The organism is Vibrio sp. 9-16B-A1 (genome assembly GCF_056726165.1).
In genome coordinates, this window is sequence record NZ_JBSDZD010000002.1 from 115343 (window position 1) to 173013 (window position 57671).

Sequence of the window (57671 nt, forward strand, 5' to 3'; positions counted from 1 at the left end):
TGCGCCCCTGTGGATAGAAGAAATCTTCCGGTTCCAGGGGAATAAAACGGTGTGCCCGTTTGTCATCAGGAAAGCGCAATACCGAAGCCATGCAAGAGTGAATGATGTCCGACAGTGACTGCTTAACCGGGTTTAACCTGTGCTTGTTTCCGTAGATAACGATCATATTCCTTCCCCCAAAGAGCTCTGTTGACACCATGCCACCACCAGCGCTGCCAACCAACCCATACCCGCCGACAGCGTTAGCTGTTTCACGTTATGGACAGAAACGGATGCACAGTGGCCGTAAAAAATGCGGACACGACATTTATAAAACACACAATAACAAAGCAGAGGGTGATGAAGTGCCAGCCCTTAATCAGTTGGGAGGCACTTCATGTTAATCGTGCAGAAACTACAGGTAAGGAAGATAAGAAAGCAGAGCCAACAGCGCAGTGAAACCGGCGCTAAGCCAGCCTGGATTTAAGCACTTTTGCCTGTTGTTCAAACAGCTCCTTGTTCTTCCCCGTTCGGCACCTTGCTGCGTTAAACCACTGGTTGCCGGTACCGTCGGTATGCTTAAATTCTATCTGAAGTGCGTAGCGGGCACTGTAGCTTAACCCTGCCAGGCCACCGAGAATACTTAAAATAACGCTAAGCCCTCTCAGCCACGGTAAAGCATGACCGAACTGAGACCACGCCAACCAGACGCCCCCCGATATCAATCCCACCCAGAAGAGCAACAGAAATAAGTTTTCCCTGATGCCCAGTTTCTTCACCCGGATATTATTGATTCTCTTCAGAGGGTAGGAATCTTTTCTGATCCTGAAAACGCCATTTTCTATTTTAAAATCTGACGCTCTGTACATTGTTTTCATCCTTTCTGCTCCGCAGTTTATTTGAGTACAGAGCGGAGCGCCTGCTCCTCATCCATTTTACTGTTTTCAAGGCAAGGCCCAATTTCCTGAAGTCTGTCACTGTGCTTTAGACTGTGTTTTAATGCCATACACACTCCAATATACTCACCGTATGGTTCCAGTGATTGCATGCTTAAGTCCGGGAACTTCTCATTTGCTTTTTTGAAACAACGCTCTTTTCCATCAGATATTTCCATCAGACACTGCTCATGAGTTATCTGGTAACACTGTAAATATCCGGGCTGATCACAAAACAGTGATGCGGCATTAGCTTCCAGCTTCTCTGTCAGTATATTCATCACCAGTTCTTCCTGCGGGTTCTTCTGCTGGCTTGCACAACCAGCCAAAAGCATGGCAACAAGTGCCGAAAAGCAGTACTTCATTTCTCTACCTTTGGTTAATCCCCAGCTGGGGCTGCATTTAATTTCTCAGCCGGGGATCTGTCCAACTGAAATATTGATATGAATTCATATATGAGGGGCTACTTTCGCCCCATAATCCGAACAATTCTCAGGAACAGATTAATAATATCCATATACAGGGCTGCTGCGCTGTCGATAGCGTTATCCATGGTTTTCGGGATCTGGTTAGCTCTGCCCCAGTCAATGCCGATATAGCCACAAAAAATAATGACCACAGCCCAGTCAGTCCAGGCCTTATGAGCACCCAATACAAAGATCTGATACAGCTCGATGAGAATAACGATAAGAAGCGCAATAGTCATAGCGCCGGATATTTTGGCAAAAAAGCGTGGAAACAGCGTTCCCAAAATCATCATAGAACCAGTCACAAGACCCGTTACTTTAATTGCCTCCAGAACCAGTTCAGGATCGTAAGCCGAAACAACAAGGTTAATTACCAGACCAAACGGAACCACTACCAGGTTATAACCAAGGAAGCTTATCAAAGGGTTATCTGAGCGACTGAACAAAAATACGCCAGCCATACAACTGAAAAAATAACCGATAAAAAAGTGCAGCGGTGATACTTCGAGTATACTTTCAACCGGAATATTGGAAACCATCAACCAGTTAATCCAGAAACCCCAGCACAATACTGCACCTATAGTCAGGTTGTAAAACCTGGCACTTATCTCCCTTTCACCGGTACCCACCCGGCCAAATACATCAGACTCAAACACTGAACCAGACTCCTTCGTTGTGTTCTGATTGCCACTCTCGCATTGCAACAGTGTGCATTTTTATAAACAGGGGACGGATGCTAGCACAGGAATGATTACGCGCAGTGATACACAGGTCGCACAAACATAAATAATTATGATAAGAATGAGTGGCTTGGTGAAATATTCACCTGATGAAGAGAAATGTGAGGGGCGTGATCACCCCTCCTTGAGTTCCAGCCGTTCTCTGGCCTGGTTAATCGAGCGAATGATCGCAGCCCGGTCCAGATTCTTCTGTTTTGAATCCAGTAACTGTTCCCAAACCCTGATCGCCTGCTTATAACGAAAGCTGATGTAGTGATCGCTTGCCAGCAGCGTCAGCGCTGTGCGATCCACAGGATTGATCTTAAGTGCCCGATCAAGCAAAGAACGGACCTGAGGTGTCACCTGCTGGCTGGCCAGATAATATTCGGCACTGGCTTTGGCTGAGTAATGCGCCGCGGCAGGCTGACTGCTCAGGCGAATGGTGTAATCAAAGCAGGTTGCTGCAGACTCAAATTCGTTGCGCGCCAGATAGCCCTGCCCCAGCTCAAACCAGGCCTGGTCATCGTTCGGATTTTGCCGCAATGTTGCCTGTACCTGAGCAATCGCCTCTTCCAGCGTTTGCTCCGGCTCCTGCTGCGCCCGGGCCAGTGGCTGAGATGGAGCCAGTGGCAACCACATCATCAGACACAACAGACTCACGGCACCGGCTATCGATACCGATAAGCGAAAATCGGCACCGTTATAATAGCGGTGGGTCCATGCCAGCGATGCCACAAAAGTGACAGCAAATGACGTGCCCACCAGAATAAAGGAAACAGACATCGGGTCCATACTGTTCTCTGAAACTCTTTTTTCTTTTCATACATCCGATTTTAACCGGACTATCATTTTGTTTTTGCCTGTCAGCGCAAAAAAAAAACCGGACCCAAAGGTCCGGTTTCAGGGTAGCTCACAAAAAGTAATTACTCTTCGCTTTCGCCGCCCTCTTGCTCAGCAGGCTTGTCTTCGGCCTGAGGTGTTTCTGCACCTTCAGCCGTTTCCACTTCTTCACCTTCCGGCAGTTCAGCTTCTTCGACTTCTTCGATACGCTGCAGGGCAACCACGTTTTCGTCTTCGGCGGTACGGATCAGCGTCACACCCTGGGTGTTACGGCCAACCTGACTCACTTCGTCAACACGGGTACGCACCAGGGTACCGGCGTCGGTGATCATCATGAACTCATCACCTTCGTCGACCTGTACTGCGCCTACCACGTTACCGTTACGCTCAGAAACCTTGATGGATACCACGCCCTGAGTCGCACGACCTTTGGTTGGGTACTCAGCAAGTTCAGTACGCTTACCGAAACCATTCTGGGTAACAGTCAGGACGTCGCCTTCACCGTTCGGTACGATCAGCGAGACAACCTGGTCGCCTTCAGGCAGTTTCATGCCGCGTACACCAGAAGCAGTACGGCCCATAGCGCGTACGTGCTGCTCGTTAAAGCGAACCACTTTACCTGAGTCAGAGAACAGCATGATGTCAGAGTCACCGTTGGTGATATCAACACCAATCAGTGCATCGTCTTCACGCAGGTTCACCGCGATCAGACCGTTTGAACGAACATTGGCAAACTGGTCCAGAGAGGTCTTCTTAACAGTACCGTCACCGGTTGCCATGAAGATAAACTTGTCTGCCGAGAACTCAGATACCGGCAGAATTGCAGTGATACGCTCATCTTCTTCCAGAGGAAGGATGTTTACGATCGGCTTACCACGTGCGTTACGGCTTGCCAGAGGCAACTGGTACACTTTCAGGCGGTAAGTCTTACCACGGGTAGAGAAACACAGAATGTTATCGTGGGTGTTCGCCACCAGCAGACGCTCGATGTAGTCTTCATCTTTCATCTTGGTCGCGCTCTTACCTTTACCACCACGACGCTGTGCTTCGTAGTCGCTCAGCAGCTGGTACTTCACGTAACCTTCGTGAGACAGGGTAACTACCACGTCTTCCTGTGCGATCAGCTCTTCCATGTCAATGTCATGGCTCGCTGCAGTGATTTCAGTGCGGCGCTCATCGCCAAAGCCTTCACGTACGGCTTCCAGCTCTTCGCGGATCACTTCCATCAGGCGCTCGGTGCTTGCAAGGATGTGCATCAGTTCTGCAATCTCTTCCAGCAGCGCTTTGTATTCGTCCAGAATCTTCTCGTGCTCAAGGCCGGTCAGTTTCTGCAGACGCAGGTCCAGGATTGCCTGAGCCTGTTGTTCGGTCAGGAAGTACTGACCGTCACGGATACCGTACTCAGGCTCAAGCCACTCAGGACGGGCCGCATCAGTACCAGCGCGTTCCAGCATAGCTGCAACGTTGCCAAGATCCCAGCCACGTGCCGTCAGGCCAGCTTTCGCTTCAGCAGGAGTTGGCGCACGGCGGATAAGTTCGATGATCTCATCGATGTTCGCCAGTGCCAGTGCCAGACCTTCAAGGATATGCGCACGCTCACGCGCTTTACGCAGTTCGAAGATGGTACGACGGGTCACAACTTCGCGACGGTGGTCAACGAAGCACTTCAGCATCTCTTTCAGGTTGAACAGCTTAGGCTGGCCATTGTCCAGCGCAACCATGTTGATACCAAATGTGGTCTGCAGCTGAGTGTTGGCGTACAGGTTGTTCAGAACCACTTCGCCCACTGCATCACGCTTACATTCGATAACAATGCGCATGCCGTCTTTATCAGACTCGTCACGCAGTGCACTGATGCCTTCTACACGCTTCTCTTTAACCAGTTCCGCAATCTTTTCAATCAGACGCGCTTTGTTCACCTGGTAAGGGATCTCGGTAACGATAATGGTTTCTTTACCATTCTTCTCTGTTTCTACTTCCGCTTTCGCGCGCATGTAGATCTTACCGCGACCTGTCTTATAAGCATCGATGATGCCCTTACGGCCACTGATCAGTGCCGCAGTCGGGAAGTCCGGACCCGGGATGTAGTCAATCAGCTCATCAATCGTGATGTCTTCATTATTAATGTATGCAAGACAGCCGTCGATCACTTCGCCCAGGTTGTGTGGCGGAATATTCGTCGCCATACCTACCGCGATACCGGAAGCACCGTTTACCAGCAGGTTTGGAATTTTGGTTGGAAGAACCGCTGGGATCTGCTCGGTGCCATCGTAGTTAGGCACGTAGTCCACGGTTTCTTTATCCAGGTCAGCCAACAGCTCGTGAGCGATTTTCGCCATGCGAACTTCGGTGTAACGCATTGCTGCTGCTGAGTCACCATCGATGGAACCAAAGTTACCCTGGCCATCGACCAGCATATAGCGCAGCGAGAACGGCTGAGCCATACGCACGATAGTGTCATAAACCGCACTGTCGCCATGTGGGTGGTATTTACCGATTACATCGCCGACAACACGGGCAGATTTTTTATATGGTTTGTTCCAATCATTACCCAGTACATTCATCGCAAACAATACGCGGCGATGCACTGGCTTAAGGCCATCACGCACATCAGGAAGAGCACGACCCACGATGACGGACATCGCGTAGTCAAGGTATGAACCTCTTAGCTCATCTTCAATATTTACGGGCGTGATCTCTTTAGCTAGATCGCTCATAGAGCCATTATCCCTCTAGTTTTTCGTACATATACGCACAAGTCGAAAAAATATAACACACAATCCGGCCTGTCGGCATCTGTTTCCCTGTGCTTTTATCAGGTTGTGAAGCTGGTTGTGATTCAATCGCCGACAAATTACACAAAAAACACCTATCTGCATGAAATTTAGCCAGTTCGTTATCTGACTGCCATCAACTATTCATTTTGATATTCGCCACTGCTTGCGTATAGTGATTTGCAATTACGGACAATTACTTTCGGAAACTATGTCACAGCAACCTAATGTCGATCCGGCAGAAATTAAAAAGTTTGAAGATATGGCCTCCCGCTGGTGGGACCTGGAAGGCGAGTTTAAGCCGCTGCACCAGATTAACCCACTCAGACTGCGCTTTGTTCTGGATAAGTCCAACGGCCTGTTTGGCAGGAAAGTGCTGGACGTTGGCTGCGGCGGCGGCATCCTGGCAGAAAGCATGGCCAGACAGGGCGCGACCGTCACCGGGCTGGATATGGGTAAAGAGCCACTGGAAGTCGCCAGACTTCACGCACTGGAAACCGGTACCCAAAACCTTAACTATATTCAGAGCACGGTGGAAGCCCACGCCGATGAGCAGGCCGGGCAGTATGATGTGGTGACCTGTATGGAGATGCTGGAACACGTTCCCGACCCGCTGTCGGTTATCCGCTCCTGCGCCAGACTGGTCAAACCCGGCGGCATGGTGTTCTTCTCTACCCTGAACCGCAATATCAAGTCATGGCTGTTTGCCATCGTCGGCGCTGAGCACGTGATGAAGCTGGTACCCAAAGGCACCCATGACCACGACAAGTTCATCCGTCCGGCAGAACTGATGAAAATGATCGACCAGACCGACCTGATAGAGCAGTCGATCACCGGCCTGCACTACAACCTGTTAACGGACAGCTATCGCCTCGGTGATAATGTCGATGTGAACTATATTGTCGCCTGTCAGCGCAGCCTGTAACTGTACAGAATTTCTATGGGTGTGACCTGAGTACAAAAAGGAGACATTGTTCTCCTTTTTTGCTTATTAAACCGCCTTTTGCGCAGGCTTTGCACAGACAGGGACAGAGCCGGGTTTACACCGAAAATCAAGAAGAATATTTTTTTCATTGGTTGCTTTTGAATCAACCCTGGAATTGACATTTTCTCACGATAAAACTGACCTTAACTGGCCGGTAAGCGGCTACTTACCTTAGTGACTCCTGTCACAGAAAATCCATAAGACAGACAAATTGTCAAACTTGAAAATCGGGCCGCTCCGCACTATCTTGTAACTCGCTCGCACGAGCAACACCATATATAGTGTTTTCGCCTATACTCAAGGTGAACACGGATCACAAAGCCGAACAAACAGTTTACACAAATTACATAAAAAACCGGCTTTACCAGTTTCGTTAGGGAAATCTGTCAGAATGAATCAACAACTCACCGTGACCAAACGTGATGGTCGCAAAGAAAACATTGAGCTGGATAAAATCCACCGCGTGATCACCTGGGCCGCAGAAGGCCTGGATAACGTGTCCGTATCTCAGGTGGAGCTGAAGTCTCACATCCAGTTTTACGACGGTATTACTACCTCGGACATTCACGAGACCATCATCAAAGCCGCTGCTGACCTGATCTCTGAAGAGTCTCCGGACTATCAGTACCTGGCTGCACGTCTGGCTGTCTTCCACCTGCGTAAGAAAGCTTACGGTCAGTTTGAGCCACCAACTCTGTATGCTCACGTTGCCAAACTGGTCGATGCCGGTAAATACGATAAGCACCTGCTGGAAGACTACTCTGTGGAAGAGTTTGAGCAGATGAACAGCTTCATCGACCATAACCGCGACATGAACTTCTCATACGCGGCAGTGAAGCAGCTGGAAGGCAAATACTTTGTACAGAACCGTGTAAGCGGCGAGATCTACGAGAGCGCCCAGTTCCTGTACATGCTGGTTTCTGCGTGTCTGTTTGCCAACTACCCGAAAGAGACCCGTCTGGACTACGTGAAGCGCTTCTACGATGCGACGTCACTGTTTAAGATTTCCCTGCCGACACCAATTATGTCTGGTGTGCGCACCCCTACCCGTCAGTTCAGCTCATGCGTTCTGATCGAGTGTGGTGACAGCCTGGATTCCATCAACGCAACCGCAAGCTCAATCGTTCGTTACGTCTCTCAGCGTGCCGGTATCGGCATCAACGCAGGCCGTATCCGTGCGCTGGGTTCTGAGATCCGCGGTGGTGAAGCGTTCCACACCGGTTGTATCCCGTTCTACAAATACTTCCAGACAGCGGTTAAGTGCTGTTCTCAGGGCGGTGTTCGCGGCGGCGCAGCCACCGTATTCTTCCCTATGTGGCACCGTGAAGTGCAGTCACTGATGGTACTGAAGAACAACCGTGGCGTTGAAGAGAACCGTGTCCGTCACATGGACTACGGCGTTCAGCTGAACAAACTGATGTACTCACGTCTGATTGAAGGTGGCAACATCACCCTGTTCTCACCGTCTGACGTACCAGGCCTGTACGATGCCTTCTTTGAAGATCAGGCGAAGTTCGAAGAGCTGTATGTGAAGTACGAAGCTGATCCTTCGATTAAGAAAGAGACCGTTAAAGCGGTAGAACTGTTCTCACTGCTGATGCAGGAGCGCGCATCAACCGGCCGTATCTACATTCAGCACGTTGACCACTGTAACACTCACGGCCCGTTTGACCCGTCTGTGGCGCCGGTTCGTCAGTCTAACCTGTGTCTTGAAATCGCCCTGCCGACCAAGCCTCTGGGCAACGTGGAAGACGACTCAGGCGAAATCGCCCTGTGTACCCTGTCTGCATTCAACCTGGGTGCAATTGAAGAGCTGAGCGAGCTGGAAGAGCTGTCTCACCTGGTCGTACGTGCGCTCGATGCACTGCTGGATTACCAGGACTACCCTCTGCCAGCGGCATATAAATCAACCATGAACCGCCGTACCCTGGGTGTGGGCGTGATCAACTACGCTTACTACCTGGCGAAAAACGGTGCACGCTACTCTGACGGCAGCGGTAACAACCTGACTCACCGCACGTTTGAAGCGATTCAGTACTACCTGCTGAACGCCTCTCTTGAGCTGGCAAAAGAACAGGGAGCTTGTCCTTCGTTTAATGAGACCAAGTACGCTCAGGGCATTCTGCCGATTGACACCTACAAGAAAGCACTGGATGAGTTCTGTGACGAGCCACTGCACCTTGACTGGGAAACCCTGCGCGAGGAGATCAAAACGCACGGTCTGCGTAACTCAACCCTGACCGCACTGATGCCATCTGAGACCTCATCTCAGATCTCTAACGCAACCAATGGTATCGAGCCTCCACGTGGCTTTGTATCGGTGAAAGCGTCGAAAGACGGCATTCTGAAGCAGGTGGTGCCTGAGTACGCCCGCCTGAAACAAAACTACGAGCTGCTGTGGACTATTCCGTCCAACCAGGGTTACCTGCAGCTGGTCGGTATTATGCAGAAGTTCGTCGATCAGGCGATTTCGGCGAACACCAACTACGACCCGAACAAATACGAAAGCGGCAAAGTGCCGATGAAACAACTGATGCAGGACCTGCTGCTGACCTACAAGTACGGTGTAAAGACGCTTTACTACCATAACACCCGCGATGGCGCGAAAGACGACCAGGACGGCAAGAACGTTGTCGTTCAGGAAGACGACTGTGCAAGCGGCGCTTGTAAGATTTAATCCCGGCAGGAACAGAACAGGAATCAGCACTTATGGCTTACAGTACTTTTACTCAAAACAAAAACGATCAACTTAAAGAACCTATGTTCCTGGGTCAGCCGGTGAACGTAGCCCGCTACGACCAGCAGAAATTCGAAGTATTCGAAAAGCTGATCGAAAAGCAGCTCTCTTTCTTCTGGCGTCCGGAAGAGGTGGATGTATCGAGCGACCGCATCGACTACAACAAGCTGCCAGAGCACGAGAAACACATTTTCATCAGCAACCTGAAGTATCAGACCCTGCTGGATTCAATCCAGGGCCGCAGCCCGAACGTGGCACTGCTGCCACTGGTATCACTGCCGGAAGTGGAAACCTGGATTGAGACCTGGTCTTTCTCTGAGACCATCCACTCGCGCTCTTACACCCATATCATCCGTAACATCGTGAATGATCCGGGTGTGGTGTTTGACGATATCGTCGAGAACGAGCACATCCTGAAGCGTGCCAAAGACATCGCCCACTACTACGATGAACTGATCGCACTGACCAATGATTACCACCGCTACGGCGTGGGTGAGCACGTGGTCAACGGCGAAACCATCAAAGTCGACTTGCATACGCTTAAGAAGAAGCTGTACCTGTGTCTGATGTCGGTTAACGCACTGGAAGCAATCCGTTTTTACGTCAGCTTTGCCTGTTCGTTTGCGTTTGCAGAACGTGAACTGATGGAAGGTAACGCCAAGATCATCAAGCTGATTGCCCGTGATGAAGCGCTGCACCTGACCGGCACCCAGCACATGATTAACCTGCTGCGTAACGGCCAGGACGACTTCAGCTTTATGCAAATTGCCGAAGAAGCCAAACAGGAGTGTTTTGACCTGTTTAAAGCGGCGGCTGAGCAGGAAAAAGAGTGGGCAGAATATCTGTTCAAGGACGGCTCAATGATCGGCCTGAACAAAGACATTCTGTGTCAGTACGTGGAATACATCACCAACATCCGTATGCAGGCTGTCGGTCTTGATGCAGCCTACCCTGAAGCGACCAGCAACCCTATCCCATGGATCAACGCGTGGCTCTCTTCAGATAACGTACAGGTTGCCCCTCAGGAAGCAGAGATCAGCTCCTACCTGGTTGGCCAGATCGACAACGAAGTCTCTGATGATGATTTCGAGGGTTTTGAACTGTAATGCACAAAGTCAGAATCAACCAGATCACTGAACTTGCCGCTTCATCGTCTCAGACTCTGCTTGAGGCGATGGAGGGAGCCGGACTGATCGCGGAGTATAACTGCCGTGACGGACACTGCGGCGCCTGTCGCTGCACGCTGGAAAGCGGTGAAGTGGAATACGTTGGTTTTGCGATGGCATTCACTCAGCCAAAAGAAATATTGCCCTGCATCTGCAGGGCAAAATCCGCGCTGGAACTGAGTAAAGTCAACTGCCAGCCGAAGGTAAAGCGCGCCTGAAAACGCTTAACCGGCCGCGTTATGAACCTGGCAAGAATCGCCTGGTAATGCGTATTTATTGAGTAAATATTCAGCCGTTTTCCGGGATATTGTCTTCTCTCCGATCACCTTGCCCCCATCATCGAACAGAGACATCCGGTACCCGCCATGCGGTGTATCTGTAATGGCCGGAGCCGTTTTCAGCCACATAGAAACCAAATCATTAGTATGATCGCTATGTGCCTCACCTAAAAGTACTTTATCACCAGAAACCCGGTACCACACTTTTATCATCGTCCGTGTCAGCATACGTACCTCCCACTGTCTCGTCACGCATCCGTGACCACCTAATATTAGCCAGGATCCGCACGGATCCAAGGCTCTTTTTTGAGACAAAATCACTTAGCGCACTTTGCATAAAAACCGGGCAGCTTTTGGATCACCATGACCCGTCCCCGCATCCTTTTGCCGATAAGGCGGGCAGAAAAGTCAAGCTCTGTTTAAAAAACATTCAGCGGGTAAAAAAATTTTTTTGCCCCGATTTTCGGGCTTGACCCAGGAGGTGACGAAAGTGACAACAGAGGACAAAAAAGCTCACCAGATTGGTGAGCTTTCGCAGAACTAAGAAAGACTGGCTGCCGGGACGTACAGCTCTTTCTCCCGCTCCACAGAGCCATACTGACCAAATACCGGCTTTCCTTCAAGATGACGACGGAGCATATCCAGCACTAAAGTGGAGATGATCTTACGTTGTGCCAGACGATCATAATCACGGTTAAAACGCAGAACCTGACCCCACTCCCCCTGCTGACACGAAAGCGCAATCGCAAAGCTGCCATCAGACAATGCGCCGGTCGCCAGACCAAAATGGGCTTTACCGTTTTCCCGGCACGCTGCTGCCATTGCCAAAGCGGCCGCCAGCGGCTCTTTGTCGGCAATGCTGGTATTTACCGATGAGTTCATCACCCAGCCCAGCTTCAGATGCTGCGCAAGCACTTCGTTTTCATGCAGCCAGGCAGACAGATAACCGAGACTCGACTGCTCTGCCAGCGCGACGCTGGTCCGGGACTCCAGCAGCAGGTTAGCGACATTATCCAGCATCGGCTCATCAACGCTCACGACCGCATCTTTCAGGTGGCTGTAGATGATTTTGAGCAGCGACATCCGCACCGTCATATCATCAGCCGGCCCAAACAGCTTTACTTCTATAAACGGCAGGTACGAGCGATAACCAAGCTGATAACCCGCCGGCAGTACTAACCGTTCCAGTTTGTCAGAAATGCCCGACTCTGACAGGCCAAAAGTATAGATACGGCTGCACTCGTTAACCGTGACGTCCGGATGCTCCTGCGCCAGCTTTGGCAGCACCTGAGACTGGATCATGTGTTTAAACTCAGACGGCACACCCGGGGTAAAGTAGCAGCTTGCCTTCCCTATCTGCAGCTCGAAGCCGCAGGCAGTACCAACCGGATTGTCGAGGATCACCGCACCTTCAGGCAACATGGCCTGCTTGAGATTGCTTTCCGGCATCTTAATTCCGCGACGGGCAAACTTCTGTTCCATCTTTTCAAGCCACTCACCAGACAGCACCAGACTTTTATCCGCCGCATTCGCCGCTGCCAGTGCAGTCAAATCATCGCTGGTTGGCCCAAGACCACCGTTAACTACAACAACATCAAACCTTTCTGACAGCTCACCCAGTTCACGCTCCAGGGAAGTTTCATCATCCCCCACCGTGGCCCGGTAGCTAACCTGGTAGCCATGCTCATAAAATAACGACGAAAACCAGCTCGCGTTGGTGTCATCAATATCTCCGTGAAGGACCTCTTCCCCGGTGCTCAGCATCGCAATCTTTAACATAAAACCAACCTGTTTGTTTTTGTTCTTTATCTCACACATTTCACAGCATTTTGACGTATTTCATTGTTTAATAGTCTATTTTTGTGACCTGGGCACACTGACATCCCGTGTGAGGTGTTCTAATAATTTAACCTAAACGGACCCGATAAATCAGTTGCATCTATAGGTGGAAGTAAGAATAATACCCGCCCTATACCGTATGCATTCGCCATGGAGCCTTTCGTGCATTTAAAGCTTTCGACTGCCGCTTTGCTGGTATGTTCCACCGCAACCCAGGCAGCTGACTTCCGCTACGAGTTTGACCAGCCGGTTTACCATATCGGCAACTCAACTGATAACTACAGTTTAACCGGAGAATCCTCCGGAACGCGAAGTCTTGTATTTCTGAGCGAAAAGGACACGCCTCAGCTTAATTTTGAAACTGAGCGCCCATTATACCTGCAGGTTAAGCAGGAAAAAGACTGGGACTACCTGAAAGAACAGACCTACACGATTCTGGGCCTGAGCGTAGCAACTGTAGGTCTGATGACCCTGCTGCCGGAAAGCATCACCAAATGGGACGCAGAAGATCGTGATCTGTCAGGTTTAGGCCAGAAATGGAAAGAGAATGTCTCAAAAGGACCGGTCTGGGACCGGGATGAGCACTTTCTTAACTATATTATGCACCCCTACTTCGGCGGTGTTTATTACACTGCAGCCCGTCATGCAGGCTTTAATGAGTTCGAGTCCTTTATGTACTCGTTTACCATGTCTGCCGTGTTCTGGGAGTTTGGTGTAGAGGCCTTTGCAGAAATCCCGTCCTGGCAGGATCTGTTTGTTACCCCATTCTTTGGTGCGGTCGTCGGTGAAGTGATGCTGGAAACCGAACAGAAAATTGCCGATAACGGCGGTGAAGTCATGGGTTCTGAAACCCTTGGTGATGTTTCGCTGTTTTTCTTAAACCCGGTTGGCCATATCCATTACTGGGTCAGCGATGCCTGGGGCGGCGACGCGAGCGTCAGCTTCCGCTCTCAGCCATGGCAGCCAGGTTATATGACCGAAGCAGATATGGCCGTCAATGGCTACAGCTATGATCGCCAGTTCTACGGTCTGGACTTCAAAGTAACCTTCTGAGCATTTTTTCACCAACGGGTATGATACCGGTATCTCATATAAGGCAGCGATTTCGCTGCCTTTTTTCATTTATTTGAACCCGGTTGCAGCCAGGCTTCAAAAAAGCGGAGTCCAGTCAAACAATCTGCGTATTAAATGCCTACACTGTAAATGAAGCCTCTGTTTCATACTTGAAATCATTCACTTAAGTAGAAACAGCGTGCCACAGTCTGTTGGTTTAACCTGGAGGGATATCCTATGAACACCACATTTATCGTCAACTTTGTTGGTCAAGCTTCCCCTTCCACCATCAAACAACTCGCCGCTGTCACCCATGAGAACGGAGGCAAATGGCTGCTCAGTAAAGTGAACTTTATTGAGAATCATGTTGCTGCGGTGATAAAAATTGAGCTGCCCAAACACAGTGAGGGCGTGGTTAAAGAAGCATTCTCAGCAGTTCCTGACCTCGTGGTTCAGTTTGCAGATGCCGATACTGCCACGCATGACAAAGATGAGATCTTCCACCTTCGTGTAGACGCCAATGACAGAGCCGGTATCGTCAACGACATCACTCATGTACTGGATGGTCAGGGCGTAAACATCCTCGATATGGACTGTCAGCGGGTATTTATTGCCGACGGCGGTGGTGTCAGCTCCAGTCTGTTCTGCTCCGATATCGTGATCCGTCTCCCGGCGAATATGAAAGTGACCGATATCGTCGATGAGCTCGAAGCACTCAGTGAGGATACCAAAGTCCTCCTCGAAGAAGAGTAATCCTTCCACAGGCCCTGAACATATCAGGGCCTTTTTTTTTCTCTCACATCCGGTTATTCCTGAACATTCCTTTCAAACTTGTGCAACAAATTGCACTCGTTCTTATTTTTGATTCATTTGCAGCAACACATGTTTTTTCTTTTGAATTAAGACACACAACCACAATCTGATTGAGCAAATACTCATAAAATCTACCACGCTGAAAGGGTAGCAGTGAGATGCACTGCACATAATTACTAGAAAAATGCTCCCCCATTTTCATCTGCATCGATTTGTAGAAAGGTGGTAACGTCATGTTGAAACTAAATAATATTAAGGTCGGCCATAAGCTGGCCATTATGGTAGCTGTGTCTGTTTTGGGGCTGCTGGTTATGCTTTGGATGGCAGCCAGCACGCTGGAAACAAAACTAATAGCCGAAAAACAAGTCCGGCTGCAGGCCGTAATCAGTGCAACGCTGAGTCAGATTAAACTTCTGCATAAAACCCTGCCGGAAGACCAGGCGAAGCAACAAGCCAAGCAGCTTATCAATGCCGTCCGCTATGATGGCAACAACTATATTTTTGCCATAGACGAATCCCGCTATACCGTTACCCACCCCAACGACAAATTAATCGGCCAGCAAATGGGCGAAACCGGTGACCGCTCCAAAGACCAAATGTGGTTCGATATGGTGGCGCTGGGCAGCGGCGGCAATACCGGCTCGTTGACCTACCCCTGGCACACCAGTGACGGAAAACCCGCCGACAAAATCTCGGTTGTTCATGGTTATGCACCATGGGGCTGGATCCTTGGCAGTGGCATGCTGATTAACGATATTCAGGCTGCCATAAACGCGATGTTACTGCAGATGGTCACGGCAACCGCTGCTGTACTGGCAATACTGGTAGGCCTCGGCTTTGTAATAAGCCGGGCGATCGTAAAACCGCTTGAAGCCATCAAAGACGCAATGGGTGACGTCGCGAACGGTGACCTGACAACCGAAGTTCCTGTCCCGGGCCGCGATGAAATCGGTGTGGTCGCATACCGGGTCAATCAGAGTATCCGGTCAGTCCGTGATGCACTGGTCGAATCGGTCAACTCTGCCGCCACCCTTTCGGAAGCTGCAATTCGCATTGCCTCTTCGGCAGAAGAAACCAGCCAGGCCGTGACCAGTCAGCGCGATCAGCTTAATCAGCTTTCCACCGCGATGAATGAGATGAGTGCAACGGTCGCAGAAGTAGCCAGCCACGCAGAAGAGTCCGCCAAAGACAGCTCCAGTGCAACAGACAAAGCCAACGTAGGTGATAAGGACGTAGACTCCAGTATCGTCAGCATTCAGGACCTGACTGTAGAGCTGGAAAAAGCCGCTCAGTACGTTCAGAACCTCAAGGAAGGCGTGATGCAAATCAGCGAAGTGACCACTGTGATTGGCGGTATTTCAGAGCAAACCAATCTGCTGGCACTGAATGCTGCTATTGAAGCGGCACGTGCAGGTGAACAGGGCCGTGGTTTTGCCGTAGTGGCCGATGAAGTGCGTAACCTCGCCAGCAGAACACATACTTCTACTGATGAGATCCATACCACGATACAAAACCTGCAAAATCTGGCCATCCAGACTGCAGGCGTGATGGAAAGCAGCCAAAAACTGGCCCATAACAGCGTAGAAAGCGCCACCCATTGTGGTAAAGATTTGTCTTCTATCGTTGCACACATCCAGACGGTACGTGACAAGTCAACGCACATTGCGACTGCAGCGGAAGAGCAAAGCATGGTAGCAGAAGAGATGAACCGCAACGTCAGTATGATCAACGACTCCGCACTGGAAATGTCCGAAGCCGCCGGTTATCTGGCCGCAGAAAGTGAGATTCTGGCGGACATGTCCAGACAACTGGACGGGAAACTGGCATCGTTTAAGCTGGCCTGACACAGGTTGCGCGGTTCGGGGTACGTGGTTCGCGGAAAAGCAATCCGCGAACCCAAACCCGCGGACCAAGCACCGCGCACCAAGAACCAAACGGCCTTAAAGGCCGTTTTTACTTAACCCCCCACTGCGACAGCGAGCGCTTAAAGTCCTCATACCCAAACTCGTTGAGCTTCTGGATTTCGCCGTTTGAGCGTTCACAGTAGATAGATGGCATTTTCAGGCCGTTGAACCAGTTCAGCTTCACCATGGTGTAGCCTGCGCTGTCCAGGATATGCAGGCGCTGGCCGATTTCCAGTGGCTGGTCGAAGTTCGCTACACAGAACTGATCGCCTGCCAGGCAGGAACAGGAGCCAATCACGTATTCATGGTTACCTGCCTCAGATGCTTCCAGCACCGATGCCGGTTCATCGTAGATCAGGGTATCCAGACGGTGCGCTTCGGTCGCGGAATCGACAATCGCGGTCTTCTTCACGTTCTCGACGATATCCACCACGGTCACCACAAGGTCGGTGGTTTTGGTAATGATGGCTTCGCCCGGCTCCAGATAGAGCTGCACGCCGTGCTTTTCAGAGAAAGCTTTCAGTGCCAGACCCAGCTTTTCAATGTCATAACCCGGCCAGGTGAAGAATACACCACCGCCCAGGCTCACCCAGTCAAGCTTATCCAGGTGCTCGCCAAACTGCTCAGAGATGGCATCCAGCAGGCTGATAAAGGCATCCACGTCTTTGTTCTCACAATTCATGTGGAACATCACGCCGTCCAGGTTTTCGAACACTTCCGGCTGAATGTGGTCAGCCTGAACGCCAAGACGCGAGTATTTACGTGCCGGGTTTGCCAGATCCTGGCCAGCGTAGCTTACACCCGGGTTCAGGCGCAGGCCCAGTGAGGCCTTACCTTCAACAATATGACGGTGGGCGGCAAGCTGGCTTTGTGAGTTAAAGATCAGCTTATCGCAGATATCCGCCACTTCACGTACGTCTTCTTCGCTGTAACCCACGCTGTAAGCGTGTGTCTCACCACCAAAGGTTTCGTAACCCAGCTTCACCTCAAACGGACCAGAGCTGGTGGTGCCGTCCAGGTACGGTTTGATGATGTCAAATACGCCCCAGGTCGAAAAGCATTTCAGGGCCAGAACCAGTTTTACGCCGGAGATCTCTTTCAGCTGTTTGGCTTTTTCGAGGTTTTGGATCAACTTGTCTTCGTTGATCATAAAGTAAGGGGTTTTTAAATTTTGCTTGTTCATAATTGCTGATTGCTCGCCGCGAATAAAGAACAAGGGAGTGTTACGGCATAACCCCCTCTGACTCCCCCTTGGAAAGGGGGAGAACCCGTTATGTGCACTCTTTGGCACAGCAGTTAACAAAAAACAGCAACAGCTTAATAGCTATCGCTGTTTTTCATCTTATACCTGAAATTCCGGGTTCGAAATTACTTCAGAATCTGAATATCAGGCTGGGCAACTTCCAGCTCCTGAACGTGCCAGTCCAGGCCGATTTCCGGCATGGTTTCCAGGAACGGATCCGGGTCCAGCTGCTCCATGTTGAACACGCCTTTGTCTGCCCACTTACCACGGAAGAACTGCAGCGCTGCAGTAATCGCAGGAACACCGGTGGTGTAAGAGATCGCCTGGTGCTCTACATCTTCGTAAGCCACTTCGTGGTCTGCGTTGTTGTAGATAAACACGCTGCGCGCTTTGCCGTCTTTGGTGCCCTGAACCCAGGTACCGATACAGGTTTTACCTGTGTAGCCTGGTGCCAGAGAAGTAGGGTCCGGCAGCATCGCTTTCAGTACGTGCAGAGGCTGAACCACAGTGCCGTCGTGCAGGGTCAGCGGATCCGGGCTCAGCAGGCCGATGTCGCGCATGCAGTTAAAGTAGTTCAGGTATTTGTCACCAAAGCCCATCCAGAACTCGATACGTTTTGCCGGAATGAATTCCTGCATTGAACGCACCTCATCATGAGCCATTGAGTAAACTTTGTGCTTACCTACCAGCGGGAAGTCGAACTCGAACATACGCGAGTGACACGGAACCTGTTTCCAGTCGCCCTCTTCCCAGTAGAAAGAGTCGCCCTGGATTTCCAGCATGTTGGTTTCAGGGTCGAAGTTGGTTGCGAACTTCTTACCGTGGTCACCGGCGTTCACGTCCATTACGTCGATGGTGTCGATCTCATCAAACAGGTGCTTCACAGCGTAAGCGGCGAATACAGAAACCACGCCCGGATCGAAACCCGCGCCCAGGATACCTGTGATGCCCGCTTCTGCGAACTTCTCACGGTAGCCCCACTGCCAGTCGTACGCCTGAGGTACCTGCTGGCCTTCAGAACACAGATCTACTGCTACTGACGTATCCAGGTAAGAGACTTTCGCCTGATAACACGCTTCCATGATGGTCATGTTTACCCACGGAGGACCCGCGTTGATCACAAGATCAGGCTGAACTTCTTTAATAAGAGCTACCAGTGCGTCCACGTCATCGGCATTGACTGCACGTGCTTCCAGTTTCTTCGAAGGATCTTTCAGGTTATTTTTCTTCTGGATCGATTCGATGATCTTTTCACACTTGCCTACGGTACGTGACGCGATAGTGATGTCACCCAAAACGTCGTTGTTTTGTGCCGCTTTGTGGGCCACAACCCAGCCAACACCACCTGCACCAATCTGTAGAATTGCCATTCTTATATACCCTTATTTCGTTAGCTCAACCGCTAGTTGGTTAATGTCAGTTAGTAGTTTTTCGAAGTCCTTCATCGCAAGACAAGGATTCAAAATAGTAAATTTAAGCGCTGATTTCCCCTCTACCGTGGTTTCGCCCAGTACGGCGACGCCACGCACCAGCGCTTCAAGGCGAACCTTTTGGTTCAGCTCATCCAGATCACCCTCACCTGTACAGCGGAACAGAACCGTTGACAGAGAAGGCTTCGCCAGAAGTTCGAATCCGCCGTGAGCCGCCACCAGAGAAGCAACCTGCTGAGTCTGGTCGATCAGATGATCGTACATCTCACCCAGCGCCTGCGGACCAACGCTCTGCATGGTCATAAAGACTTTCAGTGCATCGAAGCGTTTGGTGGTCGCCATCGATTTATCGACCAGGTTTGGCAGCGTATCGTGCTCGCGGTTTAAGTAATCGGCGTGATGCAGCAGGTGCTTAAAGTTCGCTTTCTCTTTCAGCAGCACTGCGCCACAACTGATTGTCTGATAAAACAGCTTATGAAAGTCCACACTCACCGAATCAGCGCGTTCAATGCCCGCCAGACGCGCTTTGTGGCTGCTCAGGATAAGAGCGCCGCCATAAGCGCCATCGACGTGCATCCACATATCATGCTCAGCCGCGACGTCAGCTATAGTGTTCAGATCATCAATTGCGCCATGGTCGGTGGTACCTGCGGTACCCACAACGGCAAACGGGATCAGGCCTTCGGCTTTCGCTTCGGCAACCACTGCATCCAGTTTTGATACATCCATACGACCATCAGCCAGGGTATCCACACACAGTACGGCTTTCTCGCCCAGCCCCATCCAGGAGGCAGACTTCTGTACCGTGAAATGGGATTTCTTCGAGCAGACGATACGCAGTTTGTCCGCGTAGTCCGGCAGGCCCAGTTTCTGGATCGAGTGACCGCTCAGCTTGTCTGCAATCCAGTCACGGGCCAGCAAAAGCCCCATCTGGTTGCTCTGGGTACCACCACTGGTGAAGATACCGTCTGATTCTGCGCCCAGCTCATATTTATCGCACAGCCAGTCAATCACGCGCTGCTCAACATAAGTCGCGGATGACGCCTGATCCCAGGAGTCCATTGACTGATTCAGCGCCGCAATCATGGCTTCAGCCGCGATCGCTGGCATCAGCGGTGGCGTATGCAGGTGCGCAATGCAGTTCGGATGCTGGGTAAAGATAGAGTTTTTCACCACCAGGTCACCGGTTTCACTGATGATCTGTTTCAGACTGGTGTTGCCCTTATCCAGGTTTACTGCCTGGATCTGAGATTCCAGCAGGTTTGGCTCCATACCTGAGTACGGCTTATCCACCTGCTCGAACAGCTGCTTCATCACGTGAGTGGTATGATGCATTACAGAAGCAAACTCATCCGCGCCCTGCTCACCGGTGTGAACAAAGTGGCTGGTCCACTTGCTTTCGGTTTCATTTTTCAGACCACCGCCAGCGGCCAGAATCGCCTCTTCAAGTACCTTCAGGGCAAAATCCAGCTGCTTATAGCTGATGATGACCGGAGGCAGGAAGCGAATAACCGAGCCATCGCGGCCGCCTTTTTCAACCATCAGGCCACGCTCCAGCGCCGCGCGCTGAATAGCCAGGGTCAGGGCGCCGTCAGACTGACGTTCACCAAATTTGTTCTTTTCGCCGTTCGGGTTAACGATCTCAACGCCCAGCATCAGGCCTTTGCCGCGCACTTCCGCGATGCAGTTAACTTTCTGAGCGATACGCTCAAGGCCATCACGCAGGTACTGGCCGGCATTCTTTGCGTGCTCAGTCAGACCGTCACGTTCGATGATCTCCAGCGCTTTAGCGCCTGATACCATTGCCAGCTGATTACCACGGAAAGTGCCGGTATGCTCACCCGCATTCCAGGTATCAAACTGCTTTTTGATCACAAGCAGCGACATAGGCAGACCGCCGCCAATTGCTTTGGACAGACACAGAATATCCGGTACGATGCCCGCTTCTTCAAAAGCAAAGTTGTGACCGGTTTTACCTACGCCACACTGGATCTCATCAAAAATCAGCAGGATGCCATGCTCGTCACAGATACGGCGCAGCTCACGCAGCCAGAACGCCGGCGCCGGGATCACCCCACCCTCGCCCTGAACAGGCTCAACAATAATCGCTGCCGGTTTCATGATCCCCGCTTCGTCATCATTCAGCATACGTTCGATATAACGGATACCCGCGCGGGCACCCTCATCACCGCCAAGACCGAACGGACAGCGCAGGTTATACGGGAAAGGCATGAAGTGTACGTCTGACATCAGGCCGGTACGGCGGGCTTTGGTACCCAGATTACCCATCATACCCATGGTGCCATTAGTCATGCCGTGGTAGGCACCGCGGAATGCAATCATGGTATTACGGCCGGTGGTTTGTTTGGCGAGCTTAATTGCCGCCTCTACCGCGTCTGCACCCGAAGGGCCACAGAACTGCAGCACGCTTTCGTTTGCCAGTTCCTGAGGCAGGAAGCGCTTAACGCGTTTAATAAAGTTATCTTTGGCCTGAGTGGTAATGTCCAGGGTCTGATATGGCAGGCCGGAATCCAGCTGCTCTTTCAGAGCCTGATTAATTTCCGGGTGGTTGTAACCCAGAACCAGGGTACCAGCGCCCGCCAGGCAATCGAGAAAAACCTGACCACGGGTGTCTTCCACCAGCGCACCCTGAGCCTGCTTAATCGCAATTGGCAGACGGCGTGGATATGAACGGACTTCAGACTCGTGAGTCTGTTGCTCCAGCAGCACCTGATCCGGTGTCAGGTCATAGCAACCAGTTGGTTGCGGAATTTCAGATGAAAAAGGGGTCACCACATGGGTGTTTTGTGCTTCAAAAACTGAGCTCATGGTTATTAACCTGTTATTCTGGCCTTGATCAGACCTCGCACAATCCTCCCGTCTGAAACCAATCAGCAGGGACGGAAAAACGCATAGCAAAACAGCCTGAGGACAAAAACGTCTCAGGTTCGGATTAGCTTAGAATGCTAGATATATTGGGGGGCTGAGTATCAAGGCTCGGTGATGATACTGCAGTTTGGAAGAACAGAGCTGATTTTAAATAGTAATGTGAAAGTAATCATGTTGGGCTTCCTGTCAACGTATTGCTCCCGGCAATACTGGTTTCCCATCTACTGAGCCACCCACGACTCAGTACCTACCCTACACAGTGTCACAATCAGCCTGAATGGTCACTGTGCGTATCCCCCAAAACGTCATTTGAGATTGCGCGGGAGAATAGCACTTTAATTACAGGAAGCGCAATAAATTTTATCCTGTTCAAATCAAAAAAGCGCATGATCTGCCGGTCATACGCTCTGTTTATAAAATCCGCGTTTTTGCTAAACCAAAGGAATTTCCAGCCCCAGTTTTGCCAGCCATTCATTAAGATCAAACTGCGGATTTTCAAATCTGTCGTAACTTCTGACTGTGTAATAAACCATCATGTCGACTGAAAAGCGCGCACTGGCCTCCAGAATGTCGTCGTTCACACTTGTTCCTGGATTACCCAATGCCCGTCTGCTAAAACCAACACCTGAGCTTACTCCCTGAATGTCCCGTTTACGCTCCTCCAGTACCGCCTGCATAGAAGCATTTTCATAATAGGACTCAAGAACAACAGCATGTTTCAGCAGGGTTTTATATTTGCGATTTAATACCTTCCAGGTCTCATAGCTGCTGAGAGATTCGGACATCTGCTTTTCCGCCAGCTCATAATCAACAATAAATCCCTTGATTGCTTCGAGCGCCTGTTTCTCAGTTGCGACCTGGTCTGTTACCTGTACTTCATATTCAAACCAGTCCACATCACCAGCAGTAGCAGGCAGTGTCCCGCCCATTAACAGCGCTAACGCCAAAAGTGCTTTATACACAACAAGTATCCCCGAATTACTTTTCAATACATCATGATAGCAAATGGCACGGAGGCTCACCTCAGGCATCAGCCTTAAAGTGAACCTTGATCACCTGATTAAACACTTCTACCCACTTAGCATCAAACTGCTTACCTTTATAGTTGTTAATCTCTACTATGGTACGGACCAAAGGCCTCTTCAGCAGTTTCATGTGGGCTCTTTCATGGGTACGTGCGTCAAATGTATCAACGATACTGAGAATCTTGGCCCCCTCGCAGATTTGCTCATGTGCAAGACGGTTAGGATACCCGGACCCATCCACCTGTTCATGATGCTGGAGGATCATCACTGCCGCGTCATGCCAGCGAATAGACTCGTTTAACATCAGATAACCGGATTCGGGATGATGGTGCAGTATCGCGCGCTCATCAGTATCCAGTGCTCCTTTTTTATTGAGGATGGAAAGCGGCATAAATGACATACCAATATCATGCAGCATTACCGCTACCGCGAGCTGGGTTTTATCGACCGGATAACCGGCCACCCTGTTCATCTCCATACTGAGAAAGAGCTGTCTGGCCGTACGGCCCCGCCAGTAATGGCTTCGGTTTTCCAGCGGCGTGACCAGGCTCATATAAAAATGAATATCCTCATCAAGCGCAATCTTGTGTTCGGTCAGGATCTCAATGAGCTGGCCAAACTGCATGGTATTGGGCTCGTGGTAGGCAACCAGGTCATCGACCACGCTGTCCGGTGACGGGGCAACATCCGGTGGTGACAACTTCGCTTCCGGGTCAAACAGAAGCAACACTTTCTCAACGTATTTTTCCCGTTCTTCCTGCCCTACATCAGCGATCATGGCAATGTTTTCACACACCGCATCCACCGTTTCCTCAGACAAAGGAGAAGGCTCATCATCAATCCTGGCTTTGACCATTTGCTCTGTCATGTCGAAAGTCAGCAGGATCACATCGCAGAGCAGACTGTCGTAATGCAGGTAACCCTTACGGATATAATCAAGCAGGTCTTCCAGACTCTGAATAACCGGAGTAATTGAATTCAGTCCGACATAAACAAGATTGCCTTTTACGGTATGTACCGCACGGAACAATGCATTAAGCAGGTCGGTGTTTTCAGGATCATGCTCAAGATCAATCAGCGTCACTTCACACTGTTCATGCGCTTCACGAAAATCCTCAAAAAAATCGCCGATGGACTCCATCTGGATTTGGTCTTTGTTTGTGTTGTTGGAATTTGTCATCTGTCACCCACCAATAACAGTTGTATTAGTAAGAGTATAGAACAGCTTATGTAATAAGCAGGCAGGAGAACACCGCCTGAAAAGAGAGGAATGACGCGTTATTGAGTCATAATCATGATCCAGAGCCACAGCGCTCCCAGAACCAGGGTCCAGGCAATGGTTCTTGGCCAGTCGGAATGACGTTTTGGCTTATGCTCCTCATCGTGCTCTGGCTCATGCGCTTTCGCCTCAGACGCCTTCCGTCTTTTTTTCTCCGCCGCTTTCTGAGCACGCCGCTCTGCCGCCTTATTGGCTATCTCAGTAAACCGGTGGCGCTGATCGTTACTGAGCTCCTTAGTCGGATCATAATGCTTACCAATGTCATTGTGTTTAGGAGTTACCGCCATGTTGTCCTCCTTAATAAACAATTTCGCTTACATAAGTATAGGTTGGAGGTTGCGAGAAAGCGAATTTGAGGCACTGGGCACTGGGCACTGGGCACTGGGCACTGGGCACTGGAGTGACTTCAACAGATACTGAGTGGAAATCAAGAACGGATAAAAAAACGGCTGGCGTTTGTGCCAGCCATTTGGTGAAATTAAGAAGCGGTCTTAGGTTTTAGTGCTGCAGCTTTTTTACTGCCGAGGACATTGATCATTGCGCCGGTGATGATGAGGGCGCCGCCAGTCCAGGTCCACAGGGATGGTACCTCGCTGAAGACCAGCCATCCCAGTGCAATAGAGAAAACGACCTGCACGTAAGAATAAGCCGTGGCTTTGCTCGCAACTTCACTACGCATCGCCTTGGTCAGGCCTACCTGGCCGCCCTGGGTAAAGATACCCACAAACAGCAGCAGCACAATAGCTTCCGGGTCAGGCATTACGAAACTGTCACCCAGCAGCACCAGCGACAAAGGTAATGCCACCAGCGGGAAGTAAAAGATAATAACCGAGCTGTCTTCTGTTGCGCTGAGCTTCTTTACTATCACGTATGCGACTGCACTGCCAAATGCGCCCAACAGGGCAACGCCAATACTGAACAGCGGCAGGCCTGAGACACTTTCAAGGGTCAGGCCAGGACTTACTATCACTGCCAGACCTGCCAGGCTGAAGGCTATGCATGCCATGGTCGACAGCTGGATTCGCTCTTTAAGGAAAATCAGAGCCAGGAAAGCGGTAAATACCGGGTGCATGTACTGCAGTATGGTCGCTTCAGCCAGAGGAAGCGTAGTGACCGCATAGTAAACACAGATAAGCGCCAGAGAACCAGCAACACCACGTGCCATTAACAACTTACGGTTGTTTCCCCACACAGAGATACGTTTACGCTTTACGTCAGCGTAACTTATTACCAGGGAAACCAGCGCACGGGCGGCCACGATTTCAAATACCGGGATCCCGTGAGTACTGACCAGTTTGACACAGGCCGACATCAGGGCAAAGGAAAGCGCAGAAAGAAGCATAAAGCGCACGCCCACAGGAACAGCGCCGGAAAATTTAGACAAATGCGCAGACATAAGAGAACTAAACCACCATGGAGAATTCGAAGTCTTCTGCCAGCGACAGAGACCAAAGCCACCTTCCCCTGGCAGTGAATCACCGCAAGCCATGCGGTGCGCGCAAATGATAACACGTATCCTTACGCCGTGGCGAGTTGTCCGGTCAGAATGCAGTCAGAAAGATTTTACGGCATACCTTGTTGTGTGGACATTACAAAAACCAAAAAGCCCCGACATTTCTGTCAGGGCTTTGAGATTTGGAACGACGCGACCGGCCAGGGCACGGGGTTCGGGCTCATGACCTCACCGCAAACACAATAAAACAAACCCGGAGATACCAAAAAGCCCCGACATTTCTGTCAGGGCTTTTAAATTTGGAGCGACACACGAGGTTCGAACTCGTGACCTCAACCTTGGCAAGGTTGCGCTCTACCAACTGAGCTAGTGTCGCATGTGTTCATAATGAACTTATTTTAGATGGTGCCCCGGGCCGGACTTGAACCGGCACAGCGCGAACGCCGAGGGATTTTAAATCCCTTGTGTCTACCAATTCCACCACCAGGGCACGCAATTCGTTGCGATGGATAAGACACCATCAGATACCGCCATCAGGCCATATCCTTTAATTTGGAGCGACACACGAGGTTCGAACTCGTGACCTCAACCTTGGCAAGGTTGCGCTCTACCAACTGAGCTAGTGTCGCAAATGGAGGCGCGTCCCGGAGTCGAACCGAGGTCCACGGATTTGCAATCCGCTGCATAGCCACTCTGCCAACACGCCTTCAAACTCTTGGGTTCCGCTTTCGCGTTCCTCTTGAGTACGGGAAAGGATTCTACGGATTCACGCGGTCACGTCAACACTATTCTTTGATTTTTGTTTCGTTTGCGCAAAATACACGCAAAAACAGAGAAATGATGCATTTTTCTGGTTTTCAGCCAAACCGGACAGCAACCCATATTCACAGAATGAGTAACCAGGCCGGATAACATTAGCACCATTTGATATACTTGATGCGCAGTAACCATAAGGAACGTGGAATGAATCAAGCTAAATGGCTGTCTTTACTGACAGATAGGGTCCGTCACCTGCCCACCACAGCCAGCTATGAAGAAGTGCTGGCTGACCTGGCGGAGCTCCAGGTGATTTCTGCCCGCTATAATCATTCGATTCCACTCGAATACCAGGCGGTATACGAAGCGTATGCCCAATACCGGGCCGGGGAACTTATCCCGGCGATGAAGCAGTTTTTTGATTGTGTAGCCATCTGCCATTCCCACAATCAGGAATACCTGGTCCATTTTTCCTGGTTTTGCATCGGCACCATCTTCGGCATGCTGGGCGATCAGTTCCACGCCAGCGAATTTCTTACCAAAGCCGAGAAAATCCATACCTTTCAGGATGACATCCTCTACGCCCTGACCAAAAACAACATTGGTGACCTGCTGCTTCAGTACGAAAAGTATGATGAGGCCCTCGCCTGCTTCGCCAGCGCGATTGATATTGTCGAAAGCATTAACCAGCCAGAATTTGCCACTATTGCTTACATCAACAGCGCCGCTGTATATGTGGGGCTGAATGAGCCGGAGAAGGCGCAGCAGATGATGGACAAAGTTACGCCGCTTATCGGAGACAACCGGCGTAATCAGGGCTTTGTAAACCAGGTCCGCGCACAATTCTTTCTGATGATCAGCCAGCCGGACCAGGCGGACCACCACTACCGGCTCGCAATTGAAGACATGGCCGTCTGCCACAACACCCACTATCAGTCCGAAATCATGCTGGAATACTGCCACTTCCTGCTCAGCCAGCAACGTATTGACCATTTTGACCAGACCCTGAAAGACGGGCTGACACTTGCCAAACAAACCGGAGCCGACAAGCTGATCGATGGTTACAACGAACTGCTGCTGGAACGCATGGAACACGAGCAGGACTTCTGTACCCGCGAAGAGACCTACAAACTGCTGCTCTCTTCATACCAAAAATCGCGGGAAGCAACCAAGCAGAGAGAAACCTCGTATCTGAAGCAGCTCTACCAGCTCAACATGGACCGTCTCAAGCTTGAGCAGGCGCAGGACATCAGTACCAACCTGACCATGGTGAACAATATAGGTCAGTACATCAGTACCTGTGACAGCTTTGAAGACATCATCGGTCGTCTGAGCCAGGACCTTTCCCGGTTGTTTACTATTGATGCACTGGCAATCGCATTTTACCGCCCTGAACAGGGGGAAATTCAGATCCAGCACTACTACGATGAAGGTAAGATCCAGGAACCTGAAGTGCTGCCGTGTGGCAGTGAGTCCACTTTTTTTGAGTACTGTGCCCGGCATAAACGCCCGCTCTATTTCAACAACATGACCAGCGAGAAGAAGCAGCAACTGCTCAACAGCAGCGCGGTATATGAAGGGCTAAACTCGCTGATGTTTGCGCCCATTATCATCGCAGACAAAGTCGAAGCTATTTTTACCATTCAGGCCCGTCAGTGCTTCGCTTATCAGACGTTTCATTATGAGCTGTTTTTGCAGCTCTCCAACTATCTGTCGATTGCGCTCGAAAATCAGCTCAACCGCCAGAGGCTGACCCGGCTCTCCCAGACCGATCACCTGACCCAGCTCTGGAACCGGCAGTCACTGGACATCCACTTTGCCGACCTGCTGCTGAGCCCGCCAGAGCGCCTGTCTGTTCTGATGATCGATATCGACTGCTACAAGCAGTTCAATGACCACTACGGCCACATAAAAGGCGATGAAACCCTGATTGCGGTTACCAGCCTGATCACCCGTCATTTCGATGATGAGCATACCCGCGTCTACCGATACGGTGGTGATGAGTTTGTGGTGATTGTTCACAGCCAGAAGCCCAAAGCCATTAATGCCCGGGTAACCGCTCTGCAAAACGAACTGTATGAAAAGAACCTGCCTAACGAGCACTCCTATTGCGCGGACCGGTTATCCCTTTCCATAGGTGCCGCCCACATTCGTCAGGACCTGTCGCAGCTCTCCCTGAGTGAGTGTCTCCACCGTGCAGATATCGCGCTCTATCAGGCCAAACGAAGAGGCAGAAACATGTATATGGAACAGAAATATGATTCCTGAACACGCTTCCACTCTGACTCTGTTTTGTTATATTAACTCTATATAAATGATCTCTGAGGTATAAATAATGAGAATTTCACTGGTTATCGCCACCGTCGCACTTTTTCTTGGCGGCTGCTCAAGCACCTGGCAGGGCGTTAAAGAGGATTCGTCCAAAATCTACGATGACACTAAAGAAGCGATCCACGAAGCGACCGAATAGTCGTGCATGACCCCGGATAAAAAAAAGCGCCTCATCAGGCGCTTTTCTTATATCTGTTCTTACAGTTCTCAGTGATGCTCTTCAGCGAGCAAATCATCTTTGGCCGCTTTCAGGTACTGAACCATCGACCAGTACGTCAGGAATGTTGCCACATACAGCGCGCCATAACCCAGCCAGATCATCCAGTCATCGTATTTCCAGATCATCACCCACAGCGCAAACATCTGCGACATGGTTTTTACCTTACCCACCCAGGAAACCGCCACACTGGCGCGTTTACCGATTTCCGCCATCCACTCACGCAGAGCCGAAATGATGATCTCGCGGGCAATCATGGTAATCGCCGGAATGGTCACCCAGATGTTGTGATAGTCCTCGGTGATCAAAATAAGCGCCGCAGCTACCATTACCTTGTCTGCAACCGGGTCCAGAAATGCCCCAAAACGAGAGGTCTGGCCCAGTTTGCGCGCCAGCATACCGTCAAGCCAGTCCGTCACCCCTGCCAGCCAAAAAACCATCGCGGCGGCGAACGGTGCCCAGCTGTACGGAAGATAGAATACAACCACAAAAACTGGGATCAGGATCAAACGGAGGAAGGTCAGAATATTCGGTATGGTAAAACGCATATTAATTAGGCTCTTAGGGGTTGCGCACTAATGGTGCGTCAAATTAGTTATTGTTTCAATGCCTGAAAGATATTTTCTGCCAAAGAATGGCTTATCCCTGGCACTTTGGCGATTTCTTCTGCACTGGCGCGTTTCAGCTCCTGCAGGCCACCCATATACTTGAGCAGTGCCTGACGGCGCTTTGGACCCACACCTTCGATCCCCTCGAGGGGGCTGGTACGACGGGTTTTACCCCTTTTGGCCCGGTGTCCGGCAATGGCGTGATTGTGGCTCTCATCCCGGATATGCTGGATCAGATGCAGCGACGGCGCATCAGACGGCAGGCTGAACTCATCACCGTCTGTAGTGATCAGCGTTTCCAGCCCCGGCTTACGGGTCACCCCTTTGGCGATACCGATCAGCAGCGGACGCTTCGACCAGTCCTGCCAGTGCTGTTCAATGATCTCATGAGCACGGTTCAGTTGTCCCTTACCGCCATCAATGAAGATGATGTCCGGGATCTTCTCCGCATCAATTTGTTTGGAATAACGGCGCTCAAGCACCTGCCCCATTGCAGCATAGTCATCACCACCGGTGATACCTGTGATGTTATAGCGGCGGTACTCCTGCTTCACCGGCCCTTCATGATTAAACACCACACAGGAAGCAATCGTGCTCTCGCCCATGGTATGACTGATATCAAAACACTCCATACGGCGGATTTTATCCGTGCCGAGCGCCTGCTCAAGCGCCTGGAAACGCTGAGCTATGGTCATCTTGTGATTAATTTTGGTCGTAATTGCCGTCAGCGCGTTCGTGTTGGCCAGTTTCAGGTAACGGGCCCGCTGCCCTTTAGGGTTAGCGTGAATAGTGACTTTACGCCCGGCAATGTCGCTCAGCGCCTGCTCAAATGCCGTCAGGTCTGAAATCAGTTCGCTGTCAGCGATAAGTCTGCCAGGCAGGGTACGCACTTCACTGTGGCTGAGATAATACTGGCTGAGAAATGCTTCAAATACTTCATCACGGCTGGTATTAGCCGGGATTTTGGGAAAGTGACTTCGGCTGCCGAGAATCTTACCATGACGGATCATCAGGATGTGAATGCAGGCCACCCCGTTTTCCTGAGCAAAACCGAGCACGTCGATATCATCCATGCTGTCTTCGGAGACAAACTGCTGCTCCTGCACCCGGCGAATCGCCTGGATCTGGTCACGCAATCTGGCCGCATCTTCAAACCGCAATGCCTGACTCGCCTGCTCCATCTTCTCAATCAGGGTCTGCACCACCAGCTGATCTTTGCCCTGCAGAAACAGCCGGACATACTCCACCAAATCAGAGTACTCCTGGTCTGAAATCACCTCTTTAACACAAGGCCCGGCGCAGCGGCCGATCTGATACATCAGACAAGGGCGGGTACGGTTGGCATACACCGTGTCTTCACACTGGCGAACAGGAAAAATCTTCTGGATAAGGTGCAGGGTTTCACGCACGGCACCGGAGTCCGGATACGGTCCAAAATACTCGCCTTTGCGCTTTTTGGCCCCGCGGTGCATCGACAGTCTTGGGTGCTTATGCCCACTGATAAAAATAAACGGGTAGGACTTATCATCCCGCAGCAGCACGTTGTACTTGGGCAAATACTGCTTGATGTAATTGTGCTCGAGGATCAGCGCTTCGGTCTCGGTATGAGTCACCGTGACATCAATTCTGTCGATATGACTGACCAGGGCGCGGGTCTTTTCGTTGTCGAGTCTGGCCCGAAAATAACTGGAGAGACGCTTTTTTAAGTCTTTGGCTTTGCCGACGTAGATCACCGTCGACCCGGCATCGTACATACGATACACGCCGGGTTGACTGGTAACTGTCTTAAGGAAAGATTGGGAATCAAACACGCTTACAGGGTTTCGGTGTCAATCATTCCGTGACGGATCGCCAGGTGGGTCAGTTCTACGTCACCGCTGATGTCCAGTTTGTTAAACAGACGATAGCGATAACTGTTGACCGTTTTCGGGCTCAAATTGAGTTGCTCGGAAATATCGGTCACTTTCTGCCCTTTAGTGATCATCATCATGATCTGCAGTTCACGCTCAGAAAGCTCTTTAAAAGGATTTTCAGATGCTGAAGAGAACTGGCTAAGCGCCATTTGCTGAGCAATCTCAGGTGAAATATAACGCTGACCCGAGTTCACCACACGAATAGCATTCACCATCTCATCAGGTCCTGCCCCTTTGGTCAGATAACCTGCCGCACCGGCCTGCATCACTTTGGTCGGGAACGGATTCTCTGTATGAACTGTTAATACGATGATTTTTACGTCCGGATTAAAACGTAAAATTTTCTTAGTGGCCTCCAAACCGCCAATACCTGGCATGTTCATATCCATCAGGATCACGTCAACATGGTTACTACGACACCATTTGACCGCATCTTCACCGCTGTCAGCTTCCCCTGCCACATTCATACCACGGACGTCTTCAATAATACGTCGTATCCCTGTGCGAACCAGCTCGTGATCATCTACAAGGAAAACATTTATCAAACTTGTATCTCCACAATCAGAATTTGGCTCTTACTTCTGCGCAAGTGCGCAACACCTGCCAGTATACCGTAAATCAGAACTAAAAATTACACCCAATTTGAGGGGTAAAGCAAACTTTAGCAACAACTAATCTCAATTTTTTCGAGTCCTGTAAGTAACTGATTTAATTTTAACCACAGCATCTGTCAGGTTATTTTGACTGACAATTTGACACCAGATACTGGTACCTGCCATCAGCACCTGCGCCGGTCGTAATCAGTAACGGTTTTACTGGCCTGACGGTCAGCATAACCAATATTGACCACATTGATAAAGAACTAAAACACATAAGAACACGGATAATTATTCTTCATCCCGCCAAACCTGGGTTTACCGGCGCCAATTTCTGCTACAATCGGGGCTTCATTCCAGACAAACCCCTCAGGCATCGTGGCAGTTCATAACGGATTTATTCTTACCCGGCAGGCAAAAGACAGAGCAGGACTGGCTCAGATAGAGCTGTGGGCCGCAACTGACCAGGGCCCCTGTCAGCTGGTGATCCCGCAGCAGAAACCGGTGTTTTTTATTCACCAGGACGACCAACTGCAAGCCAAAGATATGGCTGGCAGCGCAGGAATTAACGCCGAACTCAAACCGCTTGAGATGCACACCTTTGGCCAACAGCCGGTTTGCGCCGTGTATTGCCACTCGATTCGTGACGCCTCCCGGCTGGCGGGTATTCTGGAGAGCAATAATATTGCCCACTATGAAGCCGATATCCGCCTTGCTGACCGCTTTCTGATGGAGCGTTATATTCAGGGCGGTATCGCATTTGACGGACGCCAAAGCCAGCGCCGCAGCCATATTCGTATCGACCAGGCCCGCGCCAAAGCCAGTGAGTACACTCCCGCCCTGCACACCGTATCACTCGATTTTGAATGCAGCGAAAAAGGCGTGCTTTACTCGGTTGGCCTGCACAGTGAAAAAGACAGCCGGGTAATCATGGTGGGTGAAGCCGAACCAACAGAAACCCCGGTTGAATGGGTGCACGATGAAAAAGCCCTGCTGAGTGCCCTGTTCGCCTGGTTTGAACACTACGACCCGGATATTGTCATCGGCTGGAACGTAGTGGACTTTGACTTTCGCCTGCTGGCAAAACGCTGTGAATGGCACAAACTGCCGCTGGCACTGGGCCGTGGCGGACAGAACGCCCATTTCCGTCAGTCATCGAACACCAACCAGGGCTTTATCACCATCCCCGGCCGGGTGGTACTCGATGGCATAGATACCCTGAAAACCGCCACTTACCATTTTCGCAGCTGGTCACTGGAATCTGTCGCTCAGGAGCTGCTTGGTGAGGGCAAAGCCATCCATAACGTCTATGACCGTATGGATGAAATCAACCGTATGTACCGCGATGACAAGCCGATGCTGGCCAAATATAACCTGCAGGACTGCGTACTGGTGACGCGTATATTTAAGCACACTCACCTGCTGGAGTTTGCCATTGAACGCTCCAGGCTGACCGGAGTTGGGCTCGACCGTATCGGCGGCTCTGTCGCGGCCTTTACCAACCTCTACCTGCCAAGGCTGCACCGCGCAGGTTATGTCGCCCCTAACCTGCACCCGGAAAACTGGCTGGCAAGCCCTGGCGGCTATGTGATGGACTCCCTGCCGGGTCTGTATGACTCTGTGCTGGTACTGGATTTTAAGAGCCTCTACCCATCGATTATCCGCAGTTTTCTGATTGATCCGCTCGGCCTGGTCGAAGGGCTGAAACAGGAGACCGGCAACACCCCAGAGAGTGCGGTAGCCGGCTTTCGTGGCGGCCAGTTCCACCGCTCACACCACTTCCTGCCCGAGATGATCCGAAACCTGTGGCAGGCTCGGGACAGGGCTAAACGCAACAACGAGAAAGCCTTCTCACAGGCGATCAAAATCATCATGAACTCCTTTTATGGTGTGCTCGGCTCATCTGGCTGCCGCTTTTTCGACACCCGCCTGGCCTCCTCTATTACCATGCGCGGCCATGAGATCATGAAACAGACCCGCAGACTTATCGAAGCCAAAGGCTACCAGGTTATCTATGGTGATACCGACTCGACCTTTGTCTCCCTGACCAAAGCGCACAGCCAGCAGGAGGCCGATGCAATCGGCAACGAACTGACTACACACATCAACCTGTGGTGGCAGGAACACCTCAAAGAGGAGTTCGGGCTGGAGTCGTGCCTTGAAATAGAGTACGAAACCCATTACTGCAAGTTTCTGATGCCGACTATCCGTGGCTCAGAAGCGGGCTCAAAGAAACGTTACGCCGGCCTGACTGGCGAACCGGGCGATGAAAAAATCATCTTCAAAGGCCTTGAAAGCGCGCGCACCGACTGGACCCCCCTTTCCCAGACTTTTCAGCAGCAACTGTATGAAATGGTCTTCCACGGTGAAGAGCCGGGGGACTATATCCGCGACTACGTGGAGAAGACCCGCGCCGGTGATTTTGACGATCAACTGGTGTATCAGAAACGACTGCGCCGCAAACTGTCCGACTATCAGAAAAATGTTCCGCCACAGGTGCGCGCGGCCCGCCTTGCTGACGAAACCAACGCCCGCCTCGGCCGTCCGCTGCAGTATCAGAACCGCGGCCGTATCGAGTACCTGATCACCGTAAATGGCCCGGAGCCCAAAGAGTACCTCTCCAGCAGCATCGACTATCAGCACTATATCGACAAGCAACTCAAACCGGTGGCTGATGCCATCCTGCCGTTTATCGGCCTTGATTTTGAGCAACTGACCGCACCTCAGTTAGGGCTGTTCTGACGACAGCCGTCCCTCACCAGCAACCCAGCAACCCAGCAACCCAGCAACCCAGCAACCCAGCAACCCAGCAACCCAGCAACCCAGCAACCCAGCAACCCAGCAACCCAGCAACCCAGCAACCCATAATCTTCCATCTCTCCTGACAACAAAAAAATTTTATCGTCCCGACAATTTTAATTCGCAATACATTTGCGATCTCCGCTGCTAGAGTCCGCGCCAATTGGTAACCCCGGAGATAAAAAACAATGCATACCAAAATGACCCTGGGGTGGCGCGAAGTGGTCACCCTGCCCGAACTTGGATTAACCCATGTTAAAGCCAAAGTGGATACGGGAGCCCGGACATCCTGTCTGCATGCCTTCAGGCTGGAGACATTTGAACAAAACAGTGAGCTATGGGTGCGCTTCTGGATGCACCCAAAACAGGACAACAGCGTGGAAGCCACCTGCGAAGCCAGGGTCATCGATCAGCGTATCGTGCGTGACTCAGGCGGCCATGAAGAGCTGCGCTATGTCATCGAAAGTCAGATAAGCCTTGGCGGGCAGAACTGGCCAATTGAAATCACCCTGACTAACAGAGAAAACATGCGTTTTCGCATGCTTTTGGGGCGTACGGCGATGGTTGACCGAATAGTAGTAGACCCGGATGCCTCTTACCTGATGAGCGAAGAATAAAAGAATGAAAATCGGAATCCTGTCGCGTAACGCGTCCCTGTACTCAACCCGCCGCCTGATCGAGGCGTGCGAAGCCCGTGGCCACCAGGCGCATGTGATTGATGCACTGCGCTGCTACATGAACATTAACTCCCACCAGCCAGAGATCCACTACAAAGGTGAAGAGCTGGTCGGTTTCGATGCGGTGATCCCGCGCATCGGTGCCTCTGTCACTTTCTACGGCACCGCAGTACTGCGCCAGTTTGAAACCATGGGCGTGTACACCATAAACGAGTCGATCGCTATCTCCCGTTCACGGGATAAACTGCGCTCAATGCAGATCCTCTCCCGTCGCGGGATTGGTATGCCGGTCACCGGCTTTGCCAGCCGTCCGGATGATGTGAAAGATCTGCTGGATATGGTCGGTGGGGCTCCTGTGGTGATCAAACTGCTGGAAGGCACTCAGGGCATCGGCGTGGTACTGGCGGAAACCCGCAAAGCAGCCGAGAGCGTAATCGAAGCCTTTATGGGCCTGAAAGCCAACATCATGGTACAGGAGTTCATCAAAGAAGCCGATGGTGCGGATATCCGCTGCTTCGTAATTGGTGACAAAGTGATCGCCGCAATGAAGCGTCAGGGCGCAGAAGGCGAGTTTCGCTCCAACCTGCACCGTGGCGGCAGCGCAACCCTGGTCAAGATCACTCCGCAGGAACGCAAGACCGCTGTTGCGGCAGCCAAAGCGATGGGACTGAGTGTGGCTGGTGTGGATCTGCTGCGTTCAAACCGCGGCCCACTGGTGATGGAAGTCAACTCCTCGCCGGGTCTGGAAGGTATTGAAGCGGCAACAGGCAAGGATGTAGCAGGTATGATCATAGAACATATCGAAAAGAAAGTGTTGGGAGCAAAAAATGGCAAAGAGAAACTCACCGTTTCAGCTGCTTGAACACCAGATAGCACCGGGCAGCCGCTGTCAGTTTGAAATGCCGACAGCCCTGCTGTATAACCAGTCGCCGCTGTCCATCTCAGTCGAAGTCCTGCATGGAAAACATGCAGGGCCGGTGCTGTTGCTTAACGCAGCAATTCACGGTGATGAGCTCAATGGCGTCGAAATCGTTCGTCAGATGTGTCAGACCATCGACCCAGCGCGTCTGCGCGGCACCATTATCGCCGTGCCGGTGGTGAACGTATTTGGCTTTATCCATAAATCCCGATATCTGCCGGACCGCCGTGACCTGAACCGCTGCTTTCCCGGCAGCGAAAGCGGCTCACTGGGCTCGCGGATCGCGCACAGCTTCTTTAATCAGATAGCCAGACGGTGTGATTACATTATCGACCTGCACACCGGCGCGATCCACCGGACCAATTTACCCCAGATAAGAGCCAATCTGGACAACCCGGAAACGCTGCGCATCGCCAAAGCATTCAACACCCCCGTGATTGTCGATGCGCCGCTTCGCGATGGCTCACTGCGCAGTGAGGCCGAATACCTCGGCATTCCGACCCTGACCTACGAGGCAGGGGAGGCGCTGCGCTTTGAGCCCATTTCGATCACCGCGGGTGTGATTGGGATAAAACAGGTGATGCGGGCAATTGGCATGCTGCGCGCCAGCCGCAAAGCACTGCCAGACCCGGTTATTGCCAACACCACCAGCTGGATCCGCGCGAACGCCAACGGCATTTTGCACTGTCAGGTGAGTCTGGGAGATAAAGTGACTAAAGGCCAGGTGCTGGGCTATATCCGGTCACCGGCGGGCAATGAAGAGAGTGAAATCCTCTCGCCAAAAGACGGCATCGTGATTGGTCAGCAAACCCTGCCGCTGGTCAATGAGGGTGAAGCTGTATTTCACCTGGCTTACTTTGGCAGTAAAACCGAACAGGCCGGAGAATCCGTTGTCCTTTACATTGATGAAGTGAATGAGCTGGACAACGCTGTGCTGACCACAGCATCTCCTCTGTAATCCCTCTCAAAATCCTGCTGCAACCCCCTGCAGCAGGCCTATCCAATCCGAAACTCAGTACGCTGGTAGGCTTTCACCAGCCAACGGCCAAAATCATCCAGAATGCCAATAGCTGAACGCTTGGGCACCGGCTTGCCTGTCAGCAGGATCACCAGCCGCTCAATATCGGGACGCTTTGCCGGATAATAACGCAGAAAGGTCTTGCCGCAGGCTACCGGGTCTTCAATCCACTGCTTATCTTTATGCATGATCAGCGAATAGCTGGCCCGAAGCAGCTTCTTAGCGATCGCCTGCTGCGCCCTTACCTGCTCCGGCAGCGACTCCGCTTTGACGATTTTCGCCCGGTAGTGTTTCAGCCACTCTTCCACGTCCATGTTCCAGTGTTTGGCAATCTCCCAGCTTGGCTCAAAATCACCAAACCGGTCAGAAAGGTCTTCCCCCTGAATACAGACGCAACAATGGCTAAGCATAAAGCCCCAGGTAAAAATGCCTTCCAGGCTGAGCACATCATCTACCACCCCGTGTTGAAACGAAATCCCCCTGATCTGAGGGAAGCGGCGGGAGAACTGCATTTTAATGGTGTTAAGCAGGCTTTGCTCCTGAGAAGAGAAAGGCCTGTAGGTGAGGATCACCACATCGAGATTTGACTTACCCGGCCGGGCACTTTTTCTTGCCACACTGCCAAACAGATATACGCTCTGCAAATTGGTGCCAAGCCCCTTCACGAGGTACTGCTTTAACTGGGAAATAACCGGTTCAAATTCGGCCTGAAACGGTTCGGCGGGGTGAATCCTGGGTAGTGCTGTCATAGTCGCGGTCAAACAACCTTAATCTCTGCTGGAGCGCCTAGTTTGTCTCAGCTTTTATCTTCAATCAAGGGTTTGGTTTTTCTTCAGATCGTGGTAATTTCTTGGCGTTAAAACTAACCAGGAAATAAACCATGCCAAAGGCAAGTGAACTTAAAAAAGGTTTTGCGATTGAATCGAATGGCAAGACTCTGTTAATCAAAGATATCGAAATCACCACTCCTGGTGGACGTGGCGGCGCAAAAATCTACAAACTGCGTTGTACTGACCTGGCAACCGGCGCCCGCGCTGACGAGCGTTACAAGTCAGATGACGTGGTAGAAACCGTTGATATGACCAAACGTGCGGTTGCATTCTCTTACGTTGACGGCGATGAGTACATCTTCATGGACAACGAAGATTACAGCCAGTTCGTATTCAAGCAGGACGAGATCGAAGATGAGCTGCTGTTCATCACTGAAGAGACCCAGGGCCTGATGGTTATGCTGATCAACGGCCAGGCGGCAGGTCTTGAACTGCCTTCTTCTGTTGAACTGGTGATCGAAGAGACTGATCCTTCAATCAAAGGCGCTTCTGCCTCTGCGCGCACCAAACCAGCACGTTTTGCAACCGGCCTTGTCGTTCAGGTACCGGAATACATCGCAACCGGTGACCGCATCGTGGTAAACACCACCGAACGCAAATACATGAGCCGGGCTTAATCCTATGTCTGAATTGATTTCATACGACGACGTAATCGAAGCGGCTTACGACATCTTCCTTGAAATGGCACCAGACAACCTGGAGCCGGCCGATGTGATCCTGTTCACCGCTCAGTTTGATGACCGCGGCGCTGCTGAGATCGTCGAAACCGGCGATGACTGGGCTTCACATGTAGGTTTTGAAGTCGACAAAGAAACCTACGCTGAAGTGCGTATCGGCCTGGTCAACGAAGAAAACGATGAGCTGGACGATGTGTTCGCCCGTATGCTGATCAGCCGTGACCCGGATCATAAGTTCTGCCACATGCTGTGGAAGCGCGATTAAGTGCGCTCTTCTCTCTGAGCTGTCCTCTTCTTCTTGGGGATTACGGCAGCTCAGAGAACTTTCCCTGGATTTCCGTTACCAGGATCACGCTTTAACACTTCCTCTCATACCTTTCCCGTCGCTCCATTGCCACCAAAAATAGCAACAAGTATCATATAAGCGCTGAACACTCTTTATGACCACAGCGGTCAACGCTTATTTGGGGGTGATTATGAACAAAACAGAATTTCAGCGTATTCTGGACTCGGTTGATGACATGACCTATGGCCAGAAAGTAAATCTGCTTGCGCAGTTAAAAACCGTCAGTAATACCAGACCAGTCCGCAACCAACGCGAACTCGTTACTCAGGAGGAACTGGACGCCCTGCTCCGGGCAGTGCATTAGAAAAGGGTTAGGGGAACAATTGATATAAAAAAGCCTTCCGAAAGGAAGGCTTTTTTGATTCTGTTGCCGATTACTTGCGGTTACGGCTGCCGCCTGGTTTTGGCTTGCGGCGTGCATTGGCACGGCCACCACCGGGATTGCTCACGCGCTCTTCGTGACGCTTCACCGCACGACGGATCTTCTGGCTGCGGGAACGCTCACGCTTGCGTGACGTGTTAGAGCCGTTTACATCAATAAATGAGTTTTTCTCCGGACGCAGTTCTACCATCTCACGCAGGTAGTTCACCTCTTTAAGAGACAGCTCCATCCAGCCACCGCGTGGCAGTTTTTTATCGAGGAAGATGTCACCGTAACGAACACGCTTCAGACGGCTTACCGTACACTCCTGTGATTCCCACAGACGACGTACTTCACGGTTACGGCCTTCGTTGATCGCCACGTAGAAAGTATGGTTCATACCCTCACCGCCGGCGTAAACCACGTCTTCAAAACGGGCCATGCCGTCTTCCAGTTTCACGCCGCGTACCAGGTTACGAACTTTCTCTTCGTTCACTTCACCAAATACACGCACCAGGTACTCACGCTCAACCTGACGGGACGGGTGCATCAGACGGTTTGCCAGTTCACCATCAGTAGTGAACAGCAGCAGGCCAGATGTGTTGGCATCCAGACGACCAACGGATACCCAGCGGGCACCACGGATTTTTGGCAGACGGTCGAAAACGGTACGACGACCTTCAGGGTCGTGACGCGTACACAGTTCACCTTCTGGTTTGTAGTATGCCAATACGCGACATACCACTTCTTCTGACGCTTTTACAGAAACAGTGTGGCCGTCAATGCGAACGGTCGCATTGTCATCTTCCAGGCGCTCACCCAGTTTCGCTACCTGACCGTCAACACTGACGCGTCCGGCGCGGATGAGGGATTCAATTTCACGTCTGGAGCCATGGCCTGCACGTGCTAATACTTTCTGTAACTTTTCGCTCATTACCTTACCTATTTGTCGTCTTCACAGACGTCGAATCTAAACGGGGGTTACCGCCCAAACTGGCGGCCGCGTATTATGGCAAAAAAACCTTGTCTGGTCAGCAGAAATTTACTCAAAAGGTGAAGGATCACCAGCGCCAACACGGGCGATAACGGCTTCGTCATCACTGAAGTCAATCACTGTGGTTGGCTGCTCGCCCAGGTAGCCGCCGTTCAGGATCGCGTCCACCGCGTGCTCCAGTTTATCGCGGATCTCTTCCGGGTCAGATTCGGTCACATCACTGCCCGGCAGGATAAGCGACGTTGACATCAGAGGCTCGCCCAGCGCTTCAAGCAGGTCCAGCGCGATTCTGTTGTCCGGAACCCGGATACCAATGGTCTTACGCTTAGAGTTCATCAGGCGGCGCGGTACCTCTTTGGTCCCTTTGAAGATAAAGGTGTAAGGCCCCGGCGTGTTGTTTTTCAGCAGACGGAACGCGCCGTTATCCACGCGTGCATACAGTGACAGCTCAGAAAGGTCGCGGCACAGCAAAGTAAAATTGTGCTTATCATCCAGCCTGCGGATACGGCAGATGCGCTCCAGCGCCTGCTTATTTTCCAACTGACAGCCGAGCGCGTAACCCGAATCGGTCGGATAAACCACTACCCCGCCATTACGGATGATCGCCACGGCCTGAGTGATCAGCCGCGCCTGAGGGTTTTCCGGGTGAATGTAGAAAAATTGACTCATGTTATTCCTCACTTAGATCAGGCTGCCCGGGCTGCGCCGGTTCGTTCTTGCTTTTTACGCGCAGCTCCAGCCCCCAATCTTTCCATACCGGCTCCGCACCAGCGGGGAGCCACAGATTACGTCCCAGCTCCATCCACGGAGAGGGATAATGAAAATCAGAACCTTGGGAGGCTAATAGTTTGTATTGTATAGCATAATCAGCCAGATTGCGCCTTTCTTGTTGCGCCTGCTGGGGCTGGGCAACTTCCATGGCATCACCACCGGCGTCGCAGAAGGCCTGTATCAGGCGTTTAGTCCACTTGGCCGTGAGCTGATAACGCCCGGGATGAGCCAGAACAGCGACGCCTCCGGCAGCATGAATCGTACTGACCGCGCCCTCAATGGTGCACCAGTTCGGCGGCACATAACCCGGATTATTGCGGGTCAGAAACTTCTTAAATACCTGCTGCATGCCTTTGGCGTGGCCATTATCCACCAGCCATTTAGCAAAGTGAGCCCGGGTGACCGGCGCATCACCGGCCAGTGCCCTGACTTCTTCAATAATGCCTTCCACCCGCAGCGATTTTTCCAGCCGGGTCGCCATCAGCTCAGAGCGTTCCACCCTTCGCTGTTGCTGGGCGTGGATCAGTGACTGAAGTGCTGTGTTTTGTGGGTCGATATTAAGCCCGACGACATGAATGTCTTTGTTTTGCCAGACGGTGGAGATCTCGATGCCGTTGAGCAGGATAAGATCCAGCCCCTGCTCAGCAATATAGTCATGAGCAACCGGCAGACCTGCTACGGTGTCGTGGTCCGTAACAGCCAGCACATCCAGATTAAACTGCACGGCTCTGTCTATCAATTGCTCAGGGGTAAAACGGCCATCGGAGGCGGTGGTGTGACTGTGCAGATCAATTCGCATAATTTGGGCTTGACTTTTCCTTCCTGTACTAGTTAACTAGTACGCAAATACAAACACGGATATCAGTTCATGTTACAGCATTCAGACCTTCAACATAACACCAAACTGTCAGTGGTTATCACTGAGGCATGGTGGCGCGTATGGTCTGAGCGATGGCGGGCTTCGGTGTCAGTGTGATTTTACAGAATCAGCTTCATACAGCCCGCTTAATAAGCGGGCTTTTTATTTTGTCGGTTACCTCACATTCAACCGCGTAAAAATCCAGCAAAAAAACGTTTGCTTTCATTGGGCTGGCCGGATGATTGTGCGAGTATGTAGCGCAGGAATTAAAGAAATGCATCAACAAGGAGGTCTTGTGAACAAGACCATTAGTATTAAGAACCAGGGCAGGCTGAGCCTCCATCATCTCGATGTGCCTTACAGCGATGATCCGACCCGTATCTTCCAGGCGGTGTGTGGCGACAAAGCCAACAGCCTGCTGCTTGAGTCGGCCGAGATCGATTCCAAGGAAAACATTAAAAGCTTTTTGCTGATTGATGCAGCAATGCGAATTGAGTGCTTTGGTCATGATGTACGCTTCGAAGCACTGACAGACAACGGCCACCAGCTGCTTGCCCGTCTGAAACAAAATCTGGTTAAGGACGTGACCAGCTCAGAGAGCGATGATGGCTTTACCATCCACTTCCCGGACCCGGACAGCACACTCGATGAAGACAGCCGCCTGCGTGAAGCATCAAGCTTTGACGCCCTGCGCCTGGTTCAGCACAGCTTTGACCTGACAGACAATGCCCGCTTTGATCTGTTTATCGGTGGCCTGTTTGCCTACGACCTTGTGGCTAACTTCGAGCCACTGGGAGAAGTCACAGAGGGCAACCGCTGCCCGGATTACGTATTTTACGTTGCCGAAACCCTGATGGTCATCGACCACCAGAACCAGCGCGCCGACGTTCAGGCAACCCAGTTTGACGGCAACGCAGAAATTGCCCAGCAGCTGAACCAGCGCCTGGCCGACATTTCAGATGCCTGTCAGGCTCCGGCACCGCTGGAAGCCGCACCAAAGTTTGACGCCATCGAACCACAGACCAACATCAGCGATAAAGACTTCTGCCAGATCGTACGGGATCTGAAAGAGTACGTGGTCAAAGGCGACATCTTCCAGGTGGTGCCTTCACGCCGCTTTACCCTGCCGTGCCCGGCACCGCTTTCAGCGTACAAAGCACTCAAGCACAGCAACCCAAGCCCGTATATGTTCTACATGCACGATGAGCGCTTTACCCTGTTTGGCGCATCACCGGAAAGCGCGCTGAAATACGATACCGACAGCAACCAGATTGAGATTTACCCGATTGCCGGTACCCGTCATCGCGGTAAACGCCCGAACGGCGAAATCGACTTTGATCTCGACAGCCGCATTGAACTGGAACTGCGCAGCGACACCAAAGAAAACGCTGAGCACATGATGCTGGTAGACCTGGCCCGTAACGACGTTGCCCGTATCTCAGAGCCGGGCAGCCGCCATGTGGCCGACCTGCTTAAAGTGGATCGCTACAGCCACGTCATGCACCTGGTATCCCGGGTGGTTGGTCAGCTGCGCGGCGATCTGGACGCCCTGCACGCTTATCAGGCCTGTATGAATATGGGCACCCTGACCGGCGCGCCAAAAATCCGCGCGATGCAGCTTATCCGTGATGTGGAACAGGCTCGTCGTGGCAGTTACGGCGGCGCCGTCGGCTATCTGACCGGCGAAGGTGACCTGGACTCATGTATCGTTATCCGCTCTGCTTATGTAGAAGACGGCGTGGCACAGGTTCAGGCCGGTGCCGGTGTGGTGTTCGATTCTGACCCTCAGGCAGAAGCCGATGAAACGCGCGGTAAGGCTCAGGCCGTTATCAACGCGATTAAACTTGCGCATACGGAGTAACGACATGGCCCATTTAGTATTCGTTGATAACTTCGACTCTTTTACTTACAACCTGGTCGATCAGTTTCGCTCGTTAGGTTACCCTGTCACGGTGTACCGTAATCATATTGCAGCAAAGGCTATCGAGCAGGCGGTGAACGCGCTGGAAAATCCGGTTGTGATCCTCTCTCCTGGCCCTGGCGCTCCGGCAGAAGCAGGCTCTATGCCTGAGCTTATCGCCCGCCTCAAAGGCAAAGTGCCAATGATCGGTATCTGCCTCGGCCACCAGGCGATCGTGGAAGCCTACGGCGGCGTGGTTGGTGGCGCGGGCGATATCGTCCACGGCAAAGTCTCCATGATGGAACATCAGGATCACGCCGTGTATCAGGGGCTGCCTTCGCCATTGGCCATTGCCCGCTACCACTCTCTGGTGGCGCAACAAGTGCCGGATTCACTGACGGTGACCGCAGAAGTCGATGGACTGGTGATGTCTGTGGTCAATGAGGCTGACCGGGTGTGTGGCTTTCAGTTCCACCCGGAATCAATCATGACCACCAGCGGCGCGCAACTACTGGCCAATACCATTGAGTGGGCACTGAAGCCTGCCGGTCTGCAGTAACAGAATAAGGAAGAATAAGATATGGAACAGATCATCAATAAACTGTATCAGCAGCAGTCTTTAAGCCGCGAAGAGAGCCAGACCCTGTTTGACGCCATCATCAAAGGCGAAATGGACCCTATGCTGCTGGCAGCGGTACTGACCGCACTGAAAATCAAAGGCGAAACTCCGGCAGAAATCGCCGGTGCCGCCAGCGCGTTGCTGGAAAACGCCAGCCCGTTCCCGCGCCCGGATTATGACTTTGCTGATATCGTCGGCACCGGCGGTGACGGCTCCAACACCATTAATATCTCCACCACGGCGGCCTTTGTCGCTGCGGCGTGTGGTATCAAAGTCGCCAAACACGGTAACCGCGGCGTATCGAGCAAATCGGGCTCGTCCGATCTGCTCGACTCATTTGGCATCAATCTGGCAATGAGCGCAGAAGACACCCGTAAAGCGGTCGACGACCTTGGCGTGGCTTTCCTGTTTGCTCCTCAGTACCACCAGGGCGTTCGTCACGCCATGCCGGTGCGCCAGGCAATGAAAACCCGCACCATCTTTAATATTCTCGGCCCGCTGATCAACCCGGCCAGACCCAACATCGAGCTGATGGGTGTGTACGATGCGGCGCTTATCCGCCCTATCGCCGAAACCATGCTGGAGATGGGCTTTAAACGCGCGGCAGTGGTACACGGCAGTGGACTGGATGAAGTCGCCATTCACGGTGAAACTCAGGTCGCGGAAATCAAAGACGGTCAGATCACTGAATACGTGCTGACTCCGGAAGACTTTGGCGTAAATACTCATCCGCTTGAAGCCATCAAAGGTGGCGAGCCGGCTGAGAACCGCGCCATCATCACCAATATTCTGACCGGTAAAGGCACCGAAGCTCAGGTTTCTGCGGTGGCGGTCAACGTTGCCCTGCTGCTGAAACTGTTTGGCAATGAAGACCTGAAAGCCAACACGCAACAGGCCATTGAGGCGATGAACTCAGGCAAAGCGTATCAACTGGTTGAACAACTGGCAGAGCGGGGATAATCCGATGACTCAATCCAAAAACCAAACACAGCCTGTAAGCCAGAAACAGCGTGATATGGCCCAGGTACTGGCCAAAATCGTCGCAGACAAACACGTCTGGGTTGCCCAGCGAAAAGCAGAGCAGCCGCTGGAGAGCTTTAAAGATAAGCTTGAACCATCTGACCGCAGTTTTTACGATGCGCTCAGCCAGCCAGGCACCCGTTTTATTCTGGAATGCAAAAAGGCCTCTCCGTCAAAGGGGCTGATCCGCGATGACTTCGATCTCGATTACATCGCCTCAGTTTACAAAAACTACGCTACCACCATCTCGGTGCTGACCGATGAGAAATACTTCCAGGGCAGCTTTGATTTTCTGCCTCAGGTAAAACGCCAGACCAGCCAGCCTGTTCTGTGCAAGGACTTTATGGTGGATACCTATCAGGTATACCTCGCCCGCCACTATCAGGCGGATGCGATCCTGCTGATGTTGTCTGTGCTCGATGACAGCGAGTACCGTGAACTGGCCGATACGGCACACAGTCTGGGACTCGGCATTCTGACGGAAGTCAGTAACGAAGAAGAACTGGAACGTGCGATCAGTCTTGGCGCAAAAGTAGTTGGGATCAACAACCGCAACCTGCGTGACCTTTCTATCAACCTGAACCGCACCAAAGAGCTGGCGCCAAAACTGCCTGAAGGCACCATCGTTATCTCTGAGTCCGGCATCTACAATCACCAGCAGGTTCGTGATCTGGCAAATTTCGCCAAAGGCTTTTTGATCGGCAGCTCGCTGATGGGCGAAGCCAACCTTGAGCTGGCAGTGCGCAAAGTGCTGACCGGGGATAACAAGGTATGCGGCCTGACCCACCCGGATGATGCGGCCAAGGCGTATTCAGCCGGTGCTGTTTACGGCGGGCTTATCTTCGTTCCGGCATCAAAGCGTCACGTGGACCTGGAGGCTGCCCGGCTGGTGATGAGCGGTGCGCCACTGAAATACGTGGGCGTGTTCCAAAACCACCCACAGGATGAAGTCGTGCAAACAGCAAAAGAGCTTGGCCTCACAGCTGTACAGCTGCACGGCAATGAAGACCAGGCGTATATCGACGCTCTTCGCCAGGCGTTGCCGGAGCAGTGCCAGATCTGGAAAGCGTACCCGGTAGACGGCCAGGTCCCGGCCCTTCTGGAACAGAACGTCGACCGCCATCTGCTCGACAGCAAAGTCGCAGGACAATGCGGCGGAACCGGCCAGACATTTGACTGGTCGCTGCTGAAAGAGCAGCCACTGGACAAAATTATGCTTGCCGGGGGCCTGAACCCAAATAATGTAACCGACGCAGCCAGACTCGGCTGCCTCGGCCTCGACCTGAACTCCGGTGTGGAATCTGCGCCGGGTAAAAAAGATCTCAACAAATTAAACGAAGCGTTCAGCGCGATTCGTCATTTTTAATATAAGGAACTGTCATGGCTAAACTGGATGCCTATTTTGGCGAATACGGAGGTCAGTATGTACCTCAGATCCTGGTCCCGGCTCTTGAGCAACTCGAGCAGGCATTTATCGATGCGCAGGAAGACCCGGCATTTCGCGCCGAGTTTATGACCCTGCTGCAGGAGTACGCTGGTCGTCCGACCGCGCTGACCCTGTGCCGCAACCTGACCAAAGGCACCAAAACCAAGCTTTACCTGAAGCGTGAAGACCTGCTGCACGGCGGCGCCCACAAAACCAACCAGGTACTGGGACAGGCGCTGCTGGCAAAACGCATGGGTAAAGATGAGATCATCGCAGAAACCGGCGCTGGTCAGCACGGTGTGGCGACGGCACTGGCGTGTGCCCTGCTTGGCCTGAAATGCCGCGTATACATGGGTGCCAAAGACGTCGAGCGTCAGAGCCCGAACGTATTCCGTATGCGTCTGATGGGCGCAGAAGTGATCCCGGTACATTCCGGCAGCGCAACTCTGAAAGATGCCTGTAACGAGGCACTGCGCGACTGGTCCGGCAGCTACGAGACCGCGCACTACCTGCTGGGTACTGCGGCCGGTCCTCACCCATTCCCGACTATCGTGCGCGAGTTCCAGCGCATGATCGGTGAAGAAACCAAAAACCAGATCCTGGCGCGCGAAGGCCGCCTGCCGGATTCTGTCATTGCCTGTGTTGGCGGTGGTTCAAACGCTATTGGTATGTTTGCTGACTTTATCGAAGAAGAAGGCGTTGGCCTTATCGGCGTTGAGCCTGCCGGCCTTGGTATCGACACCGACCAGCACGGCGCGCCGCTTAAACACGGCAAGACCGGCATCTTCTTTGGCATGAAAGCCCCGCTGATGCAGGACGAGCACGGCCAGGTAGAAGAATCTTACTCTGTCTCTGCCGGCCTGGACTTCCCGTCTGTTGGCCCGCAGCACGCGCACCTGAATGCGACTGGCCGCGCCGAATACGTCGCCATCACAGATGATGAAGCACTGGAAGCTTTCCAGGCGCTGGCACGCAACGAAGGTATCATTCCGGCACTGGAGTCTTCACACGCGCTGGCTTACGCCCTGAAAATGGCGCAGGAAAACCCGGAAAAAGAGCAGCTGCTGGTAGTTAACCTTTCCGGCCGCGGCGATAAAGACATCTTCACCGTTCACGACATTCTGGAAGAAAAAGGAGCACTATGATGGACCGTTACCAGGCTTTGTTTGCCCGCCTTGAAGAAAAGGGCCAGGGCGCATTTGTTCCTTTTGTTACTGTGGGTGACCCAACCCCGGAACTGTCACTGCAGATCATGAAAACCCTGGTGGAATCCGGCGCGGATGCTCTGGAACTGGGTATTCCGTTCTCAGATCCGCTGGCTGATGGCCCGACCATCCAGGGTGCGAACATCCGCGCACTGGACTCAGGTACTACGCCAGATACCTGTTTTGAGCTTATCGGCCAGATCCGCGCGGCATACCCTGAGCTGCCAATCGGCCTGCTGATGTATGCCAACCTGGTCTACGCCCGCGGTGTCGATAACTTCTACCAGCGCTGCCAGCAGGCCGGTGTCGATTCAGTACTGATCGCGGACGTACCGACCGGTGAAAGCGGCGAGTTTGTAGCGGCTGCAGAGAAATACGGCGTGAAGCCAATCTTTATTGCACCGCCAACCGCATCAGACGAAACCCTGAAGCAGGTTGCTGAGCTGGGCGGCGGTTACACTTACCTGCTGTCACGCGCAGGCGTGACAGGTGCAGAGACCAAAGCCAACATGCCGGTGACCACTCAACTGGAGACACTGACGCAATACAATGCGCCACCTTCCCTGCTTGGTTTTGGTATCTCGGAGCCGGCCCAGGTGAAACAGGCGATTGAATCCGGCGCAGCCGGTGCCATCTCCGGCTCTGCTGTGGTGAAGATCATTGAACAAAACGCTGATCAGCCGGAAACCATGCTGGCAAAGCTGGCAGAGTTCGTCTCCTCCATGAAATCCGCCACACAAAAGTAACATTTCATTAATTAACAGGCGCCTTATAAACCCATAAGGCGCCTTTATATGTCCCCCACCCAGTTATTCCCGCCAATTTAGATAAGCAACTACACACATTAACATTTGTGACACGTAAATACCCCAAAATCACAAAATCATTCACTTATCTGAGCGATGTTTAAAAAACGCCGCCGAATATGTTGTTGTCGTTGATCCGAATGTCATATCCGTGTAAAAAAGCAATTCGGAACAATCCTCCAGGACAGGAATAAAACCTGGATATTGTTCCTGTAAAACACAACATTTATAGCACAGAGGTTACGGAAGTGTTAAAAGACAAATCAATAGTACGCAACATCGGCTTTCAGGTCGTGATTGCGATGATCCTCGGTACCTTAGCCGGTGCCGTAATGGGCGAGACAGCTACCATTTTTGGCCCGTTGGGCACCATTTTTATCGCCCTGATCAAGATGCTGGTTGTTCCACTGGTTGCGGTTGCACTGATTTCAGGTGCGGCTGGTCTGGGTAACAGTCATTCTGCCGGTAAAGTCGGCGGCTTTACCCTGGGTTTCTTTGCCCTGACTTCAGCACTGGCGGTTGCGCTGGCGCTGGTAATGGGTGAGGTATTCCAGCCAGGTACAGGTATCGACGTATCTTCCGTTCAGAGCATGTTCTCTGCGGAGTACGCGGATAAAGGTGGCCTGCCTACCTTCTGGGCGACCGTTATCGGTATGATCCCAACCAACGTATTCCAGTCGCTGAATGAAGCCAATATCCTGCAGATCCTGGTATTCTGCCTGTTCTTCGGTATCGCGGTTTCCAAACTGGAAGAAGAGCGTCGCACTCCCCTTCTGAACGGCGTAAACGCTATCGTCGATGCTATGGTATGGATGATCAACGCGGTAATGGTTATCGCACCAATCGGTGTATTCGGCCTGATGGCAGAAGCAGTCGGTACCTTTGGTTTCGGCGCCCTGATGGTGGTATTCAAACTGTTCGTAGTTTACGTTGCTGCTATTCTGATCTTCGGCTTTATCGTTTACCCTGCGATGGTTCAGCTGTTCACCAAGACCTCTGCGCGCAAGTTCATCACTGCGATGAAAAAGCCTCAGGCCGTAGCACTGTCTACCGCGTCTTCTATGGCAACCCTGCCGGTAACCATGGATACCTGTGAGCACGAGCTGAAAGTATCGAACTCTACTGCATCGTTCACCCTGCCGCTGGGCGCGACCATCAACATGAGTGGTAACGCGATCTACTACGGTCTGGTTGCTATCTTCTTTGCTCAGCTGTTTGAAATCGACCTGAGCATGGGTGCTTACATCGCGATCATCGTGACCTCTACCCTGGGTGCGGTTGGTCAGGCGGGTGTACCTGGTCCTTCATTCCTGGTTGTAGCAGTACTGCTGGCTGCCGGTATTCCTATCGAAGGCCTGCCACTGCTGTTCGCTCTGGACCGTATCTTCGATATGATCCGTACTGCGCTTAACATCACAGGTGATGCGGCGTGTGCGGTTATCGTAGACAGCCTGGTGAAAGAGGAAGCGGCTCAGCCGGTTCCTGAGAAGCAGGAAGCGTAAGCTTAAAAAGAGTTAACTGCATTTTCCGATGCAGTCATAACCAAAGCCGGGCCCAGCCCGGCTTTTGAGTGTCTGAAGTAAGGAAACAAAGCGCCACAAACTGTGTCTAAATCTGTATTGACGGTTTGTTCCGGCCGCCAATTTGGGTAGACTGTAACGGTTATGTTTGAGGAAAGTAGTCCATAATGAAACAACTGATTGATTTTATTCCACTGATTATCTTTTTTGCCCTGTACAAGATGTACGACATCTACACGGCAACCGGTGCACTGATCGTCGCAACAGCGATTCAAATCGCCGTCACTTACTTTATGTATAAGAAAGTGGAAAAAATGCAGCTGGTCACCTTTGTTATGGTCGCCGTGTTCGGCGGCATGACCATCTTCCTCCACGACGATAACTTTATTAAATGGAAAGTCACCATCGTTTATATGGTGTTCGCGCTTGGACTGCTGATCACCCAGATGATTGGCAAACCGGTGATCAAAGGCATGCTTGCCAAAGAGATCACCCTGCCTGACGCGGTATGGAACAAAATAAACTGGGCGTGGATTGGCTTTTTCACCGTGTGTGCGGTGCTGAACGTATATGTTGCTTTCAGCCTGTCACTGGATGTATGGGTCAACTTTAAAGTGTTTGGTCTGCTGGCCGCCACGTTTGGCTTCACCCTGTTAACCGGTCTCTATATTTATAAGCACATGCCAAAAACCGATGAGTCACCGGAACAGGAATAACTGTTACTGATTTTTAATTGCCCTTCGCAGGCCTGATGCCTGCGGAGGGTTTTCTGTTTTAGGAAAGTAGTATGACAACTGCAAACACCCCTCGTGGTCAACTTCTGCTGCGAACGCTGGCGATGCCGGCGGACACCAACGCTAACGGCGATATTTTTGGTGGCTGGATCATGTCCCAGCTCGACCTTGCCGGCGGCATCCTTGCCAAAGAGATCTCTCATGGCCGTATCGTCACTGTCTCAGTTTCCAGTATCACTTTTAAAAAACCAGTGCGTGTCGGCGATGTTGTCTGTTGTTACGGTGAGTGCACCAAAATCGGCCGCACCTCAATGGAGATTCACCTCGCTGTATGGGTGAAGCCGGTCTGTGAAGACGGCATTGGCGAGCGCTACCAGGTATGTGAAGCCCAGTTTAACTATGTCGCGATCGACAGCCAGGGCCGTCCGCGTCCGGTAAAAGGCGAGTAATCCGGGCCCTGAACAGTGATACAGACTCACATATCGCGGAATATGGGATGCGTTTGCAGGCCTGAGGGTTTACTATCAGGACCATTGCTTAATAAACAAGGAATTAGCTCATGTGGTATGTGATCTTCTCTCAGGACGTCGAAAATTCATTGTCAAAACGCCAAAGCGTTCGTGACCGCCACCTTGCCCGCCTGCAACTGCTGCAGGACGAAGGCCGCCTGCTGACTGCAGGTCCAATGCCCGCCATCGACAGCGACAACCCGGGTGAAGCCGGCTTTACCGGCTCAACGGTGATCGCCGAATTTGATTCGCTGGAGCAGGCGCAGGCATGGGCGGATGCAGACCCTTATATTGAAGCAGGCGTTTATGAGAAAGTGATCGTCAAACCGTTTAAAAAGGTATTTTAGCAACATGAGAACACGCTCCTTATCGCCAAAACTGATAACCCTGATAGCCGCAGGTGCCCTGGTCACCGGCTGTGCTTCCACTGACGATCAGCAGGAAAAAATCAATATGGCCGCAGAGCAACGCGCTAACGTACTCGCTGCGGGCCTCCCTGTGGAATATGGCCCGCTCAAGGTTATGAGCGCCAAAGCCAAACAGGGTACGGTTGAGCTGATGATGATCTACAACCAGGACGGTGGTGGTGAAACACCGCAGGCACTGATGAGCAACGCCGTCAGCTATTACTGCAGCAACAACATGACCCAAAAAGTGATGGAAGCAGGCGTGAACTACCGCTTACTGCTGCGCAACAGCCGCGGCCAGTTGCTGCTCGATCAGGCCGTCACCCAGGCCAGCTGCCAGTCCGCAAAACAGTAAGACGCGAGATGGTATGGGAACTCAGCGGCTAAGTCGCCTGGGGGAAAATCCCCCCGAACCACGTCCCACGAACCCCGCAACCAAAAAACCTCCCGGCCAGGAGGTTTTTTTAATTCAACTAAACACCAACGCCTTCAGCGCCGCATCCGCATCACTGTCCGGAAACTCCGGCGGGTTATCCAGCCGGTACTGATACTCCAGCTCCGGAGCTTCTTCGCGCATGGATTCAATCAGAAAGTCAGGCGTAACCGCAGGTGAGTTGACGCACGCCAGCACTTCACCACCCTCAGCCAGAAGATCCGGCAGGCGGCGCAGAATTTTCTTGTAGTCTTTACTCAGGGCAAAGCTGCCTTTCTGGAAAGAAGGTGGGTCAATTACCACCAGGTCGTATGGTCCGCCCTTTTTGATTTTGCCCCACGAACGGAAAATATCGTGTCCCAGAAAGAACACTTTATTCAGCTCGTGGTCATTCAGCTTGTGGTTCTCGCGGCCACGGCTGAGTGAGCCGCGTGACATATCCACGTTAACCACTTTATCCGCTCCGCCTTCGACCGCAGCTACAGAAAAGCCGCAGGTGTAAGCAAACAGGTTAAGCACGTTCTTGTGTTTTGAGCGTTCACGGATCCAGTCCCGGCCAAGACGCATGTCCAGAAACAGGCCAAAGTTCTGGTTCTTGCCCAGCAGCAGCTGATAGCTCAGTCCTGACTCCTGCACTACAGGGTGAAGCTCAGGTTCACCGGCAACCACCTCAAACGGCGCACCATCCTGGTAACGGTGCTGAAGCAAAATCGCCCGGCCTTTCTTCCCGGCCCACAATGGGCTTTGCGCCAGTTCACCCAGACCACGGCGCAGCTCCTGTAAAAACGCTTCGTCGGCCGGTTTAAACAGATTCACCACCAGCTGACCCTGCAGCCAGTCTGCGGTCAGCTGCTCCAGCCCCGGGTAGCAACGGCCACGGCCATGAAACACGCGGCGCAGTTCATCCGGAGCCTGCTCCAGCTGCTGATTAAGGTGTGGCCAGAACTGGCTTAATGCTTGAATTTCCATTACTTATCTCACTTAATTTTTGGCCAGTTAAGCGCCCACGGCGCCTGCCATTCCAGCAGTGCATTCGCCACCGCTTCTGCCTGCCATTTTGCGCCCAGAGACGGCGTTTCACGCGGGTCACACACAAAGCGGAACTGCTCTCCCTGATAGCAAAAGCTGAGCGCGTAAGCGTGCAGGTATCCCCGGTCAGCTTTAGCCGAAGCATTGTATATCTCATCACCGACAATAGCCGAACCCACTGACTTCAGTGCAACCCGGATCTGATGAGTCTTGCCGGTACGGGGCTTACACAGAAACAGCCGCTCTCCTGGCTCACCGGCCAGAGAAAAAAACTGGGTGACAGCCGGATTGTCTTTGCTGGCAATCAGCTTCCAGGAGGCGCGGCGCGAGCGCTCCATATCACCGATTACAACGCCCTGCTTCTTCTTCGGTTTTTTACTGCCAATCGCCAGGTAGAATTTTTCCACTTCCCGGTCAGCAAACAGACCGGAAAGCGTGGAAGCAGCCTGCGCGTTACGGCCAAGCAACAGCAGGCCAGAGGTCATTTTGTCCAGACGGTGAATCAGCCACAGCTGCGCATCACCGCTGGCTTTGGCGACTTCCTGCAGAAGCGCCGTATCCCCGTCATCTTTATGGACGCTGACACCTTGGTGCTTGTTGATCAGCAGAAAGTCAGGATGGGTAAAAACAATATCAAACATCTTCATCGTAACGAATAAAAGCCCGCGTCAGAGCGGGCTTGTCAGAATTTTGGTTGAGTATACCGGGATTTTATCCGGTTGTCAGACGGGGACCCGTCATGCGAAGAACACCACCAGCGTCAGTACAGGACAAACCACACGAACGTACAGCGGCCAGATCTTCCAGAACAGGCTCTGTTCAATTTCCGGGTGACCCTGCTTAAGCTCTTCCAGCAGCTTATTGCGGTTCCATACCCAGCCAACCAGCAGGGCAAATACCAGCGCCAGAATTGGCTGAGCATAAACGGTGGTCAGGGTTACCACAAAACCAAACAGGGTGCCGAAGTTCATTACAATCAATGCAGAGGCAATAGTGATCACGCCACCAATCCAGGCAACCGCAACTTTACGGCTTTGATTCAGCTCTTCAGTCGCACACGCAACCGGTACTTCCAGCATTGCAATAGATGATGTAAGCGCAGCAATGATCATCAGGGCGAAGAACATCAGGCCAGCCACCAGGCCAACTGAGCCCATGGTGTCGAACATAGCCGGCAATACGGTAAACACCAGAGTATCAGAGCTAAGCAGCTCACCCGATGGAGAGAAAATTTCTACGCCATTCTGCTTTGCAACAAACATCGCTGGCAGCACCAGCAGACCAGCACAGATCGCAATACCGGTATCAACAAGGGATACCTGAATAGCAGTTTTAGGCAGGTTGGCGTCTTTTTTCAGGTAAGAACCGTATACCATCATCGCACCCACACCGAGTGAAAGTGAGAAGAAAGCCTGCCCCATAGCGCTGACAACCAGATCGGCGCTGAAGTGAGAAAAATCCGGTACCAGGTACATTTTCAGGCCTTCCATCGCACCATCCTGAGTCAGGATGTATCCGATCATCACCACAAACAGTACCAGCAGTACAGGCATAAGACGACTTGACCAGCGCTCGATACCATTTGCAACACCTGCCTGAACGACATACATCGTCAGACCGATGAAACTTACCATCAACAGCAGATTACGTGCCAGACCAAAGCTGGTCAGCCATTCGGCTGCGCCGTTTAACCCAATGAGCTCAAGTGCATTACCTGCAAACTCACCGATCAGCCAGCCTGCGATAATAGCGTAGAAACTGAGAATCAGTGACGAGACCGTCAGGGCTACAACCCCGATAAGCACCGCGCCCATCTTACCCTTAGGCCAAACTGCTCTTAACGACTGAATCGGGTTGGACTGACCATAGCGGCCAATGGTGAGCTCTGCGATCAGCATCGGGCACGCCAGCACAAACACCATCACCAGATAGGTAAACAGGAATACCGCACCGCCATTACTTGCCGCCTGGGTAGGAAAACCCCAGATATTGCCCAAACCAACCGCTGAACCGGCAGCGGCCATAATGAATCCCAGCTTCGAAGAGAACTGAGCACGAGATTGAGTTGCCATATTAATCCTGCTTAATCGCCAAGAGTGTACAATTAAATTTACACTCAAAGTTTTTCTGTGTTGTTTTCAGTGTATGGCAAGTAAAACAGTTTGCGAGTAAAATTTAAAGCGTCCGCGCTATAAATTCCCGCCGTTAGTGTAATTAAAGCTATCGTTCGCTGTTTTTTTGTCCGAATGTAAATTTAACACCTACAGGCTTTTCACATTTCCGATACTTATCCTGATCGATTCTGTTCATAATTGATTACCGAATTCCCGCTCCGTTTGCTGGTGTCCCTGACGGCTTTGATGCTAGTATGATTTGGCTGAATAATTACTATCTGCCTGATAATGGAAAAGTTTTATCAACTATTTGCTCTGGTGAGCCTGATTCTCTACTGGATACTGGTCGCCGGTGTGACCATCCGTGTGGTTCTGAAACGCCGCGCGGTCAGTGTTTCTCTGGCCTGGCTGATGATCATCTACATCATCCCGGTACTGGGCGTGCTTTGCTATTTCCTGTTTGGGGAGCTTAATCTTGGCCGGAAACGGGCGGAGCGGGCCAGGAACATGTTCAGCCCCTACGGCTTCTGGTTTAACCAGCTTCACGACTGTCAGGCCCACCTGCCAGAGCTGATGGACAGTGAGATCACCCAGATCCATGACCTGTGCTCGAACCGCACTGATATCCCGGCGCTGTGTGGCAATACCCTGTCGCTGCAGACTTCGCCTTCCGACATTCTGCATTCCATCATCGAAGACATAGAGAAAGCCGAACACAATATCCGGATGGTATTTTATATCTGGCATCCGGGTGGACTGGCGGATTCAGTCGCCAGCGCGCTGATCAAAGCCGCCAAGCGCGGAGTCAGCGTTCAGGTGCTGCTCGACTCTGCCGGCAGCCACCGCTATTTCCGCAGCCACTGGTATAAAATGATGACCGATGCCGGTGTGGAAGTGGTTCAGGCACTGGCCGTATCACCCATGCGTGTGTTTCTGCGTCGTCTTGACCTCCGCCAGCACCGCAAGATCATCACTATTGACGATAACGTCGCCTATACCGGCTCAATGAACATGGTCGACCCGGCACACTTCAAGCAGGATGCAGGTGTTGGTCAGTGGATTGATGTGATGGTCCGGGTTACCGGCCCGACGGTAAACGTACTGGCAGCAATTCACGCCTGGGACTGGGAAGTAGAAACCGGTGAACGCATTTTGCCTGGCTACCCTGCCTGCGCTGTTGATACACGCACCGGCCCCCACCCGGTTCAGGTGGTGCCATCAGGTCCGGGTATGCCGGAGAACCTGATCCAGCAGGTTCTTACCCTGGCCATCAGCCAGGCCAAAAAGTCTGTGCGGATCACCACCCCTTATTTTGTCCCGAGCGAAAGCCTGCTTGAGACCCTGAAGATGACCGCCCAGCGGGGTGTGCGGGTGGAACTGATCATCCCGCACCGTAACGACTCCATTATGGTGAAATGGGCATCCAAAGCTTTTTATACCGAACTGCTCAATGCCGGAATCGAGATCTA

The 57671-nt window shown here is 51.9% G+C and carries 53 protein-coding genes and 4 tRNA genes (2 of these 57 running past the window's edge); 28 read left to right on the plus strand and 29 right to left on the minus strand.

Going from position 1 to position 57671, the window contains the following annotated elements:
- From ACVB80_RS04205 to gyrA, 6 genes are all read right to left on the minus strand, one after another.
- Positions 1-166: the 5' end (the start) of a tautomerase family protein gene (locus ACVB80_RS04205; RefSeq protein ID WP_481080023.1), read on the minus strand. The gene continues 221 nt to the left of window position 1, outside the view; only the first 166 of its 387 coding nucleotides appear in the window; the start codon lies at positions 164-166; the stop codon falls past the left edge of the window.
- Positions 167-446: 280 nt separating this feature from the next.
- Entirely contained in the window at positions 447-857 is a 411-nt protein-coding gene (locus ACVB80_RS04210; protein WP_481080024.1) for a hypothetical protein, read from the minus strand.
- Positions 858-874: 17 nt separating this feature from the next.
- Positions 875-1279, minus strand: coding sequence for a hypothetical protein (locus tag ACVB80_RS04215; protein WP_481080025.1), 405 nt, complete (start codon positions 1277-1279; stop codon positions 875-877).
- 98 nt (positions 1280-1377) lie between these two features.
- Entirely contained in the window at positions 1378-2037 is a 660-nt protein-coding gene (locus ACVB80_RS04220) for a Bax inhibitor-1 family protein (RefSeq protein ID WP_481080026.1), read from the minus strand.
- Between the two features lie 198 nt (positions 2038-2235).
- Positions 2236-2892, minus strand: a complete 657-nt coding sequence (locus ACVB80_RS04225; protein ID WP_481080027.1) for a TPR domain-containing protein — start codon at positions 2890-2892, stop codon at positions 2236-2238.
- Between the two features lie 131 nt (positions 2893-3023).
- On the minus strand, positions 3024-5657 hold the full coding sequence (gene gyrA / locus ACVB80_RS04230) for a DNA topoisomerase (ATP-hydrolyzing) subunit A (RefSeq protein ID WP_481080028.1): 2634 nt from the start codon (positions 5655-5657) through the stop codon (positions 3024-3026).
- A 268-nt stretch (positions 5658-5925) separates the two neighbouring features.
- Here gyrA and ubiG point away from each other — a divergent pair, with 268 nt between their 5' ends.
- From ubiG to yfaE, 4 genes are all read left to right on the plus strand, one after another.
- A complete protein-coding gene (gene ubiG / locus ACVB80_RS04235; protein ID WP_481080029.1) occupies positions 5926-6639 on the plus strand; it encodes a bifunctional 2-polyprenyl-6-hydroxyphenol methylase/3-demethylubiquinol 3-O-methyltransferase UbiG in 714 nt (237 codons plus the stop codon).
- Between the two features lie 451 nt (positions 6640-7090).
- Positions 7091-9376, plus strand: a complete 2286-nt coding sequence (gene nrdA, locus ACVB80_RS04240; protein WP_481080030.1) for a class 1a ribonucleoside-diphosphate reductase subunit alpha — start codon at positions 7091-7093, stop codon at positions 9374-9376.
- Between the two features lie 32 nt (positions 9377-9408).
- Entirely contained in the window at positions 9409-10542 is a 1134-nt protein-coding gene (gene nrdB, locus ACVB80_RS04245; protein ID WP_481080031.1) for a class Ia ribonucleoside-diphosphate reductase subunit beta, read from the plus strand.
- On the plus strand, positions 10542-10820 hold the full coding sequence (gene yfaE / locus ACVB80_RS04250) for a class I ribonucleotide reductase maintenance protein YfaE (RefSeq protein ID WP_481080032.1): 279 nt from the start codon (positions 10542-10544) through the stop codon (positions 10818-10820). The genes nrdB and yfaE overlap by 1 nt, the downstream gene beginning before the upstream one ends.
- A 6-nt stretch (positions 10821-10826) precedes the next feature.
- On the opposite strand, the gene ACVB80_RS04255 is transcribed toward yfaE, so the two are convergent.
- Positions 10827-11108: a hypothetical protein gene (locus ACVB80_RS04255; RefSeq protein WP_481080033.1), complete on the minus strand. Its 282-nt coding sequence runs from the start codon at positions 11106-11108 to the stop codon at positions 10827-10829.
- Between the two features lie 312 nt (positions 11109-11420).
- A complete protein-coding gene (locus ACVB80_RS04260) occupies positions 11421-12659 on the minus strand; it encodes a CinA family nicotinamide mononucleotide deamidase-related protein (protein WP_481080034.1) in 1239 nt (412 codons plus the stop codon).
- Positions 12660-12869: 210 nt separating this feature from the next.
- On the opposite strand from ACVB80_RS04260, the gene ACVB80_RS04265 reads away from it, so the two are divergent.
- From ACVB80_RS04265 to ACVB80_RS04275, 3 genes are all read left to right on the plus strand, one after another.
- Positions 12870-13772, plus strand: coding sequence for a DUF3943 domain-containing protein (locus ACVB80_RS04265; protein ID WP_481080035.1), 903 nt, complete (start codon positions 12870-12872; stop codon positions 13770-13772).
- Between the two features lie 237 nt (positions 13773-14009).
- Positions 14010-14525, plus strand: coding sequence for a glycine cleavage system transcriptional repressor (locus tag ACVB80_RS04270; protein WP_481080036.1), 516 nt, complete (start codon positions 14010-14012; stop codon positions 14523-14525).
- A gap of 293 nt (positions 14526-14818) precedes the next feature.
- Complete coding sequence (locus tag ACVB80_RS04275; protein WP_481080037.1) at positions 14819-16429, plus strand: methyl-accepting chemotaxis protein; 1611 nt, start codon at positions 14819-14821, stop codon at positions 16427-16429.
- Positions 16430-16538: 109 nt separating this feature from the next.
- On the opposite strand, the gene nspC is transcribed toward ACVB80_RS04275, so the two are convergent.
- The 11 genes from nspC to ACVB80_RS04330 all read right to left on the minus strand — a co-directional run bounded on the left by nspC (position 16539) and on the right by ACVB80_RS04330 (position 26514).
- Complete coding sequence (nspC, locus tag ACVB80_RS04280; protein WP_481080038.1) at positions 16539-17672, minus strand: carboxynorspermidine decarboxylase; 1134 nt, start codon at positions 17670-17672, stop codon at positions 16539-16541.
- A 185-nt stretch (positions 17673-17857) separates the two neighbouring features.
- Entirely contained in the window at positions 17858-19102 is a 1245-nt protein-coding gene (locus ACVB80_RS04285; protein WP_481080039.1) for a carboxynorspermidine synthase, read from the minus strand.
- Positions 19103-19114: 12 nt separating this feature from the next.
- Positions 19115-21991, minus strand: a complete 2877-nt coding sequence (locus ACVB80_RS04290; RefSeq protein WP_481080040.1) for a diaminobutyrate--2-oxoglutarate transaminase family protein — start codon at positions 21989-21991, stop codon at positions 19115-19117.
- A gap of 491 nt (positions 21992-22482) precedes the next feature.
- The gene (locus ACVB80_RS04295; RefSeq protein ID WP_481080041.1) at positions 22483-23013 is read right to left on the minus strand and encodes a hypothetical protein; all 531 of its coding nucleotides are present in this window, start codon (positions 23011-23013) and stop codon (positions 22483-22485) included.
- Positions 23014-23074: 61 nt separating this feature from the next.
- Positions 23075-24256, minus strand: a complete 1182-nt coding sequence (locus ACVB80_RS04300) for an HD domain-containing phosphohydrolase (protein WP_481080042.1) — start codon at positions 24254-24256, stop codon at positions 23075-23077.
- Positions 24257-24354: 98 nt separating this feature from the next.
- Complete coding sequence (locus ACVB80_RS04305) at positions 24355-24642, minus strand: hypothetical protein (protein ID WP_481080043.1); 288 nt, start codon at positions 24640-24642, stop codon at positions 24355-24357.
- A gap of 191 nt (positions 24643-24833) precedes the next feature.
- Positions 24834-25739: a DMT family transporter gene (locus ACVB80_RS04310; RefSeq protein WP_481080368.1), complete on the minus strand. Its 906-nt coding sequence runs from the start codon at positions 25737-25739 to the stop codon at positions 24834-24836.
- Between the two features lie 369 nt (positions 25740-26108).
- A tRNA-Gly gene (locus ACVB80_RS04315) sits at positions 26109-26184 on the minus strand.
- A gap of 27 nt (positions 26185-26211) precedes the next feature.
- Positions 26212-26298, minus strand: a tRNA-Leu gene (locus ACVB80_RS04320).
- 63 nt (positions 26299-26361) lie between these two features.
- Positions 26362-26437 (minus strand) — tRNA-Gly (locus tag ACVB80_RS04325).
- Between the two features lie 3 nt (positions 26438-26440).
- Positions 26441-26514 (minus strand) — tRNA-Cys (locus ACVB80_RS04330).
- Between the two features lie 257 nt (positions 26515-26771).
- Between ACVB80_RS04330 and ACVB80_RS04335 the strand changes: the two genes are divergently transcribed.
- On the plus strand, positions 26772-28832 hold the full coding sequence (locus tag ACVB80_RS04335; RefSeq protein ID WP_481080044.1) for a diguanylate cyclase domain-containing protein: 2061 nt from the start codon (positions 26772-26774) through the stop codon (positions 28830-28832).
- 67 nt (positions 28833-28899) lie between these two features.
- On the plus strand, positions 28900-29034 hold the full coding sequence (locus ACVB80_RS04340) for an entericidin EcnAB (protein ID WP_481080045.1): 135 nt from the start codon (positions 28900-28902) through the stop codon (positions 29032-29034).
- Positions 29035-29102: 68 nt separating this feature from the next.
- Here ACVB80_RS04340 and pgsA read toward each other — a convergent pair whose 3' ends face one another.
- From pgsA to uvrY, 3 genes are read right to left on the minus strand one after another with little or no spacing between them, the layout of a single operon-like run.
- The gene (gene pgsA, locus ACVB80_RS04345; protein WP_481080046.1) at positions 29103-29660 is read right to left on the minus strand and encodes a CDP-diacylglycerol--glycerol-3-phosphate 3-phosphatidyltransferase; all 558 of its coding nucleotides are present in this window, start codon (positions 29658-29660) and stop codon (positions 29103-29105) included.
- A gap of 47 nt (positions 29661-29707) precedes the next feature.
- Entirely contained in the window at positions 29708-31531 is a 1824-nt protein-coding gene (gene uvrC / locus ACVB80_RS04350; RefSeq protein ID WP_481080047.1) for an excinuclease ABC subunit UvrC, read from the minus strand.
- A 2-nt stretch (positions 31532-31533) separates the two neighbouring features.
- On the minus strand, positions 31534-32178 hold the full coding sequence (uvrY, locus tag ACVB80_RS04355) for a UvrY/SirA/GacA family response regulator transcription factor (RefSeq protein ID WP_481080048.1): 645 nt from the start codon (positions 32176-32178) through the stop codon (positions 31534-31536).
- 429 nt (positions 32179-32607) lie between these two features.
- Here uvrY and ACVB80_RS04360 point away from each other — a divergent pair, with 429 nt between their 5' ends.
- From ACVB80_RS04360 to ACVB80_RS04375, 4 genes are all read left to right on the plus strand, one after another.
- The gene (locus ACVB80_RS04360; RefSeq protein ID WP_481080049.1) at positions 32608-34971 is read left to right on the plus strand and encodes a DNA polymerase II; all 2364 of its coding nucleotides are present in this window, start codon (positions 32608-32610) and stop codon (positions 34969-34971) included.
- A gap of 245 nt (positions 34972-35216) precedes the next feature.
- Positions 35217-35645, plus strand: coding sequence for an ATP-dependent zinc protease family protein (locus ACVB80_RS04365; RefSeq protein ID WP_481080050.1), 429 nt, complete (start codon positions 35217-35219; stop codon positions 35643-35645).
- Positions 35646-35649: 4 nt separating this feature from the next.
- Positions 35650-36567: a 30S ribosomal protein S6--L-glutamate ligase gene (gene rimK / locus ACVB80_RS04370; protein WP_481080051.1), complete on the plus strand. Its 918-nt coding sequence runs from the start codon at positions 35650-35652 to the stop codon at positions 36565-36567.
- A complete protein-coding gene (locus tag ACVB80_RS04375; RefSeq protein WP_481080052.1) occupies positions 36533-37582 on the plus strand; it encodes a succinylglutamate desuccinylase/aspartoacylase family protein in 1050 nt (349 codons plus the stop codon). The genes rimK and ACVB80_RS04375 overlap by 35 nt, the downstream gene beginning before the upstream one ends.
- 38 nt (positions 37583-37620) lie before the next feature.
- On the opposite strand, the gene ACVB80_RS04380 is transcribed toward ACVB80_RS04375, so the two are convergent.
- The gene (locus ACVB80_RS04380) at positions 37621-38391 is read right to left on the minus strand and encodes a nucleotidyltransferase domain-containing protein (RefSeq protein WP_481080053.1); all 771 of its coding nucleotides are present in this window, start codon (positions 38389-38391) and stop codon (positions 37621-37623) included.
- A gap of 131 nt (positions 38392-38522) precedes the next feature.
- On the opposite strand from ACVB80_RS04380, the gene efpL reads away from it, so the two are divergent.
- The 3 genes from efpL (at position 38523) to ACVB80_RS04395 (ending at position 39799) form a co-directional block, all read left to right on the plus strand.
- Positions 38523-39089: an elongation factor P-like protein EfpL gene (efpL, locus tag ACVB80_RS04385; protein WP_481080054.1), complete on the plus strand. Its 567-nt coding sequence runs from the start codon at positions 38523-38525 to the stop codon at positions 39087-39089.
- A gap of 4 nt (positions 39090-39093) precedes the next feature.
- Positions 39094-39414 carry an HI1450 family dsDNA-mimic protein gene (locus ACVB80_RS04390; protein ID WP_481080055.1) on the plus strand — a complete coding sequence of 107 codons (321 nt, stop codon included), beginning with the start codon at positions 39094-39096 and terminating at the stop codon, positions 39412-39414.
- A 211-nt stretch (positions 39415-39625) separates the two neighbouring features.
- Complete coding sequence (locus ACVB80_RS04395; RefSeq protein ID WP_481080056.1) at positions 39626-39799, plus strand: hypothetical protein; 174 nt, start codon at positions 39626-39628, stop codon at positions 39797-39799.
- A 70-nt stretch (positions 39800-39869) separates the two neighbouring features.
- Here the strand turns inward: ACVB80_RS04395 and rluB are convergent, their stop codons facing one another.
- The 3 genes from rluB to rnm all read right to left on the minus strand — a co-directional run bounded on the left by rluB (position 39870) and on the right by rnm (position 42420).
- Positions 39870-40790 carry a 23S rRNA pseudouridine(2605) synthase RluB gene (rluB, locus tag ACVB80_RS04400; RefSeq protein WP_481080057.1) on the minus strand — a complete coding sequence of 307 codons (921 nt, stop codon included), beginning with the start codon at positions 40788-40790 and terminating at the stop codon, positions 39870-39872.
- 108 nt (positions 40791-40898) lie between these two features.
- Positions 40899-41519: an L-threonylcarbamoyladenylate synthase gene (locus tag ACVB80_RS04405; RefSeq protein WP_481080058.1), complete on the minus strand. Its 621-nt coding sequence runs from the start codon at positions 41517-41519 to the stop codon at positions 40899-40901.
- Position 41520: 1 nt separating this feature from the next.
- Complete coding sequence (rnm, locus tag ACVB80_RS04410; RefSeq protein ID WP_481080059.1) at positions 41521-42420, minus strand: RNase RNM; 900 nt, start codon at positions 42418-42420, stop codon at positions 41521-41523.
- Positions 42421-42724: 304 nt separating this feature from the next.
- On the opposite strand from rnm, the gene ACVB80_RS04415 reads away from it, so the two are divergent.
- The 11 genes from ACVB80_RS04415 (at position 42725) to ACVB80_RS04465 (ending at position 52981) form a co-directional block, all read left to right on the plus strand.
- A complete protein-coding gene (locus tag ACVB80_RS04415; protein ID WP_481080060.1) occupies positions 42725-44341 on the plus strand; it encodes an anthranilate synthase component 1 in 1617 nt (538 codons plus the stop codon).
- Between the two features lie 4 nt (positions 44342-44345).
- Positions 44346-44939, plus strand: coding sequence for an aminodeoxychorismate/anthranilate synthase component II (locus tag ACVB80_RS04420; protein ID WP_481080061.1), 594 nt, complete (start codon positions 44346-44348; stop codon positions 44937-44939).
- A gap of 21 nt (positions 44940-44960) precedes the next feature.
- Entirely contained in the window at positions 44961-45959 is a 999-nt protein-coding gene (trpD, locus tag ACVB80_RS04425; protein ID WP_481080062.1) for an anthranilate phosphoribosyltransferase, read from the plus strand.
- Between the two features lie 4 nt (positions 45960-45963).
- Complete coding sequence (gene trpCF / locus ACVB80_RS04430; protein ID WP_481080063.1) at positions 45964-47385, plus strand: bifunctional indole-3-glycerol-phosphate synthase TrpC/phosphoribosylanthranilate isomerase TrpF; 1422 nt, start codon at positions 45964-45966, stop codon at positions 47383-47385.
- Positions 47386-47399: 14 nt separating this feature from the next.
- On the plus strand, positions 47400-48590 hold the full coding sequence (gene trpB / locus ACVB80_RS04435; protein ID WP_481080064.1) for a tryptophan synthase subunit beta: 1191 nt from the start codon (positions 47400-47402) through the stop codon (positions 48588-48590).
- Positions 48590-49396: a tryptophan synthase subunit alpha gene (gene trpA / locus ACVB80_RS04440; protein WP_481080369.1), complete on the plus strand. Its 807-nt coding sequence runs from the start codon at positions 48590-48592 to the stop codon at positions 49394-49396. Before trpB ends, trpA begins: the two co-directional genes overlap by 1 nt.
- Positions 49397-49680: 284 nt before the next feature.
- Positions 49681-50958 (plus strand): dicarboxylate/amino acid:cation symporter, encoded by a 1278-nt coding sequence (locus tag ACVB80_RS04445; RefSeq protein ID WP_481080370.1) that lies wholly within the window; start codon positions 49681-49683, stop codon positions 50956-50958.
- A gap of 185 nt (positions 50959-51143) precedes the next feature.
- Complete coding sequence (locus tag ACVB80_RS04450) at positions 51144-51692, plus strand: septation protein A (protein WP_481080065.1); 549 nt, start codon at positions 51144-51146, stop codon at positions 51690-51692.
- 71 nt (positions 51693-51763) lie between these two features.
- On the plus strand, positions 51764-52159 hold the full coding sequence (gene yciA / locus ACVB80_RS04455; RefSeq protein ID WP_481080066.1) for an acyl-CoA thioester hydrolase YciA: 396 nt from the start codon (positions 51764-51766) through the stop codon (positions 52157-52159).
- Between the two features lie 110 nt (positions 52160-52269).
- Positions 52270-52566: a YciI family protein gene (locus ACVB80_RS04460; RefSeq protein ID WP_481080067.1), complete on the plus strand. Its 297-nt coding sequence runs from the start codon at positions 52270-52272 to the stop codon at positions 52564-52566.
- Between the two features lie 4 nt (positions 52567-52570).
- Entirely contained in the window at positions 52571-52981 is a 411-nt protein-coding gene (locus ACVB80_RS04465; protein ID WP_481080068.1) for a GspS/AspS pilotin family protein, read from the plus strand.
- A 114-nt stretch (positions 52982-53095) separates the two neighbouring features.
- Here the strand turns inward: ACVB80_RS04465 and ACVB80_RS04470 are convergent, their stop codons facing one another.
- The 3 genes from ACVB80_RS04470 to ACVB80_RS04480 form a co-directional block, all read right to left on the minus strand.
- Positions 53096-54028 carry a class I SAM-dependent methyltransferase gene (locus ACVB80_RS04470; RefSeq protein ID WP_481080069.1) on the minus strand — a complete coding sequence of 311 codons (933 nt, stop codon included), beginning with the start codon at positions 54026-54028 and terminating at the stop codon, positions 53096-53098.
- Between the two features lie 8 nt (positions 54029-54036).
- The gene (locus ACVB80_RS04475) at positions 54037-54729 is read right to left on the minus strand and encodes a TIGR01621 family pseudouridine synthase (RefSeq protein WP_481080070.1); all 693 of its coding nucleotides are present in this window, start codon (positions 54727-54729) and stop codon (positions 54037-54039) included.
- Positions 54730-54825: 96 nt separating this feature from the next.
- Positions 54826-56160 carry a sodium-dependent transporter gene (locus tag ACVB80_RS04480; RefSeq protein WP_481080071.1) on the minus strand — a complete coding sequence of 445 codons (1335 nt, stop codon included), beginning with the start codon at positions 56158-56160 and terminating at the stop codon, positions 54826-54828.
- A gap of 330 nt (positions 56161-56490) precedes the next feature.
- Here ACVB80_RS04480 and cls point away from each other — a divergent pair, with 330 nt between their 5' ends.
- On the plus strand, positions 56491-57671 hold the 5' portion of the coding sequence (gene cls, locus ACVB80_RS04485) for a cardiolipin synthase (RefSeq protein ID WP_481080072.1). It continues 274 nt past the right edge of the window; the window shows 1181 of its 1455 coding nt (coding positions 1-1181); the start codon lies at positions 56491-56493; the stop codon falls past the right edge of the window.

Coding starts and splice junctions, on each gene's coding strand:
- ACVB80_RS04420 (WP_481080061.1), top strand. CDS start 44,346: ATGGCCCATTTAGTATTCGTTGATAACTTCGACTCTTTTACTTACAAC.
- ACVB80_RS04460 (WP_481080067.1), top strand. CDS start 52,270: ATGTGGTATGTGATCTTCTCTCAGGACGTCGAAAATTCATTGTCAAAA.
- ACVB80_RS04405 (WP_481080058.1), bottom strand. CDS start 41,519: ATGAGTCAATTTTTCTACATTCACCCGGAAAACCCTCAGGCGCGGCTG.
- ACVB80_RS04300 (WP_481080042.1), bottom strand. CDS start 24,256: ATGACAAATTCCAACAACACAAACAAAGACCAAATCCAGATGGAGTCC.
- ACVB80_RS04265 (WP_481080035.1), top strand. CDS start 12,870: ATGGAGCCTTTCGTGCATTTAAAGCTTTCGACTGCCGCTTTGCTGGTA.
- ACVB80_RS04225 (WP_481080027.1), bottom strand. CDS start 2,892: ATGGACCCGATGTCTGTTTCCTTTATTCTGGTGGGCACGTCATTTGCT.
- ACVB80_RS04305 (WP_481080043.1), bottom strand. CDS start 24,642: ATGGCGGTAACTCCTAAACACAATGACATTGGTAAGCATTATGATCCG.
- ACVB80_RS04480 (WP_481080071.1), bottom strand. CDS start 56,160: ATGGCAACTCAATCTCGTGCTCAGTTCTCTTCGAAGCTGGGATTCATT.
- ACVB80_RS04340 (WP_481080045.1), top strand. CDS start 28,900: ATGAGAATTTCACTGGTTATCGCCACCGTCGCACTTTTTCTTGGCGGC.
- ACVB80_RS04260 (WP_481080034.1), bottom strand. CDS start 12,659: ATGTTAAAGATTGCGATGCTGAGCACCGGGGAAGAGGTCCTTCACGGA.
- trpD (WP_481080062.1), top strand. CDS start 44,961: ATGGAACAGATCATCAATAAACTGTATCAGCAGCAGTCTTTAAGCCGC.
- ACVB80_RS04390 (WP_481080055.1), top strand. CDS start 39,094: ATGTCTGAATTGATTTCATACGACGACGTAATCGAAGCGGCTTACGAC.
- pgsA (WP_481080046.1), bottom strand. CDS start 29,660: ATGCGTTTTACCATACCGAATATTCTGACCTTCCTCCGTTTGATCCTG.
- rluB (WP_481080057.1), bottom strand. CDS start 40,790: ATGAGCGAAAAGTTACAGAAAGTATTAGCACGTGCAGGCCATGGCTCC.
- rimK (WP_481080051.1), top strand. CDS start 35,650: ATGAAAATCGGAATCCTGTCGCGTAACGCGTCCCTGTACTCAACCCGC.
- ubiG (WP_481080029.1), top strand. CDS start 5,926: ATGTCACAGCAACCTAATGTCGATCCGGCAGAAATTAAAAAGTTTGAA.
- ACVB80_RS04365 (WP_481080050.1), top strand. CDS start 35,217: ATGCATACCAAAATGACCCTGGGGTGGCGCGAAGTGGTCACCCTGCCC.
- rnm (WP_481080059.1), bottom strand. CDS start 42,420: ATGCGAATTGATCTGCACAGTCACACCACCGCCTCCGATGGCCGTTTT.
- ACVB80_RS04465 (WP_481080068.1), top strand. CDS start 52,571: ATGAGAACACGCTCCTTATCGCCAAAACTGATAACCCTGATAGCCGCA.
- nspC (WP_481080038.1), bottom strand. CDS start 17,672: ATGAACAAGCAAAATTTAAAAACCCCTTACTTTATGATCAACGAAGAC.
- ACVB80_RS04255 (WP_481080033.1), bottom strand. CDS start 11,108: ATGCTGACACGGACGATGATAAAAGTGTGGTACCGGGTTTCTGGTGAT.
- efpL (WP_481080054.1), top strand. CDS start 38,523: ATGCCAAAGGCAAGTGAACTTAAAAAAGGTTTTGCGATTGAATCGAAT.
- ACVB80_RS04375 (WP_481080052.1), top strand. CDS start 36,533: ATGGCAAAGAGAAACTCACCGTTTCAGCTGCTTGAACACCAGATAGCA.
- ACVB80_RS04335 (WP_481080044.1), top strand. CDS start 26,772: ATGAATCAAGCTAAATGGCTGTCTTTACTGACAGATAGGGTCCGTCAC.
- ACVB80_RS04270 (WP_481080036.1), top strand. CDS start 14,010: ATGAACACCACATTTATCGTCAACTTTGTTGGTCAAGCTTCCCCTTCC.
- ACVB80_RS04470 (WP_481080069.1), bottom strand. CDS start 54,028: ATGGAAATTCAAGCATTAAGCCAGTTCTGGCCACACCTTAATCAGCAG.
- ACVB80_RS04450 (WP_481080065.1), top strand. CDS start 51,144: ATGAAACAACTGATTGATTTTATTCCACTGATTATCTTTTTTGCCCTG.
- ACVB80_RS04290 (WP_481080040.1), bottom strand. CDS start 21,991: ATGAGCTCAGTTTTTGAAGCACAAAACACCCATGTGGTGACCCCTTTT.
- ACVB80_RS04475 (WP_481080070.1), bottom strand. CDS start 54,729: ATGTTTGATATTGTTTTTACCCATCCTGACTTTCTGCTGATCAACAAG.
- ACVB80_RS04285 (WP_481080039.1), bottom strand. CDS start 19,102: ATGGCAATTCTACAGATTGGTGCAGGTGGTGTTGGCTGGGTTGTGGCC.
- ACVB80_RS04275 (WP_481080037.1), top strand. CDS start 14,819: ATGTTGAAACTAAATAATATTAAGGTCGGCCATAAGCTGGCCATTATG.
- ACVB80_RS04395 (WP_481080056.1), top strand. CDS start 39,626: ATGAACAAAACAGAATTTCAGCGTATTCTGGACTCGGTTGATGACATG.
- yciA (WP_481080066.1), top strand. CDS start 51,764: ATGACAACTGCAAACACCCCTCGTGGTCAACTTCTGCTGCGAACGCTG.
- trpCF (WP_481080063.1), top strand. CDS start 45,964: ATGACTCAATCCAAAAACCAAACACAGCCTGTAAGCCAGAAACAGCGT.
- trpB (WP_481080064.1), top strand. CDS start 47,400: ATGGCTAAACTGGATGCCTATTTTGGCGAATACGGAGGTCAGTATGTA.
- ACVB80_RS04380 (WP_481080053.1), bottom strand. CDS start 38,391: ATGACAGCACTACCCAGGATTCACCCCGCCGAACCGTTTCAGGCCGAA.
- ACVB80_RS04215 (WP_481080025.1), bottom strand. CDS start 1,279: ATGAAGTACTGCTTTTCGGCACTTGTTGCCATGCTTTTGGCTGGTTGT.
- trpA (WP_481080369.1), top strand. CDS start 48,590: ATGGACCGTTACCAGGCTTTGTTTGCCCGCCTTGAAGAAAAGGGCCAG.
- ACVB80_RS04210 (WP_481080024.1), bottom strand. CDS start 857: ATGAAAACAATGTACAGAGCGTCAGATTTTAAAATAGAAAATGGCGTT.
- nrdB (WP_481080031.1), top strand. CDS start 9,409: ATGGCTTACAGTACTTTTACTCAAAACAAAAACGATCAACTTAAAGAA.
- nrdA (WP_481080030.1), top strand. CDS start 7,091: ATGAATCAACAACTCACCGTGACCAAACGTGATGGTCGCAAAGAAAAC.
- gyrA (WP_481080028.1), bottom strand. CDS start 5,657: ATGAGCGATCTAGCTAAAGAGATCACGCCCGTAAATATTGAAGATGAG.
- yfaE (WP_481080032.1), top strand. CDS start 10,542: ATGCACAAAGTCAGAATCAACCAGATCACTGAACTTGCCGCTTCATCG.